Source organism: Nocardia sp. NPDC058244, assembly GCF_042882065.1.
Lineage (GTDB): Bacteria > Actinomycetota > Actinomycetes > Mycobacteriales > Mycobacteriaceae > Nocardia.
Map to the genome: position 1 here is coordinate 54,279 of NZ_JBHVWX010000005.1, position 57,671 is coordinate 111,949.

Here is a 57,671-nt window from a genome sequence, read left to right on the forward strand (position 1 = left end):
ACGCCGCCTCCAGACGTGCACGCGCGGAAGCCGCGTCCCCACCCCGCACCACGCAGATCACCCGACCACCCAGCGGCGCCAACCGCTCCAGCCAGGTCAGCAGCAGGAACCGCCCCAGATAGCCATTCGCCCCCGTGATCAGCACCGTGGACGGCGGCACCGTGGCGGGCGGCAGCTCTCGGGCACGATCCAACATCTCCGCGTCGAGGAACTTCGCCAGCGTGAGATCCGCCGCGCGGATCTCGGTCGCGCCGACACCGTGCACCGCCTCGACATCGGTTCGCCGCGCACCGGGTTCACGCTCCCGGTCGACGTAGTCCGCGATCCGCGCCAGATCACTGTCCGGTCCGAGCAACACGTTCACCGGTACCTCGACCCCGAGCAGCTCCCGCAGCAGCGTCGAATACGACAGCGCCGCCAGCGAATCCCCACCCAGATCACCGAACCGCGCCTCGGGCCGCAACTCGGTGGCCGAACATCCGAGCACCGCGCGCGCCGCCCGCGCCACCGTCTCGTACACCGGCAGACCGGCAGCGTCACGGCGCAACCGCCGCAACTCCGCTTCCTGGTCCCGCGCGACATCGTCGTACAGCGCCTCCAGGCGCGGGCCGTACCACTGTTTCAGCTTGGGCCGCAACAACTTCCCGACCCCCGACAGCAGGCCGTTCGCGATCGAGAACGGCTCGGTCTCGAGCAGGAAATCACGCGGGATCTCATACGGCTCCAGCTCCGCCGCCACCGCCACCCGCTGCAACGACGCACTCACCGCGGCCCGCACCTCCTCGGCAGGCCCGGCCAGCGCCGCCTCCGTCGGCACCACCACCGCCAGCAGATACGCCCGCTCACTGCTGCCGTACACGAAGATCTGCCGCACCAGATCCGCCCCCGCGAACACCGCCTCGAGCCGCGACACCGTCACGAACTCCCCCTGCGACAACTTCAGCACATTGTTGCGCCGATCCACATAGGCCAACCGATCCGGCGCCAGCTCGGCGACCACATCACCCGTGCGACAGAAACCGTCCTCGTCGAACACCTCCGCGGTGACCTCCGGACGCCGGTAGTAGCCCGAGATCATCGTGGTCGTCTTGAGCAGCAGCTCACCCCGCGGATACGGCTTGTCCGTCCCGAAATAGCCGAGCTCGGGCACATCGACCAGCTTGTAGTCCAGCACCGGCGGCCGCATCACCTTGGTATCGAAGATGACACCGCCCCCGGTCTCGGTCGACCCGTAGCCGTCGTGCAACCGCAACCGCAACACCGACTCCACGAACTCCCGCAGATCCGGTGCGATCGGCGCGCTCCCACACAGCACCGTCATCAACCGGCCGCCAAGGAACTGTTCACGCAGCTCCGTCCGCACCTCCTCGGCCAGCTCCGCCGGATCCACTCCCGGACCCGACCGCCGATCCACCTCCCGACGGAACCGCTGCAAGATCATGTCGCACACCCGCGGCACCAGGAAGATCTCCGTCGGCCGCACCAGCTCGATGTCCTCGAACAACGTCGACATATCCGGCGCCGCCGTGAAATACGCCGTCCCGCCCCGCGCCAGCACACCGGTCAGCGTCAACCGCGCCGCGATATGGCTCATCGGCAAAAAGTTCACATTGAGCACCGCCACCGGACGGGCGGGCTGCCAACCCGCCGCCACCAGCCGATGGGTGTACATCGCGCCCTTCGGCGTCCCCGTACTGCCGGAGGTATAGATCAGCATCGCCAGCGGATCCTCGTCCGGGCCAGGCACCGTCAGCGGCGCGGGCTCGACGACTCTGCCCTGGGCGATCGCCTCGTCGATGGTGTGCAGCGTGACCGTCGAACCCGCCGCGGTCAGCCGGGCGCGGGCGGCGGCCAGCGCGTCCCGGTGATCGTCGTCGTCCGCGTGATGATCGAACACCAGCAGCGAGCGCGGCGGCGTACCGGCCAGCACCGTCTCGACCGCGATCGCCAGATGCGCCGTATCGACCGCGAACACCCGCGGCCCCGTCTCGTCCAGGATCGACCGCAACTGCGCGAGACCGGCGCCCGACTGCAACGGCACCGCCACCCCGGCCAGATGGATCGTCGCCAGATCCAGCACCGTGTAATCGGCCCCGGTGAATCCGAGCGTCGCGACGAAATCCCCCGCCCCGACACCTGCCGCGTGCCACGCGGCAGCCAGCGCGCGAGCCCGCTCCCACACCTCGCCGTAGGTCACCGACTCGAACTCCGGCAGCAGCCGCCGCGTGACCCGCCCGCCCTCGACCACCGGCTCGGTGCGCCGGATACCGAGCGCGGGCCGATCCGCGTAGGCGGTCATCACCGTCGAAACGATCTGTGCCAGTGGCAGACCCGGCGTGGTGACCGCCGCGTGCACGTCCTCGAGCGGCGTCGCCGCCCGGATCTGCTCGTCCTCGGCGTAGAGCGCCCTGATCCGCTCCGCCAGCCGACCCGCGTCCAGCTCGACCGTCATGCCTCGTTCTTCCGCTCGACCGAACCACCCAGCGCGGAGATCCGGACATCGCGCCAGGCTTCCCGCCGCGCAGCCTCCGGATCGATCAGCACCCGCGGCGGATGGTCGATGATGCAGGTCGCCCTCCGCTCGGCCGTATACGGCGACCACGCCGCGAGCGGCTCCCCCGTCCGGGCGAAACTCACCCAGTTGTCCTGCACGTGGTCCTGCACCGCGCGGAACGCCCGCCGCCCACCCGCGGCCGTCATCGCCCGGCCGACCGGACTGTCCACCCAGCCGAACACCGGCACCAGCTCCAGCGCGTGCGTCGCACCGAACCCGGCCAGCCGCACGGCACGTGGCGCGTAGTCGAAACGGTAGGCGTAGGTCGGAGCGAACCGGCTGTGGCCCTCCAGGACAGCCAGCGTCGGCCGCAGGAACATGAAGTCACCGCCGATCCGCACCGCGGTCCGCGCGGCCGGATACCCGGGATAGCTCCGGACCACACGCTGCTCCGCCCCCGGATCGCAGCGTCCGAACGTGGTGGTGAGCTGGGCGGGCGTGTGCGGCACCGACTTCATGAACCGCTGGAACAGCGTCGCCTCGTCCCGATTGGTCCCGATGATCAACGGCACCCGATGCGCACGGCCCCCGGCGATCGCGTCGATCGGCGCCTCCGGCAGGAACTCCCCGTCGACCACCGGCGTGTACGGGAAACTGCCCGGCCGTTCCCGCAGCGTCCGGTACAGCGCCCGATCGGCCGCCCGGCACAGCTCGCTCGCCGGCGTCGTCGCCAGCACGGTCGCGGCGTCGGCCGGATCGGCGCCCAGCCGTTCCAGGCAGCTGCGCGCGAAGCGTCGCGCCTCCGCCGGTTCCGCGGTCCAGTCCGCGGGCGCGCTCTGCGCGATCGCCCGATGGAACAAGCCCTTCGCGGCCGGTGTCGCCAGCAGCGCGACCACCGCGTGCGCACCCGCCGACTCACCGAAGATGGTCACCTTCTCCGGGTCACCACCGAACGCGGCGATATTGCGCCGCACCCATTCCAGCGCGGCGACCTGATCCCGCAGCCCGAGGTTCGACTCGAAAGGCCGCTCCGGCGTAGAGAACTCGCTGAAGTCGACATAGCCCATGGCCCCGAGCCGGTAGGTCACCGACACCACGACCACGTCGCCGCGCACCGCCAACCGGGCGCCCGAGTACATGCTCGCGGCACCGATCACGTACCCGCCGCCGTGGATGAAGACCATGACCGGGCGCCGATTCGCCGACGGCGTCGCAGGCGCGGTCACGTTCAGGGTCAGACAGTCCTCACCGGTCGGCTGCCACGTGCGGGGGCCGGTGCGGGCACCGTTGGGGTGCTGCATCGCCGCGAAGCCGTACTCCGTCGCCGAACGCACCCCCGTCCACGGTCGCACGGGTTGGGGCGCGCGGAATCGGAGTTCTCCGACGGGCGCGGCCGCGTAGGGAAGGGCTCGCCAGCTGACGACTCGACGGCCCGCACGACCGCGCACGACTCCGTCGGCGGTCACGATCTCTGTGGACACCATGCGCCCCACAGTACGTGGTACCAGCGGTACCGCGCAGGCGGTTCGGTCGTCCGTTACGCCAGGCGGACTAGACTGGTCCGATGGCCGGCGACGCCCCGGAAACCGCACCGCTCGCGGCTCGAGACGCCGGGAGCGTCGCCGACCTCGACCGCCTCGTCTGCACCTGTCGCGCCTGTCCCCGCCTCGTCGCCTGGCGGGAGGAAGCCGCCCGCGTCAAACGCGCCGCCTACCGCGACGAGACCTACTGGGCCCGCCCCGTTCCCGGATTCGGTCCCGCCGACGCCGAGATCCTCGTCGTCGGCCTGGCGCCCGCCGCCAACGGCGGCAACCGCACCGGCCGCATGTTCACCGGCGACCGCAGCGGAGACGTCCTCTTCGCCGCACTGCACGCCGTCGGACTCGCGACCGGCGCGCATCCGGTCGGCGTCGACGACGGCATCCGGCTCGTCAACACGCGCCTGACCGCCCCCGTGCACTGCGCCCCACCGGAGAACAAGCCGACCAGCGAGGAACGCCACCGCTGCGCCCCCTTCCTCAGCCGAGAGCTGGAACTACTGGCCCCGACGGTGCGAGTGATCGTCGTCCTTGGCGCCTTCGGCTGGCAGGCCCTCTTCACGGTGCTCACCGAAGGCGGCTGGACGGTACCCAGACCCCGCCCACGCTTCGCCCACGGCGCCGAGCTCACCCTCACCCACCCGGACGGCCGCACGATCACCATCCTCGGCTGCTACCACGTCAGCCCCCACAACACCTTCACCGGCAGACTCACCCCCACCATGCTCGAAGACGTCTTCCACACCGCCCAAGCCATCGCCGACTCCGCGCACCCGGCCACCCAGCATCCGGCCCGCACCGCCACGCACCCGATCGGCCACTCCACCAGCTCGAACTGAAACCAGCACAACTGGTCTCACCACCGTCTTTAGCTTCCTTTTGGGACGCGAGGTCGGGGTCTGACGGCGTGGATATCGGTGGGATTCATTAGTAGATGCGCATATCTACGTCTCTTAATGTCTTACCGGAGGGGCATTGGCAAGTCAACCGGTTCCAGATCAGTCACTCGTTTCCGACCCGAAAGAGCTCTCCCCTTCTACCCAAGCTCCTCTGCTGGAGCACCCTCCCCCGCCACGTGACTCCCATCCGCACGCTGCCACTCCCCTCCCCCGACGGCGAGGCCCCGGCGGGCGCGGGCTATGGCTGCGCACCGTCGGGGCCTCGGTCGGCTCGTATCAGTGGACCGGGGTGTTGACCTTGCGGACGATGCCGCGGGCGATGGAGGCCGTGAGGCGGTTCGTGATGGGGCCGGACAGGCGCAGGAGCGGGCGTAGGGCCGCACCGCCTTCGATGGCGAAGGTCCAGGTCAGGCGGGTGCCGGTGGGGGTGGGGGTGAGGTCGATGTCTTCGGCGAAACGGCGGAGGCCGGGGATGGAGGCCGAGTCGACGGTGAAGGTCATACGGCGTTCGTCGTCCCAGCGGTAGAAGCGTTCGGTCAGGGCGGCCGCGCCGGCGAGGGTGACGACCCGGGTGGAGCCGATACCGTAGGGCCGCGGGGAGATCCAGCGCATCCCGGTGACGGCGCCGGACCACGACACCAGCGCGTCGTCGGCGGTCAGCGCGGACCAGACGGCGCTCGGCGGTGCGGCGATGTCGACCACGTGCACGTAGCGATTCGGGGCGGTCGCGAGGAAGGTGTCGTCGGATTCGTGCAGGGCAAAGGACGGTGACATGGCGTTGCGGTCCATTCAGTTGTGCGGATCGAGTTCTTCTGACAGTCGAAGTCTTTCGGGGCCGGTCTGCGGTCGCACCCCGGACAGGCCGTTCCAGCACAGCGCGACCGTCACGTCGACGGCGTCGTGCTTGGCGATCGGGCGGCCGGCGTCGAGCCACTGCCGGGCCGCGAGGTGACTGGCGCCGACCAGGCTCCAGGCGTACATGTCCGCGGGTGCGGGGGCCACCCCGACCGCCCGCAGCTCGGCGGCCACGAGGTCGGCGCACGCCCGCAGTGCGCTGCGCACCCGCCATTCGATGCTCGGTTCGCTCGGGACCGGTGATTCGAAGACCAGCACGTGCCCGCCCGGATCCTCGTCGACGAAATCGAAGTACACCGCCACGGCCACCCGCACCCGGGACCGGGGCGTGGTCTCGGCGGCGACCGCGGTGCGGACACCGTCGACCATCCGGTCCAGATACTGCTGCAGGACCGCGAGATACAGGTCCAGCTTGTTCGCGAAGTGGTCGTAGAGCACCGGCTTGGAGATCCCGGCGCGCGCACTGATCTCCTCCATGCGCGCGCCGTGATAGCCGTTGACGACGAACACGTCCCGCGCGGCGGCGACCACGGCGCGCCTGCGATGCGCGCGCCTGCCGTCACCGCGCACCCCGCGCGCGGAGGCGGCCCCGGTGCCCGGCAGCACCGGATGCCGGAAGGTCGTGTCCGTCGTCATGCCGTTCAGCCGAGCGTTTCCCCGGCGGCGGCCTTGGTGCGCAACGACTCCGGCACCTCGAACCGGTCACCGTAGGCGGCCCGCAGCTCGTCGGCGCGGGCCACGAAACCCGCCAGGCCGCCCGCGTACTGGTTGATGTACTGCACGACACCACCCGTCCACGCCGGGAACCCGATGCCGAAGATGGAGCCGATGTTCGCGTCCGGCACGGTGCGCAGCACGCCCTCGTCGAAACACCGCACGGTGTCGAGCGATTCGGCGAACAGCATCCGCTCCTGCATGTCGACGAACGAGATGCCGTGGTCGTCGCTGGTGTACTTCTCGATCAACCCGGACCACAGCCCGAGCTTCTTGCCGTCGGCGTCGTACTCGTAGAAGCCGCGGCCCTCGAGCCGGCCGGGCCGGTCGAAGTCGTCGACCATGGCGTCGACGAGCGGGTACGCCTTGGAGTCGGTCCAGCGCTTGCCCTCGGCGAGCAGGTTCTCGCGCAGGCTGCGCCGGATCTTCTGCGCCAGTTTCATATTGATCTCGTCGGCCAGCGCCAGCGCGCCCACCGGATAGCCGGCCTGGGTGGCGGCCTGCTCGACCGACGCCGGGTGCACGCCCTCGGCGACCAGCGCGATCGCCTCGTCCATGAACTGGCCGATGACCCGGCTGGTGAAGAAGCCGCGGCTGTCGTTCACCACGATCGGGGTCTTCTTGATCGCGAGGGTGTAGTCGATGGCGCGGGCGATGGCCTCGTCGCTGGTCTGCGCGCCGACGACGATCTCCACCAGCGGCATCTTGTCCACCGGCGAGAAGAAGTGCAGACCGATGAAGTCCTGCTGCCGCTGCACCCCGGTGGCCAGATCGGTGATCGGCAGGGTGGAGGTGTTGGACCCGAGCAGGGCGTCGGGGTTCACCAGGTGCTCGATCTCGCCGAACACCTTCTGCTTCAGACCCGGATCCTCGAACACCGCCTCGACGACGAAGTCGCAGCCCGCGGCGTCGGCCGGGTCGGCGGTCGGGTGGATACGGCCCAAGACCTCGTCGTAGGAGTCCTGGCTGATCGCGCCCTTGCGCAGCGCCTTGTCGAGCAGTTTGCGCGAGTAGTCCTTACCGCGCTCGGCCGCCTCGATCGTGACGTCCTTCAGGACGACCTGCATGCCGGCGCGGGCCTGCACATAGGCGATGCCCGCGCCCATCATGCCCGCGCCGAGCACGAGGACCTTCTCCGGCGTGCGCACGGGGAAGCCTTCGGGGCGGCTGCCGCCCTTGTTGATCGTCCCCAGATCGAAGAACAGGGACTTGATCATGTTGGTGGAGACCTGGCCGCAGATCAGGTTGGTGCAGTAGCGGGTCTCGATCGCGAACGCGGTGTCGATGTCGACCTGCGCGCCCTCCACGGCCGTGGCCAGCACCGCGATCGGCGCCGGCATCGGCGCGCCCTTGAGCTGCTTGCGCACGTTGGCCGGGAACGCGGGCAGGTTGGCCGCCAGCGCCGGGCTCGACGGGGTGCCGCCGGGGATCTTGTAGCCCTTCACATCCCACGGCTGAGTCGCCTCGGGATTGGCCGCGATCCAGGCGCGAGCCCGGTCGAACATCTCCTCGCGAGTGGCGGCGACCTCGTGGATGATCCCGGCCTGCAACGCCTTCGCCGGCTTCATCCGCTGGCCCTGACCAACGACGTTGAGCACCGCGTCGGTGATGCCGAGCAGCCGCACCGTCCGGGTGACACCACCGGCGCCGGGGAGCAGGCCGAAGGTGACCTCGGGCAGGCCGAGCAGACTGCCCTTCGCGTCGAGCGCGATGCGGTGGTGGGTGGCCAGGGCGACCTCGAAGCCGCCGCCCAGCGCGGTCCCGTTGATCGCGGCGACCACCGGCTTGCCGAGGCGCTCGAGCCGACGGAACGCGGCCTTGTAGGTGTCGAGGCCGAGCGCGATCTCCGGCGCGGTCTCCGGGGTCGCGTTCATCAACAGGTTCAGGTCACCACCGGCGAAGAAGGTGTCCTTGCCCGAGGTGAGGATGACACCGTCGTAGCTGTCCTTCTCGGCTTCGAGCCGGTCGACCGTGGCGGTGAGGTCGCGCGCGAACGCCTCGGTCATGGTGTTGGTCGACTGGTTCGGGTCGTCGATGGTGAGCACGAGCACCCGGTCGGCGCCGAGGTCCCAGTTGATCATGTTCTCTGTCATGGTCTTTCCTCTGTCTCCGGGTCCGGCGCTCAGACGCGCTCGATGATGGTGGCGATGCCCATGCCGCCGCCGATGCACAGTGTGATCAGCGCCCGCCGCGCTCCCCGCCGCTCGAGCTCGTCGACCATGGTTCCGGTGATCATGGCGCCGGTGGCGCCCAGCGGGTGCCCCATGGCGATGGCGCCGCCGTTGACGTTGAGCTTCTCGTCCGGGATCGCCAGCTTCTTCTGGTAGTTGAGCACCACCGAGGCGAACGCCTCGTTGAGCTCGAACAGGTCGATGTCGTCGACGGTGAGCCCGGCCAGCGCCAGCACCTTCTCGGTCGCCGGGACCGGGCCGGTCAGCATGATGGTCGAGTCGCTGCCGCTCACCGCGGACGCCACGACCCGGGCGCGCGGGGTGAGACCCGCCGCGGCACCGGCGGATTCGCTGCCGATGAGCACCAGCGCCGAACCGTCGACGATGCCCGAGGAGTTACCGGCGTGGTGGACGTGGTCGATCTTCTCGACCTGGTGGTAGCGCTGCAGGGCGACCGCGTCGAACCCGCCCAGCTCCCCCATCGCCGCGAATGACGGGGTCAGCCCGGCCAGGCTCTCGACCGTGGTGTCCGGGCGCATGAACTCGTCGTGGTCGAGCAGCACGGCGCCGTTGATGTCGGTCACCGGAACGATCGACTTGGCGAAGTAGCCACCCGACCAGGCCGCCGCCGCCTTCTGCTGCGAGCGCACCGCGAACGCGTCGACATCCTCGCGGGTGAAGCCCTCGATGGTGGCGATCAGGTCCGCGCTCACCCCCTGGGGGACGAAGTAAGTGTTGTAGTTGGTGACCGGGTCCATCGCCCAGGCGCCACCGTCGGAGCCCAGCGGAATCCGCGACATCGATTCCACGCCACCGGCGATCACCAGCTGTTCCCATCCCGAGCGCACCTTCTGCGCCGCGGTGTTGACCGCTTCGAGGCCCGACCCGCAGAACCGGTTGAGCTGCACACCGGCCACCGTGTCGGGCAGCCCGGCCGCGAGCGCCGCCGTCTTGGCGATATCGGCGCCCTGATCGCCGACCGGGGAGACCACGCCGAGGACGATGTCATCGATCAGCGCCGGATCGAGTCCGGGGTAGCGAACCTTCAGCTCCTCGATGAGCCCGACCACCAGGTCGAGCGGTTTGACGCCGTGCAGGGCGCCGTTCTTCTTGCCGCGACCGCGTGGGGTGCGGATCGCGTCGTAGATGAATGCCTCGGTCATGGTTCCTCGAAACTTTGTCGTGTGATGACAGGTCAGCGATGGGTGAACTGTGCGGTGCGCTTGTCGACGAAGGCGTTCATGCCTTCCTTCTGGTCCTCGATCGCGAACAGCGAGTGGAAGACCCGGCGCTCGAAGCGGATGCCCTCGGCCAGCGTGGTCTCGAAGGACCGGTTCACGGCCTCCTTCGCGATCATGGTGACCGGCAGCGACTTGGCCGCGATGGTCTCGGCGACCTCGGCGGCGACGTCGAGCAGGTCGTCGGCGGGCACGATGCGTGAGACGAGCCCGGCCCGTTCGGCTTCCTCGGCGCCCATGTTCCGGCCGGTCAGCACCAGATCCATCGCCTTGGCTTTGCCGACCGCCCTGGTGAGCCGCTGCGAACCGCCGATGCCCGGGATCACCCCGAGTTTGATCTCGGGCTGCCCGAACTGCGCGGTGTCGGCGGCGATCAGGATGTCGCAGAGCATGGCCAGTTCGCAGCCGCCACCGAGGGCGTACCCCGCGACCGCGGCGATGGTGGGCTTGCGGAACTGCGCCAGCCGGTCCCAGCGGGCGAAGAAGTCGTCCATGAACATGTCCATGTAGGACTTGGGCTGCATCTCCTTGATGTCGGCGCCCGCCGCGAAGGCCTTGGCGGAGCCGGTGATCACCACCGCGCCGATCTCGTCGTCGCGCTCGAGCTCGTCCAGGGCGGCGACGATGTCGTCGAGGACCTGGGTGTTGAGCGCGTTGAGGGCCTTGGGCCGGTTCAGGGTGATCCAGCCGACGCGGTTCTTGCGCTCGACCAGGATCGTCTCGTACTCGGTCATGCGGTGGCCTCCCCGGAACGATCCCGGATGTCGGTGACGATGGCCGAGAAGTCCCGGCGCGCGTCGGTCTGGTTGAACCGCTCGTAGATCGCGGCGGCCAGCTCGCCGAGCTGCCCGTCGATGCCGTTGGCGCGCAAGGCGTTCGCGGCCAGGGTGAGGTCCTTCGACATCAGCGCGGTCGCGAAGCCGGGCTGGTAGTCGTTGTTGGCCGGACTCGCCGGGACCGGGCCGGGGACCGGGCAGTAGCTGGTCAGCGCCCAGCTCTGGCCCGATGCCGTGGAGACCACGTCGAAGAACGACTGGTGGCTCAGGCCGAGCCGTTCACCGAGCACCAGGGCCTCGGACAGGCCGATCATGGAGATGCCGAGCAGCATGTTGTTGCAGATCTTGGCGGCCTGGCCGACGCCGGCGTCACCGCAGTGCACGACCTTCCCGCCCATCACGTCGAGGATCGCGCGCGCGTCGGCGAAGTCGGCGGCCGCACCGCCCACCATGAAGGTGAGGGTGCCCGCGGTCGCGCCCGCCACGCCACCGGAGACCGGGGCGTCCAGCGGCCGATGACCGGCCGTCACCGCCTGCGCGGCAGCGGCTTTCGCGTCGGCCACATCGATCGTCGAACAGTCGATGAACAACGTGCCCGGTGTGGCGGCGGGCAGCAGCTCGGCGTACACGTCGAGCACGAGCTTGCCGTTGGGCAGCATGGTGATCACCACGTCCCGGTCGGCAGCCGCGTCGGCGGCGACCGAGACCACGGTGGCGCCGTCGGCGCGTGCCTGCTCCTGTGCCGCGGGCACCGGGTCGAAGGCGACCACGTCGTAGCCCGCACGCACCAGGTTCGCCGCCATCGGCGCACCCATGTGGCCGAGGCCGAGGAATCCGATCTTCTTGCTCATCGCTGCGCCTCCTGCGTGGTCGCGCCGAGTTCCTTGTCCCCCAGTGCGGCGAAGTACGCCGCCACCTGCTCCTCGCCGACCTCGGTCAGCGTCGCCGGCTCCCACCGCGGATTGCGGTCCTTGTCGATGACCTGGGCGCGGATGCCCTCGACCAGGTCGTGCGAGCGCAGCGCGGCGATCGAGACCCGGTATTCCTGATCCAGCACCGCCTCGAGGCTGGGCAGCTCCCGCGCGGCGCGCAGCGAGCGCAGCGTGACCTTCAGCGAGACCGGTGATTTGGCCAGCAGGTCCTCGGCGGCCTTGGTCGCCTCGGGGGAATCGGCGGTTTGCAGGCGGGACGCGATCTCCTCCACGGTGTCGGCGCTGTAGCAGGCATCGATCCAGCTCCGCTGGGCGAGCAGTTCCGAGGCAGGTGCCGGTTCGGCGACCGCCGCGATCGCCGCGTCGACCTCGGTCGTGCGCAGTGCGTCGAGCAGCGCCGGGAGGGCAGCCGAGGGCACGTAGTGGTCGGCGAAACCGGCCGCGATCGCGTCGCCCGCGCTCATCCGCGCGGTGGTCAGCGCGACGTGGGTGCCGATCTCCCCGGGCGCCCGCGACAGCAGGTAGGTCCCGCCGACATCGGGCACGAAACCGATCCCGACCTCGGGCATGCCGATCCGGGACCGCTCGGTGACGATGCGGTGGCTGCCGTGCCCGGACAGGCCGACACCCCCGCCCATCACGATGCCGTCCATGATCACCACGTACGGCTTGGTGTAGCGGCCGATCAGCGCGTTGAGGTGGTATTCGTCGCGCCAGAACACCCCGGTCGGCGAATCGGCGTTCGCCGCACCACCTTTCGCGTCGGCGTGGATGGCGACGATGTCACCACCCGCGCACAGTCCGCGCTCGCCCGCGCCGCGCACGACCACGGCGCGCACCGCGTCGTCGTCGGCCCACGTGCGCAGTGTCTCGGTGATCGCCAGTGCCATCGGGTGGTTGAGCGCGTTGATGGCTTTGGGCCGGTTCAGGATGATGAGGCCGAGGCCGTCTTCGACGGTGATCAGCACTTCGGGTTCGTCGGTCATGCCGCTCCTGTCAGCGTGCGGGCCACGACCACCCGCATGATTTCGTTGGTGCCCTCGAGGATCTGATGGACCCGCAGGTCGCGGACGATCTTCTCCAGGCCGTATTCGTGCAGGTACCCGTACCCGCCGTGCAGTTGCAGTGCCTTGTTGGCGACCTCGAAGCCGGCGTCGGTGGCGAACCGCTTGGCCATCGCGCACAGTTCGACCTTGTCCGGCGCATCGGCGTCGAGCGCGGCCGCGGCCCGCCACAGCAGGGTCCGGGCGGCTTCCAGCTGGGTCCGCATATCGGCCAGCTCGAACTGGAGCGCCTGGTTGTGCGACAACGGTTTACCGAAGGCGTGCCGTTCGGCCAGATACGGGACGGCCTTGTCCAGCGCCGCCTGCGCGCCGCCGATCGAGCACGCGCCGATATTGAGCCTGCCGCCGTTGAGGCCGTTCATCGCGATCGCGAAGCCGTCGCCCTCGGCGCCGAGCCGGTTGGCCACCGGCACGCGCGCGTCCTCCAGGATCACCTGGCGCGTCGGCTGGGCGTTCCAGCCCATCTTGCGCTCGTTCGGCCCCACCGTCAGGCCGGGTGTGTCGGCCGGGACGATCAGCGCGGAGACGCCGCGCGCGCCGTCCTGGCCGGTGCGCACCATCATCACGTACACGTCGTTGGCGCCGGCGCCGGAGATGAACTGCTTGGCGCCGGTGAGGATGTAGTCGTCGCCGTCGCGGACCGCCTTGGTGCTCAAGGCCGCCGCGTCGGAGCCGACGCCCGGTTCGGTGAGGGCGTAACTGCCGAGCAGTTCCATCGATGCCATTCCGGGCACCCAGCGATGGCGCTGTTCCTCGGTGCCGTAGGCGTCGATCATCCAGGTCGCCATATTGTGGATCGAGATGTAGGCCGCCACGGCCGGGCACCCGGTGGCCAGCTCCTCGAAGATCCGCACGGCATCGAGCCTGCGCAGCTGTGAACCGCCGACGTCTTCGCGCACATAGATCCCGCCCAAGCCGACAGGGCCCGCCTTGCGGAGCACGTCGACCGGGAAGTGTTTGCGCTCATCCCATTCCAGCGCGTTCGGCGCGAGGAATTCGTCGGCGAACTGGCGCGCGGTCTCACCGATCGCGCGTTCGTCGTCGTTGAGAGTGAACACAGCCGGTCAGTCCATCGTCGGGATGACGAAGGCGTTGGACTCCTTCAACCCCGCGGGCCAGCGCTGGGTCACCGTCTTGGTCTTGGTGTAGAAACGAATCGAGTCCGGGCCGTGCTGGTTCAGATCGCCGAAGCCCGAACGCTTCCAGCCACCGAAGGTGTAGTAGGCGATCGGCACCGGGATCGGCACATTGATACCGACCATGCCGACCTGCACGCGCGCGGCGAAGTCGCGGGCGGTGTCACCGTCACGGGTGAAGATGGCGACACCGTTGCCGTACTCGTGCTCGTTGGCCAGCCGCAGACCCTCCTCGTAGTCCTCGGCCCGCACCACGGTCACCACGGGACCGAAGATCTCTTCTTTGTAGATCCGCATATCCGCGGTCACCCGGTCGAACAGGCTCGCGCCGACGAAATAGCCGTCCTCGGCACCCTCGACGACCAGCCCACGACCGTCGACGACCAGCTCGGCGCCCTCGTCGACACCGATCTGGACGTAGTTGTTCACCCGATCCACGCCGTCGGCACCGACCAGCGGACCGAAGTCGGCACCCGGATCGTCGGACCGGCCCACATTGAGCTTGTGCACCCGCTCGGTCAGCTTGGCGACCAGCCGGTCGGCGGTCTCCTCCCCCACCGGCACGGCCACCGAGATCGCCATGCAGCGCTCACCCGCGGAACCGTAGCCCGCGCCGATCAGCTGGTCGGCGACATCGTCGAGGTCGGCGTCGGGCATGACGACGGCGTGGTTCTTCGCGCCGCCGAAGCACTGGGCCCGCTTGCCGTTGGCGGTCGCGGTCTCGTAGATGTACTGCGCGATCGGGGTCGAGCCGACGAAGCCGACCGCCTTGATCCGCGGGTCGTGCAGGATCGTGTCCACGGCTTCCTTGCCGCCGTTGACGACGTTGAACACCCCCGGCGGCAGACCCGCCTCGAGGAACAGCTCGGCCAGGCGCAGCGGCACCGACGGGTCACGCTCGGACGGCTTGAGCACGAACGCGTTGCCACACGCCAGCGCCGGACCCGCCTTCCACAGCGGAATCATGGCCGGGAAGTTGAACGGGGTGATGCCCGCGACCACACCCAGCGGCTGGCGCATCGAGTACACGTCGATCCCGGTGCCCGCGCTCTCGGTGTACTCACCCTTGAGCAGGTGCGGGATACCGACGGCGAACTCGATCACCTCGAGGCCGCGCTGGATGTCGCCCTTGGCGTCGGCGATGGTCTTGCCGTGCTCCGACGACAGCAGCGCCGCCAGACTGTCGATCTCGTCGTTGACCAGGGTCAGGAACTTCATCAGCACCCTCGCCCGCTTCTGCGGGTTGAACGCCGCCCACACCGGCTGCGCGGCCGCCGCGTTGGCGATGACCGCCTCGACCTCGGCGGTGTCGGCCAGCGGAACCGTGGCCTGCACCTGCCCGGTGTTCGGATCGAACACCTCACCGAACGCGCCCGAGGCGCCCTTGACGTGCTGTCCGTCGATGAAGTGGGTGAGTTCGCGAACCATGCCAGTCCTTAGTCGTGGGTCGGTGCGCCGCGGCGCAGGTGAATGGAGCTCCAATAGTTGGATGTCCAATCAATTGATACCATGGAGCACTATTGGCGGTTTGTCAACATCTACTCGTTCTATTGACAGAACGCCAACAACTGCTCACTGTGGTGCGCAGCCCATCGACATCAGGGAGAGGAACCCGATGACCACCGCCGAAACCGACCGCGGCATCGACGCCGCGTCGGAGCTGCAAGGCCTGGCCGAGCTGGCCCGCACCTTCTTCGCGAACACCGTCGCGCCGCATCGCGAGGAGTTCGCCGCGCAGGGCTTCCCGAGCCGGGAGGTCTATCGGCAGGCCGGCGAACTCGGTCTGCTGTGCATGTCGATCCCCGAGGAGTACGGCGGCGGCGGTGGCACCTTCGCCCATGAGGCCGTGTTATTCACCGAGCAGGTCAAGGGCGGCGATTCCGCCATGCAGCTCGGCGTGCACACCGGCATCGTGCCGCACTACATCCTGGCCTACGCCTCGGAGGAGAACAAGAAGCGCTGGCTGCCGAAACTCGCCTCCGGCGAGTGGATCGGCGCCATCGCGATGACCGAGCCCGGCACCGGCTCCGACCTGCAGAACATCGCCACCAAGGCGGTCAAGGACGGCGACGACTACGTCATCACCGGCGCCAAGACGTTCATCTCCAACGGCCGCAACTGCGACCTGCTGATCATCGCCGTCAAGACCGATCCGACCCTGGGCGCCAAGGGCGTGTCGCTGGTGGTCGCCGAGGTCTCCGACGATACCCCCGGCTTCGAACGCGGCAGGCTGCTCAAGAAGATCGGCCAGAAGGGCCAGGACACCACCGAGCTGTTCTTCGACGGGCTGCGCGTGCCGCAAGCCAACCTGCTCGGCGCCGAGGGCGAGGGCTTCATCCAGCTCATGCAGCAGCTGCCCCAGGAGCGGCTGATCTGCGGCGTCGCGGCCGCCGCGGCGATCGAAGCGGCCGTCGCCGAGACGCTGGCCTATGTCAAGCAGCGCAACGCTTTCGGCAAGCCGCTGTTCGCCATGCAGAACACCCGGTTCGAGCTGGCCGACTGCGCGACGATCGCCGAGGTCGTGCGGACCTTCGTCGACTCGGCCGTCGAGAAGCACCTGCGCGGCGCGCTGGACGTGAAGACCGCCGCGATGGTCAAGTACTGGACCACCGATCAGCAGTCTCAGGTGATCGACCGGTGCGTCCAGCTCCACGGCGGCTACGGCTACATGGAGGAGTACCCGATCGCCCGGATGTGGGCCGACGGCCGCATCTCGCGGATCTACGCCGGCGCCAACGAGGTCATGAAGGACCTCATCGCCCGCTTCCTCTGACGCGCGACGCCTGATCGAGGCCGCGACGCCGACCGGCGGCGTCGCGGCGCTCGGGCTGGCAGGATCGACGCGTGACTACCGCGAACCTGACCCGTGCCGAGACCGCCGCCCGATCGGCCGCGGTCACCGTCCGCGCCTATCGCGTCGATCTCGACCTGTCCGGCGCCGCCGACCACAGCGGCGACACCTTCGCCACCACGACCACCGTCGAGTTCGACGCGACCGTGGACCGGACCTGGCTCGACTTCCTCGGCGAGTCGGTCGAGTCGGTGACGGTGAACGGGCAGGACGTGCCCGTCGACTACGACGGCTCGCGGCTCGCGATTCCCGGTCTCGCCGCGGCGAATACGGTCGTGGTGCGCGCCACCGGCCGCTACAGCCGCTCGGGCGAGGGCCTGCACCGCTTCCTCGACCCGGCCGACGGCGCGACCTATCTGTACACCCAGTACGAGCCAGCGGATGCCCGCCGGGTCTTCGCGTGCTTCGAACAGCCGGACATGAAGGCGCCCTTCACCTTCGTGGTGACAGCGCCCGCGGGCTGGGAGGTGGTGTCGAACCGGCCGATCGCGACGATCGAGGACGAGGGCGCCCGGCAGCGGGTCGAGTTCTCCCCCACCCTGCCGATCTCCACCTACATCACCGCGATCGCGGCTGGCCCGTATCACCGCGTCGAATCCTCGTGGACGCGAGACGAACTCACGGTCCCGCTCGGGGTCCTGTGCCGCGCGTCCCTCGCCGGGCACCTCGACGCCGACACGATCCTCGAGGTGACGAAGCAGGGACTGGACTTCTTCGCCGAGCAGTTCGCCTACCCGTACCCCTGGGGCAAGTACGACCAGATCTTCGTTCCCGAATACAACCTCGGGGCCATGGAGAACCCGGGCCTGGTCACCTTCACCGAGGCCTACGTCTTCCGTGGCGCGGCCACCGCCGCGCAGTACGAGGGCAGGGCGAACACCATCCTGCACGAGATGGCGCACATGTGGTTCGGCGATCTGGTGACGATGGTGTGGTGGGACGACCTGTGGCTCAAGGAGTCCTTCGCCGACTACATGGGCGCGCTGGCCAGTGCCGAGGCGACCGAGTGGACCGATGCCTGGGTGGCGTTCGCGAATCGCCGGAAGGCGTGGGCGTATTCGCAGGACCAGCTTCCGACGACGCACCCGATCGTCGCCGATATCGGCGACCTCGAGGCCGCCAAGCTCAATTTCGACGGCATCACCTACGCCAAGGGCGCCAGCGTGCTCAAGCAACTGGTCGCCTATGTCGGGCGCGACGAGTTCTTCACCGGCGTGCGCCGGTACTTCCGCACGCACGCGTTCGGCAACACCACCCTGGCCGATCTGCTGACCGAGCTGTCGGCGGATTCCGGCCGCGATCTGGCGGGCTGGGCCCGGGCCTGGTTGCAGACGACCGGCATGTCGACGCTGCTGCTCGACGGCGGCACGATCGTGCAGACCGACCCGCGGCCGCATCGGCTCGCCGTCGGACTCTACGACTTCGACGCCGCGGGTGATCTGGTGCGCCGGGATCGGGTGGAACTCGACCTCGTCGCCGAGCGGACGCCGGTCGCCCTCGATCCCGCGCCGCTGCGCCTGCTCAACGACGGTGACCTCACCTACGCCAAGGTCCGGCTGGACACCGATTCGCTGGCCACCGTGGAGAAGTCGCTGGACCGGGTGACCGATCCCCTGGCGCGCGGATTGATCTGGTCGGCGCTGTGGAACGCCGCGCGCGACGGCGAACTCGAGGTCGAGCGGTATCTGCGAATGGCCCGCGACTTCGCCCCCGCCGAATCCAACACGGCGCTGCTCGCCTCGGTGCTCGCCAACGCCTCCTTCGCCATCGGCCACTACCTGCCCGCGGCGGACCGGGAGCGGTGGCGTGGCGAGTGGCTGGAATCGTGCTGGGCCACTCTGCATTCCGCGGCACCGGGCTCCGGTGATCAGCTGGCGTGGGCGCGGGCGACCGCGACCGCCGCCACCGTCGACGGCCGCCGGGCCGCCGATCTCCGCGCGATCCTGCTCGGTGACGCACCCGCGCCGGACGGTCTGGCACTGGATCCCGATCTGCGCTGGCAGCTGTGGACCGCTCTGGCCGCGACCGGCGCGGCCACGGAGGCCGACCTGGACACCGAGCTCACCGGCGACAGCACCGCCTCCGGCCGGACCGCCCATCGCCGGGCACTGGCGGCCCGCCCGGAACCGGAGGTGAAGGCCGCCGTGTGGGCCGCGGCGCTCGGCGACACCACCTTGACCAACGATCATCTCGACGCCGTCATCGACGGGTTCCGCGCCGGGCAGCGCCGCGACCTCGTCGCCCGCTACGACGACGAGTACTTCGCGGTGCTGCGGGAGGTGTGGGAGCAGCGCAGTATCGAGATCGCGCGGCGCGTCGTCCTCGGACTCTTTCCCGCGGCCGACTCGCTCGACCAGGTGGACGCCTGGCTCGGCGCGCAGGCCGACGCACCGGGTGCGTTGCGGCGCTTGGTGATCGAACAGCGCGACCATCTCGCCCGCGATCTGCGGGTCCGCGCGGGCGGCAGGTAGCCTGCGGTCCCGACCTCGGGTGGGCGAGGTCGGGACCGCCGCCGGACGTACGCTGACAGCGCAGTGGAACCGACCAGCGAGGAGACCGGTGTGACGACCAGTTCGGCGCCCCAGACCACGGTGGACGAGGTGCTGGCCGAGCTGGCCGCCCTGGCCGACCCGAAGATCCTCGCCGTCAACACCCGGCACGGCGACGACCACGCGGTCAACCTGACCAAGCTCCGCGCAGTGGCGAAGGCGCTCAAAACCCAGCACGACCTGGCCGGCGAGCTGTGGGCGACCGGTGACACCGCCGCCCGGCTCGTCGCGATCCTGATCAGCCGCCCCAAGTCCTACACCGCCGCCGAACTCGACGCCATGCTGCGCGACGCCCGCGTCCCCAAGGTGCACGATTGGCTCGTCAGCTACCTCGTGAAGAAGAGCCCGCACGTCGAGGAACTCCGCATCGCCTGGTTCGCCGACCCCGACCCCGTCGTCGCCGGTGCGGGCTGGGCACTGACCAGCGACCGCGTCGCGAAGTCCCCGGACGGACTCGACCTGCCCCACCTGCTCGACCTCATCGAGACCCACATGAAGGACGCCCCCGACCGCCTCCAATGGGCCATGAACGAATGCCTGGCCACCATCGGCATCCACCACCCCGCCCTACGCCCCCGCGCGATCACGATCGGCGAATCCCTCCGCGTCCTCGAGGACTACCCCACCCCACCCAACTGCACCTCCCCCTACGCCCCGATCTGGATCACCGAAATGGTCCGCCGCAACACCCAGCTCTAGCCACGACGGCGGTCCCCGCCAGCGCCACCCTTGACCTCGAGTTGTGTTGACGCGTCAGACCCGGGGTGGGGCGACGATGCCGAGGCGGGTGATCAGGCGGGCCAGCCAGTCTCGGGCGGCGGGCTGGTCGTTGTCGAGCAGGAGTTGGACGGTGACGCCGTCGTAGGCGGCGACGACCGAGTGGGCCAGTTCGGCGATCGAGCCCAGTTCGGGGGGCACGGTGAACCCGCTGGCGGCGAGTTTGTCGGCGATGGCGGCGCGGAGCTGGGCGCGGTGAGTGATCAGGCGGGCGGCGATGTCGGGGCGGCGCGCGGCGTGGGTGAGGAAGTCGGTCTTCACCAGGAGCCAGTCGCGGTCGAGGAGCAGGGTGGCCGACAGCCGGTCGACGAAGCCTGCCACGTCCGCGGGATCGTCGATCGCGGCGAGCGCGTCGCGCACCTGTCCGGTGATCAGGGTGGCGCGCTGGTCGTAGAGGACGAAGAACAGTTCCTCGAGACTGTCGAACTGGGAGTAGAACGCGCCCCGCGTGTAGCCTGCCGCGCCGCACACGTCCTCGATGCGCACCAGCCCGAAACCCTTCTCGGCGAACACGGAGAACGCGGCCTCGAGCAGGCGCGCCCTGGTCTCGGCCCGGCGCCGGGTCACGCGGGGTGGCTTGGCCGTCTCGGTCGTGTTCACGGATCGACGATACCTCCCGCCATCAGATACATTAATGTATCCGATGCAGCAATGAAGCTTTTGCGGAGAGTGGAGGTAGTCCGGATGGATGCCGATGTCATCGTGGTCGGCGCGGGCCTGGCCGGCCTGGTCGCGACCCATGAGCTGACCCGCCGGGGCAAGCGTGTCCTGGTGGTCGACCAGGAGAACGCGGCCAATCTCGGCGGGCAGGCGTTCTGGTCCTTCGGCGGGATCTTCCTGGTCGACAGTCCCGAGCAGCGCAGGCTGGGCATCCGGGACTCGCTCGAGCTGGCCTGGAACGACTGGAGCGGCAGCGCGGGCTTCGACCGCCTCGACGACGAGGACAGCTGGGCCGCCCGCTGGGCCCGCGCCTACGTCGAGTTCGCCGCGGGCGAGAAGCGCTCCTACCTCACCGATCTCGGCATCGGCTTCGTACCGTCGGTCGGCTGGGCCGAGCGCGGCGACCTGCGCGCCGAGGGCCACGGCAATTCGGTCCCCCGCTTCCACGTGGCCTGGGGTACCGGCACCGGCGTCGTCGGGCCGTTCACCGACTCCGCGCTCCGCGCCGCGGATGCCGGGCTGGTGACCTTCCGGCATCGGCACCGGGTCGACGAGCTGGTGTTCACCGACGGCGCGGTCACCGGTGTGCGCGGGGCGATCCTGGCCGGCGACGACGCCGAACGCGGCGCACCGTCCACCCGGGACGTGGTCGGCGAGTTCGACTTCGGCGCGGCCGCCGTGGTTCTCGCGACCGGTGGGATCGGCGGCAATCACGACACGGTCCGGCGACACTGGCCCGCGCGGCTCGGCGCGCCGCCGGCGCACATGATCACCGGCGTCCCCGCCTATGTCGACGGTCGCATGCTCGATATCGCCGCCGACGCCGGAGTCCGGCTGGTCAACCGGGATCGCATGTGGCACTACACCGAAGGCATCCGGAACTGGGATCCGATCTGGCCCGAGCACGCGATCCGGATCCTGCCCGGTCCGTCGTCGCTGTGGTTCGACGCGCTGGGCCGTCGGCTGCCCGCCCCGTACCTGCCCGGCTACGACACCCTGGGCACGCTGCGCTACCTGCGCACCACCCCCGAGCTGGCCGAGCACGACCATTCCTGGTTCGTCACCACGCAGCGGATCGTCGCCAAGGAGTTCGCGCTGTCGGGGTCGGAGCAGAATCCCGACATCACCGCCAAGAACCGCGTCGGGATGATCCGGGAACGGGTCTTCGGCAAGGGCGCTCCCGCGCCGGTGGAGGCGTTCAAGCGGCACGGCGCCGACTGGGTGGTCGCCGGCACGCTCGACGACCTGGTCGCGAAGATGAACGCACTCACCGACCGGCCGCTGCTCGACCCGGATCGACTGCGCGAGCAGATCGTCGCCCGGGATCTCCAGGTGGACAACGCGTTCAGCAAGGACGCCCAGATCCAGGGCATCCACAATTCTCGCCGCTACCTCGGCGACCGCATCACCCGCACCACCGCACCGCACCGCATCCTCGATCCGGCCGCCGGACCGCTGATCGGCGTGAAACTCCATGTCCTGACCCGCAAGTCGCTCGGCGGCATCCAGACCGACCTCGACTCCCGCGCGCTCGGCGCCGACGGCACCCCGATTCCCGGGCTCTTCGCGGCGGGCGAGGCCGCGGGCTTCGGCGGTGGTGGCGTGCACGGCTACAACGCCCTCGAGGGCACCTTCCTCGGCGGGTGCGTCTTCTCCGGACGAGCGGCGGGCCGCGCCGCGGCCGGCGAGGCCTGACCAGCGGAACGCGAACGGCGCCCCCGGAATCCCGGAGGCGCCGTTCGCGCATCGCGTCAGCGGATCAGGCGGTGCGCACCGCCGTGACGATCGCGACCACCGCCGCGGACAGCGCCGCGAGCACGACCCCGCCGAGGACGACCGCGGCGGCGGCGACCGTGAACTGGGCCCAGCCCACCATCAGCGCGGCCACGCCGAGCACCACGAGGACCGCGTCGACACTCACCGAGGCCAGCACCACATCGTCGCGCTCCAGCAGCCGCGGAGCCAGGGCGACGGTGGCCAGGCCGAGCAGGACCGAGACCAGGCCGACCGCGACGACGACGGGGACGGCCATTCCGGTGCCGACCTCGACCCCGAGGATCAGCGCGGCGAAGGGGACGAGGCCGTAGAGCACGCGGATCGCGCCCACTCCGCGCAGCGTCCACGTGGACGCGTCGACGGGGGCGCCCCCGGTGGAGGTCCGGGTCGCGTACGCCATCTGCACAGTTGCCACCTGGCTGGTCATATCCCGCTCCTTCGATATTTTCACACCTGCGTGCAATTGCACGATGATGTGAAACTACGCCCGTTGCACAACCTTGTGCAACAACTCGTGGGGGGACTCACAGCGCCTCGAATTCGTGCCGAGCAGCACAGTCGGAGCCGTTCGCGGACAGCGTGATTCGTCGAGCGGTCGCCCGCCCGCGGCACAGTCAGTGCGGTGCCGAGGCCGCCGCGGTCCGGGCGATCGTCGCGGCGGTGGCGCGGTCGACACCGGCCGCGATCAGGCAGGCCAGGGCGGCGTCGCGCCCGGCGTCGGCGTCGACCCACTCACCGTCGCTGTGCGCGTTCAGCAGCGCGAGCACCAGTGCCGTGAGCACCCGGGCGACCGCGGCGGGCGGTAGATGGTCGGCGAAGGTGCCGTCGGCTTGACCAGCGGCGATCAGGGTGACCAGCCGGGTGCGGACGGGCGCGAGCCGGTCGGACATCCGGGCGCGCGACCCGGCTTCGTCCAGGCGCAGCAGCAGCTGGAACTCGTCGCCGACCGCCCACAGCGCGACGGTCATCTCGGCGATCACCGTGGCGGGCGCGTGCGCCGTGTCGATGCCGTCCAGCGCCCGGTCCACCTGCTCGAAAGCTTCGTCGAGCATGCCGTCGATCAGCGCTTCCCTGGTGGGGAAATGTCCGTAGAGAGTACGGCGGACCATGCCCGCGGCGGCGGCGATGTCCTCCATGCTCGCCGCGGGGTTACGCAGCAGCTCGTCCCCGGCCACGGCGAGAATGCGTCGCCGGTTGGCCAGGGCGCGCGGCCCGAGGGCGGCGGTCGAGTGCGTCGTCGCAGTCACGTACTTCCTTTCGCCCACCACCCTCCCACACCTGCGCGGGGGCGGGCAAAAGACCCTCCGGGGGCTCACCGGATGCGCCGATCCTCCTCCGCCCAGGCCGCTTCCCGCAGGAGATACTTCTGCACCTTCCCGGTCGACGTGCGCGGCAGCGGCCCGAACGTCACGGACTTCGGCGCCTTGAACCGCGCCAGCCGCTCCCGCACGAAGTCGACGAGTTCGCCCTCGGTCACGCTCGCGCCCTCCTTGAGCGCCACATACGCGGCGGGCACTTCACCCCATCGCTCGTGCGGTACCGCGATCACCGCCGCCTCCAGGACCGCGGGGTGGTCGGCGAGTGCCTGTTCGACCTCGACGGAGGCGATGTTCTCGCCGCCGGAGATGATCACATCCTTGCTGCGGTCGCGCAGTTCGATGTAGCCGTCGGGGTGGACGACACCCAGGTCGCCGGTGCGGAACCAGCCGTCGGGGACGGCCGCCGCGGTCGCGTCCTCGTCGTCGAGGTAGCCGAGCATCAGGTTGTTGCCGCGCAGGGCGATCTCGCCGACCGATCGGCCGTCGGCGGGAACATCGGCGCCGGACGCGCCGATCACCCTGGCCCGGCACGAGATCATGTTCCCGACGCCTTGCCGGGCCTTGAGCCGCGACTGGGTGTCCTCGTCCAGTCCGTTCCATTCCGGTCGCCAGTCACAGATCATCGCCGGGCCGAAGGTCTCGGTCAGCCCGTACAGGTGGGTCACCTCGAAACCGAGTTCGTCCATGCGGCGCAGGATGGCCGGGCTCGGCGGCGCTCCCCCGGTCGCGACCCGCACCGGCGGCGTGACCGGATGCGCCTGCGGCGCGTAGGCGAGCATCGAGAGCACCGTCGGCGCGCCGTTCAGATGGGTGACCCCCTGCTCGGCGATCAACCGCCAGACCTCGCCGGGATCCACCTTCGGCAGACAGACGTGGGTACCACCGGCCGCGGTGACGGCCCACGGGAAACACCAGCCGTTGCAGTGGAACATCGGCAGTGTCCACAGGTGCACCGACGACGGCGACAGACCGGTGTGGCCCACCATCGCCAGCGCCTGCAGGTAGGCGCCACGATGGTGGTACATCACGCCTTTCGGCTTGCCGGTCGTGCCCGAGGTGTAGTTGATCGACAGCAGCGACCGCTCGTCGGCGGGGACGACCGACGACGGTGTGGCCTCGGCGAGCAGCCGTTCGTACCGTTCGTCCGCGACGATCACCCGGGGCGGCACCGGCAGGTCGTCGAGCGCCTCGGCGAGGAGGTCGACGAAGACCGGATCGACCACCACCACGCCGACTTTCGCGTGCCCGAGGACGTAGGCGATCTCGGCGGCGGCGAGGCGGGTGTTCAGGGCGACGAGCGCGACACCCGCCCAGGGCACGCCGAAATGAGCTTCCAGCAGCACATGGGTGTTCGGCGCGAGGACCGCCACCGGTCGCCCCTCGGCCAGCGGCCCGAGCGCGCCCGCGAGCCGGCGGCACCGCTCCCGCACCTGCGCGTAGGTCCATCGGTCGCCGCCATCGATGACGGCGATCCGGTCGCCGTGCGCGTCGGCCGCCCGGTCCAGGAAGGCGACCGGCGTCAGCGGCTCGAAGGACAGACGATCCAGATCCGGCGACATGCGTCGTCTCCTCACAGATGGTTGACGGCTGGACACGGCTCAGATCGGCCGGAGCCCGACTTCGGCACAACCGGCCACGAACTGACCGAGCCCGAAAGCCTCGACCGGGCCGACGACCCCCGCCGTGTGCGGTGGCGTCGACGCCAGCCGCTCGGCGGCCCAGGCCATCAGTTCACCGGTCAGGCTGTACGCGCTGGGGCCTTCGACGTGCACTTCGGCCAGCGGACCGTGCGCACCGGATGCCACGGCGACGACCTGTGAGCGGGTACGAGCCCGTTCGGCGGCATCGGGGCCACCGGGCGGGCCGATCATCGGCCGGGTCAGCACCTCGATGGCCTCGCGGCCGAGCGGGATTCGCGTCGTGACCGCGGCCATCGCCGAGAGCGCAACGAGCGGTCGGCTGAGTCTCGGGAACCAGCCGTTGTAGACGGTGATCTCGTCCAGGGCGGGAAAACCGGTGGGCAGGAACAGCACCTCGGTGCCGGAGACGAGCGTGGCGTACTTGCGCTTGCCCCCGATGTCGAAGCCGCGGACCCGGGATCCGGTGCGTTCCTCGACGAGTCGTCCGCCGCGTCGGCGCGCGGACGGCAGCGTCAGGCCGTCGCGCAGGGTGCTGCGGGTGCCGTGGCTGAGACCGCGCCGCAGCGAGCCGTTGGCGAAGTAGCCGATGTCGATTGCGCGCAACTCCGAGCCAGCCTTGCGGGCGGCGAGCGTGCCCGCCAGGATCCCGGGAACATAGTCGTAGCCGAACGCGGGCAGCATCAGCGAACCGGTCTCGCGGGCCCGCTCGTGCAGCTCGCGGCGCAGGTCGAGGACGAATCCGACCTCGCCGGTGGAATCGATGTAGTGCGCGCCCGCCTCGGCGGCCGCGCGGGCCACGCCGTGGCCGAACCGCTCGAACGGGCCGACGGTGCTGATGAGCACATCACCCCGACGCACCAGGCGCGCGATGCTGTCCGCGTCGGTGGCGTCGGCGACGACGGTCGCCAGACCGCCGGCGCGGGCGGCGATCGTGGCGAGGGCGGCGCCGTCGCGCCCGGCGAGCACGGGTGTCAGGCCACGGCGCAGCAGCGCGTCGAGGACGAGCCCGCCGGTGTAGCCGGTGACGCCGAGCAGGACGATCCGTCCGGTCATCGAGTTCTCCCTCATCGTGCGGCCGCCGCGATCGTCTGCCGACGCTGCTTCGACGAGAGCCACTGCGCGTAGCGGCGCAGGGCGCGCGCCTGGACGCGCTGGTCGGCGATCATCGCCAGCGCCGGACTGACAGTGAAGGCCGGCGCCGACCCGGTCGCCATGCGGCGCATCTGGTAGCGGACCATCGCCATCTCGGTCGCCGAGGCCAGGGCCTTGTCGGTCCAGGTCACCGGCTTCATCGACCGGGGCGCTTCGCGACCGTCACGCCAGCGGCGCGGCAGGTCGGGGGTGACCGCGAGGGCCGTCGCCATGCCGACCACCTCCACCTTGTTGGCCAGGACGCGACGTGCGGTCTCCTGGCGGGAGATGCCGCCGGTCAGCATGAGCGGCAGCGCGCTGGTCCTGGCCAGGTCGGCGGCCAGCTCCAGGAAGTAGGCCTCGCGGGCGGCGATGCGGCCGTCGACGGGTCGGCCGGACATGGCCGGGCTCTCGTAGCTCCCGCCGGACACCTCGACGAGGTCGACCCCGGTCGAGGCGAGCATGCCGATCACCGTGTGCGCGTCGGTGGCGTCGAAACCACCGCGCTGGAAGTCCGCGGAATTCAGTTTCACCGCCACCGCGAACGACGGCGCCACCACCGCGCGAATGCCGCGCACGATCTCGACCAGGAACCTCGCCCGATTCTCGAGCGATCCGCCCCATTCGTCGGTGCGATTGTTGACCAGCGGCGAGAGGAACTGCGACAGCAGATATCCGTGCGCGGCATGCACTTCCACGCCGTCGAATCCCGCTTCCTCGGCACGCCGGGCCGTGGTGACGAACCGCGTGATGGTGTCGTCGATCTGCCCGGCGGTCATCGCCACCGGCTGACCGAATCGCTTGGTATGACGGCCGAGGTCGACCCCGATGTCGGAGGGACCCCACACCACGCCCGGCATGCGCGCCTGCACCTGCCGACCCGGGTGACTGATCTGCATCCACATCGTCGCGCCCGCCGCCTTGCCCGCCTGCGCCCACGCCACGAACGGCGCGAGCGGGGCGTACGCGTCCAGGACGATGCCGCCGGGCCCGGTGAGCGCTTCGGCGTGCACCATCACGTTGCCGGTGATCAGCAGGCCGGCGCCGCCGGCACCCCAGCGCCGGTACAGCGCGACCAGGCGCTCGTCGGGAATCTGCCCGATGCCCGCCATCCCCTCCTCCATGGCCGCCTTGGCGATCCGGTTCGGCAGGATGTGGCCGGATCGCAGTCGCAGCGGCGAGAACAACCCGCCCGGGTCCGGACTCGACATCGATGGCTCCTTTCGCGCACACATATTGACACTGCTTACATTCGCGCGTGAGCGCCAACGGTAGGGATAGATGTAAGCATTGTCAACACTTGCTAAATTGATCCCATGGCACAGTCGAGCACCTCGTACCACCACGGCGATCTCCCCAGCGCGCTGGTGCGGGCCGCCGTGGAGCTCCTCGAGGAGGACGGCGCGGCGGACCTCTCCCTCCGCGCCGCCGCCCGCCGGGCCGGGGTGTCCACGGCCGCGCCGTACCGGCATTTCGCCGATCGGGACGCGCTGCTGTCGGCCGTGGCCGCCGTCGGTTACCGCGACCTGGCCGAGCAGCTCGTGGCCGCCAGTCCGGCGCCGAGCACGTCCGAGGACCTGGCCGCGATCGCGGTCGCCTACGTGCGCTTCGCCCTGGCCCGGCCCGCGCTGTTCCGGGTGATGTTCTCCGACCCCTGCGATCCGACCAGCCCGGAACGCGTGGCCGCCACGACCGCGATCCACGAGTACGTCAGAGCGATTGTGCGCCAGGTGTTTCCCGACGGCGACGAGGATTCCCTCGCGACCGCGATGTGGGCACTGGTCCACGGGCTCGCGTTCCTCTACCTGCACGGCAAGTTCGACGCCGACGCGCTCGACGACCGAGTCCGCGCCACCGTCTTCGCGGTGCTCGAACTCCCGGGCCGCGCACCCGCCTGAGGCGATCCGGGCAGGGCCGGTGCTCAGTGCGCGCCGACCCGCTTCAGGCCCTTGAGCACTGTCGTCAAGGTGGTGGCCCACGCGCTCTGCGACAGGCCCGCGGGCGCGTCGAAGCCCAGGAATCGCTGGTGGGCAACGGTTTGCGCCTCGGTGTACTTCAGCATGCCGTCGGCACCGTGCCGCCTGCCGAGGCCGGAGTCACCCATACCGCCCATCGGGGCGTCGACACTGCCCCACGCCGCGGCGTAGGCGTCGTTGACATTGACCGTGCCCGCGTGCACCCGCGCCGCGACCGCACGGCCCTTGGCGCCGTCGCGCGTCCAGACACTGGCGTTGAGGCCGTAGTCGGTGGCGTTGGCCCGCTCGACCGCCTCGTCGATGTCGCCGAAGGAGTGGATCGAGACGACCGGACCGAACGTCTCGTGGTCGTAGAGCGTCATCTCCGGGGTGACACCCGTCAGAATCGTCGGCTCGTAGAACAGCGGCCCGAGGTCGGGCCTGGCACGGCCACCGGCCAGCACCGTCGCGCCCTTGGCGACCGCGTCCTCGACATGCGCGGTCACGGTGTCCAGCTGCGACCGGTTGGTCAGGCAGCCGACATCGGTGCTGTAGTCGTAGGCCGCGCCGATGGTCAACGCCTCGGTGCGGGCGACGAACGCGGCCACGAACTCCTCCCGGATCGACTCGGCCACATACATCCGCTCGATGGAGACACACAGCTGTCCGGTCGAGGAGAAGCAGGCGGAGACGGCGCCCGCGGCGGTCCGCGCGATATCGGCGTCGTCGAGCACGATCATCGGGTTCTTGCCGCCGAGCTCCAGGGAGGCGCCGATCAGGCGCTCTCCGGCGTCACGCGCGATCCGGCGGCCGCTGGCGGTGGACCCCGTGAACATCAGGTAGTCGGCGTTGTCCATCAGTGGCGTCCCGATCGAACTGCCGCGACCGACCACCATCTGCCACACATCCTCCGGCAGACCGGCTTCGCGCAGCAGGTCCAGCGCCCACAGCGCGGTCAACGCGGTCTGGGTATCCGGCTTCTGCACCACCGCGTTGCCCGCGAGCAGCGCCGGAATGGCATCGCCCGCACCCATGCTCAGCGGGTAGTTCCAGGGCGAGATGATCGCGACCACGCCTTTGGGATGGCGCAGTTCGGTCGTGTGGGTCAGCACCGGAATCGCGCCGCGCCGCCGCTTCGGGGCGAGCAGCTTCGCGGCGCCGCGGGCGTAGTACCGGGTGGCGATCGCGATGTCGGTGACTTCGAGGAAGGCGTCGCGGCGGGTCTTGCCGTTCTCGGCCTGCATCAGGTCCAGCACCTCGTGCTGACGGTCGAGCAGCAGATCGTGGAATCGCAGCAGGATCGCCTTCCGCGCCGCCACCGGGGTGGCGGCCCACCCGGCCTGGGCGACGCGGGCGCGCGCGAAGGCGGCCTCGACGTCGGCGGGCGTCGAGACCGGCAGGGTCGCCAGGGGTGCCCCGGTGAACGGAACGGTGGTGGTGACCTGCGCGGCATCGGGCGCGGCCGTGATGCGCGCGGCCAGCCGCCGGATCACGGCCTGCGTCAGCGACGACGGGAGATCCGCGCCGCGGTGGGTCGTGGGTCGGGGTGCGTGGTCGAGGGACATGTGGGACTCCATGGTGTCGACGTCCCGGCCTGCCGGGTTCGGCGCGCGGCCGAACCCGGCAGGGGGACGGGTTCAGTGCAGTGCCGCGCGCAGGGTGTCCTGCGCCAGCTTGATGGCGGCGTTCGCCGCCTGGGTGGAGCGCATGGCGTTGATCATCACGAAGTCGTGGATGATCCCGCCGAAGCGCACCTGGGTGACCGGTACACCGGCCGCGCGCAGCTTGGCCGCGTACGCCTCGCCTTCGTCGCGCAGGACGTCGGCCTCACCGGTGATCACCAATGCCGGTGGCAGCCCGCGCAACTCGTCGAGCGAGGCCCGCAGCGGCGCGGCATAGATCTCCGCGCGCTGCGCGTCGTTCTCGGTGTACTGATCCCAGAACCACCGCATGCCCTCGCGGGCGAGGAAGTAGTGCTCGGCGAACTGCCGGTAGGACCCGGTGTCGAAATCGGCGTCGGTCACCGGATAGAACAGCACCTGCTGGGTGATGTGGACGTCGCCACGATCCTTGGCCATCAGGGTGAGGACGGCGGTCATGTTCCCACCGACCGAGTCACCCACCGCCGCGAAACGGGAAGCGTCCAGGCCCTTCTCGGCACCGTGCGCGACCACCCACTGGGCGGCGGCGTAGTTCTGTTCGATGGCCGTCGGGTACTTCGCCTCGGGCGACAGGTCGTATTCGGGGAACACGACGGCGGCGTCGGCACCGACCGCGAGTTCGCGCACCAGCCGGTCGTGCGTGTGCGCGTTGCCGAACACCCAGCCTGCGCCGTGGATGTAGAACACGACAGGGAGGGTGCCGGTCGCACCGGCGGGTTTGACGATGCGGACCCGCACCGATCCCGTCGGACCACCCTCGACGGTGAGCCATTCCTCGTCGATCGCGGGTTTGCCCTCCTCGCTCGCCTGGACCTCGTCGACCGCCTTGCGCCCCTCGGCGGGCGGCAGCTGGAACAGGAACGGTGGGGTGTCGGTGGCTTTCGCGAACTCCGCCGCCTCGGGCTCGAGAACCGGCTCGATCTGCGTCATCGTGCTCTCCTTCTGCTCGGGTGTTCGGATCCTCAGCTGTCGCCGGCGCGACTCCGGACGGAGGTCGGGACCGGCATGTGCAGGGCCAGTTGGCCTTCCGTCGTCACATCGAGACGGACGGTCTTGATCGGGGCGAGCGAGCGCAGATCCTCGGACAGGCGGCCGCGCCCCAGCCGCAGGTCGACGCCGCGGGGGAAGCTCGCGCTGCCCGCCGAGAGCAGGTTGATCTGGCTGAGCGTGGCGAACCAGGCGCCGTCCATGGTGGTGTAGGACGTCAGCGACGACACCCGGTCGCCGCTGCGGTAGCTCGTCTGCGCCGGGGTGGCGACCGACAGCGACAGGTCGGTGTCACCGTTGTCGTCGGCGACCCGCGCCGTGGTGCGGGTGGCGTCGATATCGACGTCGACCTCGGTGACCCACTTCGGGAAGCCGTAGCCGTCGTGCCCGCGGACCTGGGCGATCTGCGTGCTCACCGGGAGCGAGAACACGTAGGAATCGAGGTGATCGGTGTCGAGGCCGGTGAGCAGGTCGGCGAAGCCGAGCCTGCCGTGACGCGCGGGCCGCACCGCGACGCCGATGCCGACCTCGGTGTAGAAGTCGATATCGCACACGTCGTAGCGGAAGAACATCGCCGAGACCAGGCCGATCCCCGGCGCGACCTCGAGCGGTGCCAGCTCACGGGGCAACCGGGCCCGGATCGCCTTGGACCGGGCCAGCATGGTGAGCCGTGCGCTGGCCATCCGGTAGTAGAAATTCGGGGTGTAGGTCTCGCCGATCCGCGAGTCGACCCGATTCTTGGGCAGCCGCCGGAAATAGTCGACACCGCTCACCCGGGGATCGCGGGCGACCTCGTCGAGATCGGTCTGCATCCGGTAGCGGTCGTACAGCCCGCCCTCCGGAACGGTGACCACCCGGCCACCGAGGTCCACCTCGACGGTGTCCTGACGAGTCGCTGACATCGGCGTAGCTCCCTTGCTCGCGGTAGTTGATGTAAGCGACGTTAACTTTGAATGTAAGCACTGTCAACGCGGCAGGTCGGCAATGAGCCGATCGGCCAGGTCCGCCGACGAGCCCGGGTTCTGCCCGGTATACAGATTGCCGTCGACCACGATGTAGGGCCGCAACGGAATCCGGCCCTTCGAGTAGTCGACGCCCAGCTCCTTCAGCCGGTCCTCGAGCAACCACGGCGCCTTGCGCGCGAACCGGTTCAGCAGCTCCTCACGGTTGGACAGCCCGGTCATCCGGCGGCCGGCGAACGGCGAGACGCCGTCGGGCCCGGTGGCCGCCGTGATGGCGGCGGGCGCGTGGCACAGCAGCGCGAGCGGTCGACCGGAGGCCAGGCGATCGGCGAGCAACGCGCCGGAGGTCGCGTCGTAGGCGAGGTCTTCCATCGGGCCGTGGCCGCCGGGATAGAAGACGAGATCGAAGTCGTTCGCGTCGACGGCGTCGAGGGCGACCGGGCTGTCGAGTTCGGTCCGGATACTGTCCAGATACCGCTCCACCTCGCGGCGTTTCCACGGCATACCGCCCGCGATCCCCACGCTCAGCCGGTCGAGGGTCGGCGTCTTCCCGCCCGGCGTGGCGATCGTGATATCCCAGCCCGCCCGGCTGAACGCCCGGTGCGGGACGGCGACTTCCTCCGCCCAGTAGCCGGACGGATGCACGGTGCCGTCGTTCAATGTCCAGCGGTCCGCGGCGGTGATCACCATCAGAACCTTCGTCATCATTCCTCCTGATGCGGTCGTGCCCAGACGGATGCGGCATCAGGCAGCCGAGGTCTTGGCGATCGAGAACGGGCGGACGTTCGCGCCCCGGATCGCCGACGAAGAGCAGACCCACTGCCGAATGTTTTCGGCGCTTACATTAGTCTCCGTGGTGTCCGGCGTCAACGGAGCCGAGGCCGCCGGACCGAGCCGATCCACCGAGGAGCACCCCCTATGACCAGGCCGAACGACCCGCGTGCCGACGGCAGCGCCGCCCAGCCGACGGCAGCGCCGATCGTCTTGATCGCACCGGCGATGGCGATCGGCTCGCGCTTCTACACCCCGCTCGTCGCGGCGTTCGCCGAGCGCGGCTGGAACGCGCGGGCACTGCCACGGCGCGGATTCGAGCAGGGCGAGCTGCCCGCCGCGCGCGGGCACGACTGGTCCTATCGGGACGAGATCGACGTCATCGATCGGGCCGTGGCCGCGGCCCGCGCCGAAGCGCCGGACCGGCCGGTCGTCGTGCTCGGGCACAGCCTCGGCGCACAGCTCGCCGCCGGCCTCGAGCTCACCAGCTCCGGCGCGGACGGCCTGGTCACGATCGGCGGCTGCCTGCCGTACTACCGCCACTATCGGCGCGGCGGACTCGACATCGCCGTGATGGCCACCCTGGTACCGCTGCTGACCGCGGTGGCCGGGTATCTCCCCGCGCCCGCGTTCGGCGCGCCCGGCGCCCGCACGATGATGCGGGAATGGGCCCGGATGGTGCTGACCGGCCGCACACCGTTTCCCGCGCGGGGCACCATCGACACCGCGGCCCTGGTGATCTCGCTCGAAGGCGACACCCTCGGACCGCGCCGCGGCATCGACGCGTTCGCGCGCGACCTGTTCGCGCCCGACCGCGTCACCCGGTGGGACTATCGCAGCGCGGACGTCCCGGCCGGGGCGAGCAACGACCACATCCGCTGGGTACGCAGTCCCGGACCGGTCGTCGACCGTGTCGTCGCCTGGTGGCAGGAGGCATCGGCGACCTCGTCGGTGCGCGTACACGCCGCGGACTGACGGCGGTCGACCTGTTTCCCCGCATCGATGCCGGGTACCGCGTGAATGAACGAGACCCGATCCGCCACGAGGAGGTACCGGTCATGCCGCAGCGAGCGTGGAGCACCAAGCGCGAACGTCAGTACGAGCACATCAAGGAGTCCCAGCGCGAGCGAGGCGTCGGCGAGGACCGGGCCGAGGAGATCGCGGCCCGCACCGTCAACAAGGAACGCGCCCGCAAGGGCGAGTCGGCGACGTCGAGCAAGCTGTCCCGCACCGACATGTCCTCCGGGCGGCGCGGCGGTCAGCGCGCCCATCGCCAGGGGCCGCGGGGCCTCACCCGCGACCAGCTCTACGAGGAAGCCCGGCACCGCAATATCGAGGGCCGCTCGAAGATGAACAAGAAGCAGCTGGCCCACGCACTCGGGAAGGACTGACCGCGCCGCGTCAGGCCACGGCGTGCGTTCCCGCGCGGCGGCCGGAGAAGACGCAGTCGGCCAGGGACAGCCCGCTGACATAGGAGTTCGAGCAGATGCCGACGGCCGCGCGGCCCGCCGCGAAGAGGCCGGGGACGACGCCGCCCGCTTCGGCGCGGACCGCGCCGGTGTCCTCGTCGACCAGCAGGCCGCCGAGGGTGAGCATCGGCATCGGGTAGGTCAGCCGGGCGGTGAACGAGATGTCCAGCAGCGTGAAGGGTCCCGTGCGCAGCGGACGGCGGATGTCGTCGGGCTTGCCGAACGGGTCGGGCAGGTTGTGCTCGATGGCCCGGTTGTGCGCGTCGACGGTGTCGCGCAGGGTGGCCGGGTCGATGCCCGCGCGGGTGGCGGCCTCCTCGACCGTGCGACCGCGCGAAGTCCCGATCCGCAGCAGGCGCTCGGTCTGCATCCGCTGGAACCACACCGACTGCGGGCCCAGCTGTTCGCGGGCGTCCCGGTCGAGTTCGGCGTCGACCAGCAGCCACGCCCGGTTACCGGGGCTGGACGCGATCGCCGCGCCGAGCGCGGCGCCGTAGCGGGATTCGTCGATCATCCGCTGCCCCAGGGAGTTCACCGCGATCGCGCCGAACATGGCGCTGGGGGGCGCGATGAAACGCCAGGTCGACAGCGCGTCCAGCTTGCCGCTCGCGGCGCCGATGTCCTGCGCCATGGTGATGCCGCTGCCATCGTCGCCCGCAGTGCCCAGGGGCAGGCCCTGCGACCACGGATAGTCGGGGGCATGGCGGGCGACCATCGCGCCGTTGGCGATGAATCCGCCGGTCGTGAGGACCACGCCGGACTTCGCCTGGATCCGGACCGGCGTGCCGTGCTTGCGTTCGATCCGGGTCAGCAGCGCTTCCATCGCCGCGCGGAGACCCGGGTGGTACACGCCCGGCTTCGCCGAGATCCGGGCCAGTGCGGCGAAGCGGCGGCGCACGGACGCGGGCGCGTCGGCGATCGTGATCGCCTCGACCCCGGTGACGCGCCCGTCCTCGACGACCAGCCGAGTGGCTCTGGTGCCGGTGCGGACCCGCACGCCGCGGTCGGCCGCCGTGGCGGCCAGCGGCCCGAACAGCGCCTTGCCGGACACACCGGGGCCGTGCGCACGGTGCCCGCGCTGCCGTGGCTTCGCGAGATCCCGGTACCCGCCGGAGTTCTCGCTGCCGGAGTAGTACAGGTAGTAGTCGTCGGACGGGTACGAGGTCTTGTAAGGGCAGAGCGACGCCTGGAAGGGCACGCCGCGCTCGGTCAACCAGTCGATCATCGCCGGGGACTGCTCGCAGAACCGGCGCAGGGTCGCGGCGCTCACCGCGTCACCGACCTCGGCCTCCAAGTAGGCGAGCATGGTGTCGACGTCGTCGTCGATGCCCGCGTCCCGCTGGACCCAGGTCCCACCACCGGCGTACACGATGCCGCCGGACAGCGCCGTCGCCCCGCCACCGAGGTACCGGTCGATCGCGAGCACGTCCGCGCCCGCCTCCCGCGCGGTCAGCGCGGCGGTCACGCCCGCTCCGCCGTACCCGACGACCACGACGTCGGCCGCACTGCCCCAAGCCCGCACCAGTCCACCTTCCGAGCGGACGCCGACCCCGTCGTCGCCGTCCGACCCCAACTATAACGTGTTCTAGAAATCTGGCAGCCGGACCGGCGTGACCCGCTATCCGTGGACGCGTACCCGCCCGCCGGTCAGTCGCGCGGCGACGTGATCGATCGCCGCGACGGGCTGATCCAGGATGCACACGGCGGTCCGCAGCCCTTTCGTGCCCCCGGCCTTTTCCATCCCGCGCACGCTACCGGTGTTCTCGACGGCACGACGTCTTTGCACGCGCTGCCACCATGCAGTCACTGCCACATATCGGCTCGGCGACCCGCCTGCCCAACGGTCGGAGGGCATTTCGTGGTCGATCACAAACCCGGACGGCACCGGGGGGTGGTGGGCACCGGTACTGTGGCTAGCGCCCACCGGACGCGGTGTCGGCGTTCCACTGCGACAACCTGGATGTAATCGATGAGTGCTACTGCCGAAAAGCTTGCCGACCTGCGAGAGAAGCTGGAGCTCGCGCAGGAACCGGCCGGAGAGGCGGGAGCCGCCAAGAGAGCGCGCAAGGGCATACCCTCGGCCCGCGACCGCATCAACATGCTCATGGACCCGGGCACTTTCGTCGAGATCGGCGCCCTCGTGCGCAATCCCACCGACAAGAACGCCCTCTACGGCGACGGCGTGGTGACCGGACACGGTCTGGTCGACGGCAGGCCGGTGGCGGTGTTCTCGCACGATCAGACCGTCTACGGCGGCACCATCGGCGAGATGTTCGGCCGCAAGGTCGCCGCGATCATGGCCCTCGCGGGCAAGATGGGCTGCCCGCTCGTCGGCATCAACGACTCGGGCGGCGCGCGCGTGCAGGAGGCGGTGTCCTCGCTGCGCTGGTACGGCGAGCTGGCGACCATGATGGAGCCGCTCTCGGGTGCGGTGCCGATGGTCTCGCTCATCCTCGGCAACTGCGCCGCCGGTGCGGTGTACCAGCCGATCTGCACCGATGTCGTGGTCGCGACCGAGAGCGCGCACATGTTCGTCACCGGCCCCAAGATCATCGAGGACGCCATCGGTGAGAAGGTCGACATGGAGGAGCTGGGCGGCGTCTACAACCAGGCCGCCTACGGCAACATCCACCACGTCGCCAAGGACGAGCCCGCCGCCTTCGAGTGGGTGCGCACCTACCTGAGCTATCTGCCGTCGAGCTCCACGGAACTCCCGCCGGTCGTCAACCCCGGCCTGGAGCCGGAGATCACCGAGTCCGACCTCATGCTGGACAAGCTGGTCCCCGACTCCGACAACATGGTCTACGACATGCACGACGTGCTGCTGCGGATCTTCGACGACGGTGAGTTCCACGAGATCGGCGCGGCCGCGACCGAGAACATCATCACCGGCTTCGCCCGGGTCGACGGCAGGCCGGTCGGCGTGGTCGCCAACCAGCCGACGGTGCTGGCCGGCGCGCTCGACGCCAAGGCCAGCGACAAGGCCTCGCACTTCATCCACATCTGCAACGCCTTCGAGATCCCGCTGGTGCTCGTCGTCGACACCCCGGGCTTCCTGCCCGGCGTGGAGCAGGAGAAGGCGGGCGTCATCAAGCGCGGTGGCCGGTTCCTGTTCGCCTACGTCGAGGCCACCGTGCCGAAGGTGACCGTGGTGATCCGTAAGGCCTACGGCGGCGGCTGGGCCGTGATGGGCGCCAAGGCGCTGGGCTGCGACGCCTACCTGGCGTGGCCGACCGCCCGGATCGCGGTGATGGGCGCCGAGAGTGCCGTCGGCCTGACCCAGCGCAAGATCCTGGAAGCGACGCCCGAGGAGCAGCGCGGCGCCATCCGCCAGCAGATGATCGACTTCTACAACGCGACGATCGCGACGCCGTGGATCGCGGCCGAGCGGGGCTACATCGACCGCGTCATCGAGCCGTCGACCACCCGCCTCGAGATCCGTCGCGCCCTGCACCTGCTGCGGGACAAGCAGGTCGTGCGCTACCCGCGCAAGCACCACCTGCTGCCGCTGTGATCCGGTGCGGGCGCCTGGCCGCCCGCACCGTCACTTCCCGTCCCGCATGACCGACCGCAGCCGCTCGGTGTCGGCCGCGGTCCAGCCGGGCGGTGACAGGATCGCCGCCCAAGCGTCGGCGATGTCGGCTTGAAAGGTGTGCCCGTGTCCGTCGGGCACATCGGTGGAGACCGCCATGTCGGCCGACACCTGCAGGAATGTCACCACCGGGATCCACCGGGTACTGGGCAGGACGTCGGGACCGCGCGGCTCGCGCAGCCAATCCGGTTGCTGGAACAGCAGTTTCGGCGTCCACCAGGTGATCGGGTCGGAGGCGTGCTGGAGGTAGACGGCCCGCGGGGACGGCCACGGCGCGTCGGGGCGGGCCAGATCGGCGGCACTCGCGACGAACCGCGCGGTCTGCCCGTCGCGGTAGATCGGCAGCCATTCCGGCGAGCCCGGGTCCCGGCGCATCGTGGCGTCGCGCCAGACCGGGTTGGTGGCGGTCGGGCCGACGAACAGCACGCCGTCGGTGCGGGCGGCCATGTCCTGCACACTCGAGAATGCCGCTTCGCCGCCGAAGGATCCGAGGCTCTCGCCGAAGACCACCAGCTTCGGCCGCCGGTCCGGCGGCAACGTCGCCCACTCCGCGTGTACCGCCTCGAACAGGGCCTGTCCGGCGTGGCGTGCCCGTTCCTGGTCGACGAGGAACGACAGCCAGCTCGGCAGGAACGAGTACTGCATGCTCACCAGGGCGCTGTCGCCGTTGGCCAGGTACTCCACGGCCGACGCGGTGGATTCGTTGATCCAGCCGGTGCCGGTCGTGGTCGCCACGCCGAGCACGGCCCGCTCGAAGCCGCCCGCCCGCCGCAACTCGGCGACCGCGAGATCGGCTTCGGCCTCGACGCTCTCGGCCGAATCGAGGCCCGTGTAGACCCGGATCGGTGGCCGCGCCGGGCGGCCGTTGAACGCGGCCAGGTCGACCTCGGTCGGTCCGTTGGACACGAAGATCCGGCCCTGCCTGCCCAGCGAGTCCCAGGTCACCAGTGAGCCCGGCCCGCCGGAACGCTCCGGGGAGACGGGCTGCGGGGTGTCCGCCGACGTCTCCTGGTTGACCGCCTTGAACGTCGAATTCAGCAGCGACATCGCCGCGCTCGCCACCACGCCGTTGAGCAGCGCGATCACCACCGCCACGACGACGACACCGCCCAACAGCACCGACACCCGCCGTGGCAGGACCCGCCCGAGCAGCCCGCCCACCCAGCCCACCAGCGCCCGCCCCACCCGGACGAGTCCCATCAGCACCCCGAACACGATCAGGCCGATCAGCACCATGATCGGATACGCCGACCACGACAGTCCCGCCACGCCCATCAGCTCGCGCAGCTCCCGCTGCCAGCCCGCGTACCAGATCAGCGCCACGACGGTGCCCGCGATCGCCACGACGCCCAGTCCCCAGCGCAGGACGGGCGGCATCGGGATCGGTTCCCGTTCGAGCACCCACCACACCAGCGCGGCGATCGCGGCACCCAGGCCGTAGCCGACGGCCGCCGCCGCGCCGGACACGACGCCCTGGAACAGCGGTCCGCGCGGCAGCAGGGAGGGAGTCAGCGACAACCACACCAGGATCAGCGCTCCGGTGAGCCCGCCGAACCCGTGTCCGCGTGGTGTGGAATTCATCTGTGCCCCTACGGTTCGATCAGCGACCACCCGGGGCGCGCCCCCGGTGCTGCACGTTCACCGGTACGGAGCAGACGCCGTTCTCCGCACGGACAGGTGCACTGTACGACCGGTCACGGCCTCGCCGCCGGATCCGCTGCGACGCTGCTCCGAATCGTGATCCGGTCCCGGCCGGGGCCACCGGGCTGTGGGCGGACCCGGTCATGGCGCGTCGTAGCCCGGAGTTCGCTGTCCGTCGCGCACACTGGGTGCATGGGTTCGCTGTGGATTCTGCTCGGCTCGGGTGCGATTCGCGCCGACGAGGTGTCCGAGATCGCGGTCGTCAAGACCGGCCGGGTGGTGGGTGGCCGGGTCGGGCGTGAGCAGTTCGCGGTGGTGGTGCGGTCGTTCCGGGGGTCGCCGACCGCCGGGCGCGCACTGTCGCGGACCGTCTGGACCACCGCACGGGAGCCACGCGCCGACGAGGTCGCCCGGTCCCTGCTCGACCAGTTGATCGCCCGGGCCGACGCGGCGGGCACGCTGGCCGTCGACGCTTCGGGCACGGTCGAATTCACGAGCCCGCCCACCGAGACCCGCTGACCGGCTCGTGCCGAGACGAACGAAGGCCCGCGTGCGCGGTGTGGGTGATCAGCAGGTGCTGTTCCGGGTCGTCGTCGCGATGTCGGTGGCGTTCGTGGTGTTCGGGTTCGTGGTCGACTCCCCCGGCGCCGTGCTGCGCGGTGTCGTCGACATTCTCAGCGCGCGCGACAATCTCGTCACCGACTTCGTCGGGGTCGGGGGGCTCGGCGGGGCGTTCGTGCAGGCCGGGCTGCTCACCCTGGTCGCCTGCGCGACCTACCGGCTCACCGGCGCCGCCGTCGACGGACCGGCGGTGGCCGCTCTGCTGCTGGTGCTCGGCACCGCGCTCTACGGCAAGACCCTGCTCAATGTCTGGCCGATCCTGGCCGGAGTGGCACTGTATGCAACGTTGCGTCGCGAGCCGCTGTCCGCCCATGTCTCGACCGCCTGGTTCGGGACGGCGCTGTCACCGATCTTCGTCGAGCTGGCCTTCAACACCGCGCTGCCGGTGTGGGCGGGCGCACTGCTCGGCGGGGTCACCTCGGTGCTGATCGGTTTCGTCCTGCCGCCGGTGGCGCGTCAGCTGTTCCGCGCGCACGACGGATTCACCCTGTACAACATGGGTTTCGTCGCCGGTGTGGTCGGTGCGGTGGTCGTCGCGGTGTACCGCGCGTTCGGGCTCACCGCGCCACCGGAGATGGTGTGGACCTCCGGCGACGACGGGCCGCTGTCGATCCTGCTGGCGGTCCTGCTCGTCGGCCTGGTCGGCACCGCGTTCGCGCTCGACCGCGCGCCGTGGCGCGCCTACGTCCGGCTGACCCGCCGCGACGGCCGGGCCCCGTGCGATTTCATCACCGACGACGGCGCGGCCGCGGTCCTGCTCAATATGGCGGTGATCGGCACGCTCGTCTCCGGGTACGTGCTGGTGATCGGCGCGCACCTGAACGGACCGGTCATCGCGGGCATTCTCAGCGTCATCGGTTTCGGCGCCTGCGGGAAGAACGCCGCCAACATCGTGCCCGTCGTCGCCGGGGTGGCGATCGCGGGCCTGCTCAAGCCCTACGAACTCACCGACCCCGGCCTGATCTGGGCCGCGCTGTACGGCACCTGCCTGGCCCCGATCGCGGGACGCTTCGGCCCGCACTGGGGTGTGGTCGCCGGGTTCTTCCACGCCTCGGTCGCCCAGGTCACCGGCGCGCTGGTCGCCGGACTCAACCTCTACGGCAACGGTTTCGCCGCCGGTTTCGTCGCCGCGGTGATCGCCCCGGTCGCCGCCCTGCTCTCACACCCCCGCCGCGGCGCCGGCGAGAAGGAGACCCCGGTCCCCGCGGCGTGAGCCACCGGCCGTCCGTCGATGCGACGACAGGGACGGCCGGTCCCGGGTCAGCTCAGGTTCAGGTAGACCGCCTTGGGGTAGAGATAGCTCTCGACGTGGTCGCGGCCGCCCTTCCAGCCGTAGCCGCTCATCTTGGTGCCGCCGAAGCCGACGGCCGGGTCGAGGACGCCGTAGCAGTTCACCCAGACGGTGCCCGCGGTGATGCCGCGCGACACCCGGTGCGCGGTGGCCAGATCCGTGGTCCAGACGCCGCCGGCCAGGCCGTAGGGCGTCGCGTTCGCCAGGGTCAGCGCCTCGTCGACATCGTCGAACGGGATCACGGTGGCCACCGGGCCGAAGATCTCCTCCTGCGCGATGGTCATGTCGTTGGTGGCGGCGGCGAAGACGGTGGGCTCGACGAAGTAGCCCGCGGCGCGGTCACCGTCGACCCGTCGGCCGCCGCTGACCAGCTCGGCCTCGCCGGACCCGATGTCGATGTAGTTCAGCACCCGGTCGAGCTGGCGTTGCGAGATCAGCGGACCCAGGTGGGTGTCGGGGTCGAGGCCGTCGCCGACCCGGAGGGTCCGGGTGAATTCGGCCATCCGCGCGACGAATTCGTCGTGGATCGAACGCTGGACGAAGATCCGCGAGCCCGCCACGCAGACCTGTCCGCTGTTGGTGTAAACGCCCATCGCCGCACCGCGGACGGCACGGTCGAGATCGGCGTCGGCGAAGACGATGTCGGGCGACTTCCCGCCCAGCTCGAGCTGCAGCCGCTTCATATTCCCCGCCGAGGCCCGCACGATCGTCTGCGCGGTACCGACCGAGCCGGTGAACGCGATCCGGTCGACGCCGGGATGCTCGGCCAGCGCGGCGCCCGCCTCCTTGCCGTACCCGGTGACCACATTGACCACACCGTCGGGCACGCCTGCCTCGGTCAGCAGCTGCGCCACCCGCAGCACCGACAGCGACGCGTCCTCGGCCGGCTTGAGCACCGCCGTGCAGCCGGTCGCCAGCGCCGGTCCGAAGATCCACCACAGGCCGATGAGCGGCCCGTTCCACGGGATGATGCCGCCGACCACGCCGACCGGTTCGAGCGAGCGCAGGGTCAGGACGTCGCCGGGCAGCGAGTTCGGTGCGGTCGCCACGCTGCCCGCGTCGACCTGCGAGGCGAAGAACTGCAGTACCTGTGAGGTCCACTCGCGCAGTCCCTGGGTCCGGGTCAGCGGCGCGCCCATGTCCAGGGTCTCGATCGTGGCGAGCTCGTCGAAGTTGGCCAGCACCAGGTCGTGGACGCGCAGGATCAGCGCGCGCCGCTGGTGTGGGGTCCAGCGGCTCCATTCGCCCTCGAACGCGGCCCGCGCCGCTGCCACGGCGGCGTCCACGTCGGCCGCGCCGCCGGCGGCGATGGTGCCGAGGGTGGTACCGGTGGCGGGGTTGATCACGTCGATGGTCTCGCCCGACGCGGCGGGCACCCAGCGACCCCCGATCAGGTTCTGCTGGGCGGCTCCGATGAAGGCGGGAACCGGATGTGTGGTGGTCATGAAAGCTTCTCCCATTGCCCCGGCCGTGCCGGGGGCGTTGCTGAAATCGCCGGTCGGGCAGTGCCGCGCCGGTCAGTCGAACAGGAACACGCCCTTGCCCGCGTCCTGCTTGTCGAACCACCGGTAGGCCTCGTCGGCCTGCTCGATGGTCCAGGTGTGCGAGTACAACTCGTCGACCGGAAGGTCCTGGGCGACCACGTAATCGGCGCAGCGCGCCTGCTCGATCGACGACATCGTCCAGGACGTCAGCAGCGTCCACTGCTTCTTGTAGACGGCCTGCGTCGTGAACGTCACGTCCCCGGGCAGTCCCGTGAACACGGCCCGGCCGAAGGTGCCGAGCACCGCCAGGGCATCCTCGCTCGCCCGCCCGGAGGTCTCCAGGACGACATCGGCCAGGCGCCCGCCGGTGAACTCCGCGACCACGTCGGCGAGCGACTGTGTCCGCGAGTTCACCACCAGGTCGGCGCCGAAGGTCGCGCTGTGGGCCAGGCGCCGGTCGTCGACGTCGACGGCGATCACCCTGGCGCCCATCGACGCCGCGAACATGGTCGCCGACAGCCCCACCGGCCCCTGCCCGATCACGACGGTCGTGGTGTCCGCGACACCGCCGAGGCGTTTGATCGCGCCCCACGCCGTACCGGTTCCGCAGCCGATCGCCGCGCCCGCCTCGAACGAGAGCCCGTCGGGCATCGGCAGCAGCGAGCCCACCGGCACCAGCGCGAACGGGGCGTGGCCGCCGTCGACGTGGACCGCCATGGTCTTGCCGGGCGCGGTCTCACACATCTGTGGCCAGCCCGCCCGGCAGCGGCGACAGCTGCCGCAGCCGATGTAGTGGTGGATCATCACCCGTTCGCCGATCCGCGCCGGGTCGACACCGGGACCGACCGCGAACACCTCACCGCACGGTTCGTGTCCCTGGATCACGGCGTGGTCGAAGTCGAACGCACCGTGGTAGAAGTGCAGGTCCGAACCGCACATCCCGGAGGCGCGGATCTTCACCACGACCTCGCCGTAACCCGGTGTGGGCTCAGGGAATTCCCGCAGCACGATGGTCCCGTCACCCGGGAACACGACACCCTTCATCACGATCTCCTCTGGCTGGCTGATATCTCGCGGTCGCTCATGCCGACCGCCCGGCCCGCAGGCGCGCCGTCGCCTCGTGGTCGACGCGCAGTCCCTCGGGGTCGGTCCGCGGGTCGCCCTCGACGACGACGCCGTAGTCGCGCGCGGCGCCCGCGATGCTCACGTACTCGTTGCGGACGTCGGCGAGGACGTGGTCGGGATCGCGGCGCAGCGGATCACCCCAGCCGCCACCACCGTTCGTGAGGCAGCGCAGGACGGTGTTCGGCACGGTCGACCACACCGGCTGGGCGGCGAAGTAGTGGTAGGTGCCGTCGACCGGGTCGAGTGCTTTGGTCTCGGGGTCGAGCACGCCGGCGACGGGAACGCTGTCGGCGTACACCTCCGGGCCGGTGCCGAGGATGCCCGGCGCCGTCCCGTCCCCGCTCGGCGGGAACAGCCACATCGCGCCGGTGGCGCCGGACCCGCCACCGTCGGCCCCCACCCCCGTGGCCTGCTTGGTGCGGAACGGCGACAGATGGTGCTCACCGGCGGTGAGCCACAACGCGTCCTTCAGATTCGCTGCGCCGCCGCGGAACAGACCGGCGCCGCCGGTATCGATGGCATGTTCCTTGCGCAACAACACCACCGGCGCGTCGCGTTCGATCGTCTCGGTCGCCGGATCGAGGTTGTTGAGGGTGAACAGCACGGTGTAGCTGTCACCGTCGCCGGCCCGGGTGGCGCCCCACGGCCCGTGCTCGCCACCGCACTGGGTGGCCGAGGTCCACGGCGTGCCGTCGGCGCGCACGCCGGAGGCGTTGTGGGTGTTGGTCGACCCGTAGTCGCCGCCGACACCCTGCGGTCCCAGCACCGGATTGAGCGCGTCGAAGATGGCCGACGCGACCGCGCCCGAGGCCTCCCAGAACATCATGATGCCGCCGTCGGGCGGGAGCGAGGAGACGATGGTGCCCGGCGGCACCGCGAGGTCGACATTGCGCCAGGTGCCCGAGGTGAACGGCACCTTCGGATCCAGGAGCATCGTCAAGGCAACGCCCACCGCGGTTTTCGTGTCGAGGACACCGCAGTTGATGCAGGTGCGCGCCTGCGGCGAGGTGCCGGACAGGTCGATCTCCATGTCCTCGCCGCGTTTGCGGACGAGCACCCGCACGGTGTAGTCGACGCTGTCGTCGAGGCCGTCGGCGTCGATCAGCGCCGAGCCGGCGTAGTCACCGTCGGGGACCGCCGCGATGGCGTCGCGCATCCGCTCGGCGGAGGTGTCGCAGGCGTAGTCCAGCGTGCCGAGATAGGCGGCGAGCCCGTAGCGCTCGATGTTCTCGAGGACGAGCCGCTCCCCCAGCCTCAGCTGCTGGAAGATGCTCTTGAAGTCGGGCAGCAGCATGCCGCCCCAGCGGGTGTTGTCGAAGATCAGGCTGAAGGTCGACCGGACCGGCTCGTCGCCCGACCACAGCAGCATGGGCGGGATCACCAGCCCGTTCTCGTAGACATTGGCCTTGGTCGCCGAGAACCCGCCCGGCACGGTGCCGCCCATGTCGAGCTGGTGCGCGCACAGGGTGACGAAGGAGACGATCGCGCCGTCGACGAACACCGGCCGGGTGAAGGCCACGTCGTTGACATGCCTGCCACCGCGATACGGGTCGTTGCAGATGAGAACGTCACCGGGACGCAGGTTCTGCGGCCCGTACTCCTCCACGGCATTGCGGACGGCGTCGCCCATGGTGCCCAGGAACACGACGAGGCTGTTGCTGACGACGGCCATCGGATAGCCCTGGTCCGCGGGACCGCTGATCGTGCAGGCGAAGTCGTACCAGTCGCGGATGATGGGCGAGAACGCCTCGCGCATGAACCCGGTCGACATGTGCTCGACCGCGTAGCGCAGCCGGTTGGTGAGCACGGTGGCACTGAACCGATCGCACCCGTAGCGCTCGCGGAACTGCGCGTCGGAGAGTTCGCGCAGCCGGGGCGCGGCGGGAATGGTGGTGCTGGACATGGTCACTTCCTCCGGATGACGATCTCGCCGTAGGCGCCGACGGTGGCCTGCTGCCCCGCGCCGACGTGAGTGGTGGACAGGCCTTCCTCGACGACCGCGGGACCGTCGAGCCGGTCACCCGCGCGCAGGGTCGCGCGGTCGTAGACGTGGGCCCGCTGGGCCCCGACGCCGTCCGCGTCGAGGTCACCGAGGTAGCGCAGCGTGACGGTCCGCACCGGGGTGAGGGGTCCGTCCTGCGCGCCCCTGGCCTCGATGCGCGCGTACTCGACCTTCGGGGTGTCCAGGATCGCGCGGACCCGGAAGGTCACCCCCTCCACCGACATCGCCTCGAACCGGTTGCCCGAGCGGGCCTCGTAGGTGTCGTGGAAGGCCGACACCATGAGCTCGACCGCGGATTCGTCGACGAGTCCGCCGGGCACCGGCACGAACGGTGTCTCCCAGCTCTGTCCGGCCAGGTGCGCGTCCATGCTGCGCAGCAGGGTCACCGACCCGTCACCCGTCTGGGCGCGCAGCTGCTCCTCCATCTCGACGAACAGCGCGTCGATGGCGGGCGCCGCGTCGCCGGTGAGCATCAGGTACGCGCTGCGGTTGACGGTGAAGACCTGGTCGGCCGAGAGCAAGCCGACAGCCGAGAACAGCCCGGGGTTGGGCGGCACGATCACCTGCTTGCACTGCACCGTGTCGAGCACGGCGGGCAGCAGCATCGGACCCGCCGCACCGAAGGCGACCAGGCTGTAGTCGCGGGGATCGACGCCGTTCTTGATGGCGACGTTGAACACACCCTCGGCCATGTTGTGCACGGCCATCTCGTAGGCGTAGCGCACGCGATGGGCCAGGTCGAGCTCGGTGTCGAGGCTCTCGAAGGCCCGCCTGGCCGCCGCGGCGTCGAGCTGGAGCTCGCCGCCGGCGAAGTCCGCCTCGTCGAGGATGCCGATCAGCAGGCAGGTGTCGGTGGTCGTCGGCTGGGTGCCGCCGCGGCCGTAGCAGGCCGGTCCCGGCTGGGCGCGCGCGCTGTCGGGGCCCACCTGGATCTCACCGGCCGGACCGATCGCCACGATGCTCCCGCCACCGGCGCCGATACTGGAGATCGCGTTGGCGAGGGCGTTGACCACGAGGTCGTGCTCGAGCTCGAAGGTGGTGTCGACGAACGGCTCGCCGTCGCTGACCACGCTGATATCGCACGAGGTGCCACCGACATCGGCGCACAGCAGGTCGTTCTCGCCGATCAGCGCGCCGAAGTGCGCGCACGCGACGGTGCCCGCGGCGGGTCCGGAGAACACGATCCGGAACGGCTGTTCCATCGCGCGGGCCGCGGGGACCAGGGTGGCCGCGCAGTCGGCGAAGTTGAGCTGCCCGGTGAAGCCGAGTTCGCCGAGTCCCTTCTCCAGGCCCGCGGTGTAGTCGGTGTAGATGATCTTCATCAGGGTGTCGACCACCGTGGTCGAGGCCCGCGCGTACTCCTTGGCCAGCGGGGAGACCTCGCTCGAGATCGAGCACGGCACGTCGCCGAGCACCTCGCGCACCAGTTCGCGCAGCCGCAGTTCGTGCACCGGCGTGACGTAGGCGTTGATCAGGCAGATGGCCACCCCGGTGACCTCGCACCGCCGCAGCACCGCGAGTTCGGCCCTGGCCTGGTCCTCGTCGAGGGCGAACAGCACGCCGCCGTCGGCGGTGATCCGCTCGCGGATGCCCCGGCGCAGGTAGCGCGGCACCAGCGGCCGGGACGCGTCGCCGAAGCTGCGCCGCCAGTGCGGATCGAGGATGGCCTCGGCCGGGCGCCAGACCCGGCCCATGTCGAGGATGTCGCGGTGCCCTTCCGTGGTCAGGAACCCGATCTTGGGCAGCCGCCGGGTGATCACCGCGTTCAGGCCGTGCGTGCTGGCGTGGTTGAACACGGCGGCATCGGCGACGCCGAGCACTTCGGCGCCGCGCAGCACCGGGCCCGCGACCTCCGCGTAGTCGGTGGAGATCTTGGCGGTGTGGATCCGGCCGTCGCGCCAGGCGACGACATCGGTGAACGTGCCGCCCACATCGACTGCGATCATGGTTGTCTCCTCAGGTGTTTCGCGCTCAGACGAGGTCGGCGAGCAGCTGGATGGGGCCGAGCCGGTGCCAGGGTTCGCGCGACACCGAGTGCAGGCAGCGCTGGCACTTGATCACCCGCACCCAGCCCTGTTCCGCGACAACGGGATAGGCGCGCAGCTCGGCGGCTCCGCACCGGGGACAGGCCCCGTCCCGGGGTTCCCGGATCAGCTCGGGCGGTGTCGATGCGTCGGGCATTGCTGGTCCTCCTGCGGCTGAGATGTACGGCCGAATGCCGTGCCGACGACGCTAGGAGTGGGAGACCCAGGTCACAATCCGCACAGCGAAGGGCGGATAGCCGCGGACCGAAGCTGGTCATTCTCGCGTAATGTTTATATTATATTCAGATTGATGTGACACCCATCACGCACGAAAGGAGGGTGGATCGTTGCCCGCAGCACCGGTGACGTGCGCGAACGCCTTCCGCACCGCGGACCCGGCCGCCGCCCACGCGCACGTGGCCGCCACGTTCGCCCACCACGAACTCCGCCTCGACGAGCGCACCGGCATCGACTTCGCGCTCGAGTCGGTCCGTACCGAACGCCTCACCGTCGGCCGGATGACCTACGGCACCACGGCACGCCTGGACGGGCCGCCGATGCAGTCCTGCTATCACGTGAACCTGGTGGTCACCGGGAACAGCACGGTGCAGCAGCACGGTGAGCGCCGATCGTTCGGCGCGGGCCAGGCGGGCGTGGCCTTCGTCCACGACGCGCCGCTGTCCATCCGCTGGAGCGCCGACGCCGAGCACTTCCACATCAACCTGCGCCGAGACCCACTCGAACGCCACGCCGCGCACCTGCTCGGTCGCCGCGACCCCGAGCCGGTCCGCTTCGATCTCACCTTCCCGACCGACTCGCCCGCCGGTCTCGCCCTGGTGGCCGCCACCCGTTTCGTCTACACCGAACTCGCCCGCGAAGGCGGCCTCTCGACGATGCCGCTGGCCTGCCGCGACCTCGAGTCGACCCTGATGACGCAGGTCCTGCTCACCGCGCCGAGCCAGCTCACGCCCGCCCTCACCGGATCCGCGCCCACGATCGGCTCGTCGCGGATCCGCGACGCCGTCGCCTACATCCACGCCCATCCCGACGCCGACGTCTCCACCGCCGAGCTCGCCGCCCGCGCCGGGGTCTCGGCTCGCGCGCTGCAACTGGGATTCCGCGACGCGGTCGGCATGTCGCCCAGCGCCTACGTCCGCGCGGTCCGCCTGGATCGTGTCCGCGACGAACTGACCTCGGGCCGCGCGCTGTCGGTGAGCGACACCGCGATGCGCTGGGGCTTCTTCCACCTCGGCCGCTTCGCGCGGCAATACCGCGAGCGGTTCGGCGAATTGCCCTCGGCGACGACCGCACTCCGGTAGCACCGCCGGTTCACCGGCACGCCATTATCCGTTCGTTCTCCTAACGAGAATCACGGCGATTCGAACCATGGCCCCGCCGTGTCCTGACGCCGTATACCTGTACCCCGAACCGGATGATCCGAATAGTTCAGGGGGAGAACATTGTTCGTGCGCGAGGGCGCCGAGACCGTGTCACCGGCGACGCAGCGGGCCGTCGTCGCCACCGCCTGCGGCGCTGTCACCGCCGCCCAGATGGCCACCACGATCTACCTTCCCGGGATGCCCGCGCTGGGCGCCGACATCGGCGCGAGCGAAGGCGTCCTGCAACTGTCGGTGGCCGTGTTCGTGGTGTTCGCGGCGCTGCCCGTCGTCGCGTGGGGCCGCGCGGCCGAACGCTACGGCCGGGTGCCCGCGTTCGTCGCGGCCGGGGTGCTCTTCGTACTCGCCAGCGCGGCGCTGGCACTGATCAGCAATGCCCCGGAACTATTGGGGCTGCGCGTGCTCCAGGCGATCGGCGCGGGCGGCATCGCGGTGGTCGGGCGGATGATGATCAAGGACCTGTTCACCGGCGCCGACCTGGCCCGTCAGCTCGCGCTGCTGTCGATGGCGTTCGTGGTCGCGCTCGGTGGTGGCCAGGTGATCGGCGGCATCGTCACCTCCACGGTCGGCTGGCGGTACGGATTCGTCGTCCTGGCGATCCTCGCGGCGATCCCGGTGGTGTTCGCGCTGCGCGTCACACTGCCGAGACCGGCGGAGACCGCGACCGGGCGCGGCGTGGCGCGGCGCCTGTTCGGCGACCGGACCTTCGTCGCCAGCGCGGTCGCCGGTGGCATCGGCTTCGCCGTGATCGTGATGATCCAGCAGAAGTCCGCGTTCATCTTCACCGATCGATTCGCGTTGCCGCCCTGGGTCTTCGGCCTGTTCGGTGTGCTGTACGGCGCCGCCTACCTCGGGGGCGCCACCTATGTGCGCCGGGCCGTGCGCGGGGTCGGCGCGCGCACCATGATGCGCCGCGGCGCCTGGATCATGCTGGCCGGATGTGTGCTGGTCACCGTCGTCTGGGCGGTGGACCTGCCGCGCGCGGTCGCGCTGCCGATCTTCCTGGCCGGCTACGTGACCACCACCTTCGGCCAGGCGACGCTGTTCCCCAACAGCGCAGCGCACGCCGTCAGTCACCTGGCCACCGGCGCGGCCATCGCCGTCTCCTGGTGCGCCCTGATCCAGCAGGGCCTGGCCGGCCTCGCCTCGCTGGCGGGCCCCGCGCTCACCGGGCTGCTCGCCTGGTCACTCGTGCTCACCGTGCTCGCCGCGGCCAATGTCGCGCTGGTCGCGACCCCCGACAACCGAACCTGAACGCCCTCATCGACGCTCGACCGCCAACGAAGGACTACCGAATGGTTACCCACCAGTTCGCCAACATCCGTAGGCAGCTGCACCTGAGCAACACCTTCTGGGACGACAGCACGGCCAACGGACTGGTCGACATCGTCGCGACCGACATGCGCGACGGCCTGGTCAACGACCGCGACGGTCGTACGATCGTGAACTTCTCCTCGTACTCCTATCTCGGTCTCGACAGCGACCCGCGCATCGTCGCCGGCGCGCACCGCGGCCTCGACGAGACCGCGACCATCAACTCCTCCATCTCCCGGATGCGGATCCGGTTGTCGCTGCTGGAGGAGGCCGAACAGCGCCTGTCGCGCACCTTCGGCGCCCAGGCGGTGACCGTGTCCTCGTGTGCCGCGGCGGCCTGGGCCACCCTGCCGCTGCTGGCCTCGGGCGAACTCACCGACGGCCGTCCACCGCTGGTGGTGTTCGACAAGAACGCCCACTTCTGCCTCAACGCCATGAAACCGCTGGTGGCCGACGAGACCGAGTTGGTCACCATCGAGCACAACGACATCGCCGCCCTGGAAGAACTGTGCCGCACCCATGCCACGGTCGCCTATGTCGCCGACGGCGTCTACAGCACCGGCGGCGGTGCGCCGCTGCGGGAACTGCACCGCCTGCAGGACCGGTACGGGCTGTTCCTGTATTTCGATGAGGCGCACGGCATCTCGACGATCGGGCCAGGCGGGCGCGGGTACGTCCTCGGCGCGTACGAGGGCTGGCGCGAGCGCACGCTCGTGATCGCCTCGCTCAACAAGGGTTTCGGCGCCAGCGGCGGCGTCATCTTCCACGGCGCCGAGGGCGATCACTCCCGCACGCCGACCCTGCTGCGCACGAGCGGGCCGCTGATGTGGTCGCAGCGGGTGAACACCGCCGGGCTCGGCGCCATCGTGGCCGCCTGCGATCTGCACGACGACGGCACCGTCGACACCCTCCAGCGCGCGCTGCGCGAGCGGGTGCGCCTGTTCGACTCCCTGGTCGACACCGAACTCGCCGGCGACGGGCTCCCTATCCGGTTCGTCTCCATCGGCAGCGAGGACGTCACCGTCGCCGTCGCCAGGGACATGCTCGAGGCCGGTTTCTACACCTCCCCCGTGTTCTTCCCGATCATCCGGCGCGGCAGCGCGGGCCTGCGCCTGATGCTGCGGGCCGATCTCGCGCCCGAGACGATCCACCGCTTCGCCGACACCTTGAGCGCGAGCCTGGCCGAGCATCAGCAGCGGGCGGAGCAGCCCGCATGACCGTCACCGTGGAGAACACCCTCGGCTTCGAGGGTCAGCGCACGCTGCTGCGCGAGCACACCGCCGAGATCGTCGCGCCCCGCCGACGTCCGGGCGACGCCAAACTGCCGGTGCGCGAACGGGTCAACCGCGTCCTCGACCCCGGCACGCCGTTCCTGGAGATCGGCCGCCTGGCCGCGCACGAGGTGTACGACACCGATCTGCCCGCCGCGGCGCTGATCGTCGGGATCGGCACCATCCACGGCCGCCCGTGCATGATCTTCGCCAACGACCCGCACGTCAAAGGCGGCACGTACTACCCGCTCACCATCAAGAAGCAGCTGCGCGGCCAGAAACTGGCCCGCGAGTACAAGCTGCCGTGTGTCTACCTGGCCGACTCGGGCGGGATCTACCTGCCGCTGCAGGAGGAGATCTTCCCCGACGAGGAACACCTCGGGAAGATGTTCCGCAATATCGCGGAGATGTCGGCGCTGGGACTGCCGCAGATCTCGGCGGTGCTGGGCATCTGCACTGCGGGCGGCGCCTACATCCCCGCCATGAGCGACGAGACGGTGATGGTCAAGGACCTCAGCACCGTCTTCCTCGGCGGGCCCCAGCTGGTCGAGGCCGCCACCGGCGTGGTCGTCGACGCCCAGGCCCTCGGTGGCGCCGACCTGCACGTGCGCGAGACCGCGGTCGCCGACCATCTCGCGGTGAACGAGGTCGAGGCACTGGCGATGATCCGTGACATCGTCGCGCGCACCCCGGGTGACCGGGTGCATCCCCCGGCCTTCGAGGTACGCGAACCCCTCGACGATCCGGCCCGGCTGCCGGAACTGATTCCGGCCAGCACCAAGAAGGAGATGGACGTGCGCGCGATCCTGCGCTGCGTCGTCGATGCCGGATCCTGGGTCGAGTACCGCAAGGACTACGGCATCACCATGGTGTGCGCGACCGCGCGGATCGCCGGCTACGAGGTCGGCATCGTCGCCAACCAGGGCGTGATCTTCCCCGACAGCGCGCTCAAGGCCACCAACTTCATCCAGATCTGCCACCAGCGCCGCATCCCCCTGTTGTTCGTGCACAACGTGAGTGGGTTCATGGTCGGCGAGGAGTACGAGCGGGCGGGGATCGCCAAGCACGGCGCGAAGATGGTCAATGCCGTGTCCTGCGCGACGGTACCGAAGATCTCGCTGGTGATCGGCGGCAGTTTCGGCGCCGCCAACTTCGCGATGTCGGGCCGCTCGATGGGCGGGCAGTTCATGGCGATGTGGCCCAATGCCCGCTCCACCGGCGTCGGCGGCGAACAGGCCGCCGCGGTGATGGCGATCCTCAAGCGCGACCGGCTGCGCCGCGAGGGCAAGGAACTGGGTGCGGCCGAAGAGGCCGCCATCAAGCAGCCGATCATCGACAGTTTCGAACGCCAGTCGCTGCCCACCTATATCGCCGCCCGCATGTGGATCGACGCGGTGGTGGAGCCGGAGGACACGCGATCGTGGCTGGCCCAGTGCCTCTCACTGGCGCACGAACGGTGGGACCGGGCCGAGCCCGCGCCCGCGAACTTCGGGGTGTTCCGGCTGTGATCACCCGACTGCTCATCGCGAACCGGGGCGAGATCGCCGCCCGGATCGCGCGCACCTGTGACCGTCTCGGCATCGAGTACGTGACGGTCGCCGTCGACGAGGACCGCGACCTGACCGGCCACGCCGGCGCGGTGACCACGGTCCCGCTGCCCACCGGCGGCTACCTCGACGCGGCGGCGTTGATCCGCGCGGCCACCGACACCGGCTGTGACGCCGTCCATCCCGGCTACGGATTCCTCTCCGAGAACGCTGGTTTCGCCCGCGCGGTGCGGGCGGCCGGGCTGGTGTTCGTCGGGCCGAGTTCGCGGGTGATCGAGACCATGGCCGACAAGGCCTCGGCCCGTCGCGTCATGGCGGCCGCCGGGGTGCCGGTCCTGCCGGGCACGGCCGAGGCGACCGAGGACATCGACGTGCTGGTCGACGCGGCCGCCGCCATCGGCTATCCGCTCATCGTCAAACCCGCGGGAGGCGGTGGCGGCAAAGGCATGTCGGTCCTGCGCTCGGCGGCCGGGCTGCCCGCGGCACTGGCCTCGGCCGCACGCACCGCGACCGCGGCCTTCGCCGACGGCCGCCTGCACCTGGAACGCTACGCCGAGCGGGCGCGCCACATCGAGGTCCAGGTGTTCGGTGACGAATTCGGCAGCGCTGTACACCTTTTCGACCGCGACTGCTCGCTGCAACGACGGCATCAGAAGGTGATCGAGGAAGCGCCCGCACCCGGGATTCCGGTGCAGGTGCGCGAGGCGATGCTCGCCGCCGCGGTGCAGGGCACGCGGGCGCTGCAGTACGTCGGCGCGGGCACCTTCGAATTCCTGCTGGTCGGCGACGAGTTCTTCTTCATCGAGATGAACACCCGGCTGCAGGTGGAACACACCGTCACCGAGGAGATCACCGGCGTCGACCTGGTGGAGTGGCAGCTGCGGGTCGCCGCGGGCGAACCACTGCCCGCCGATCAGGCCGAGATCACGGCATCGGGCGCCGCGGTGCAGGTGCGGATGTACGCCGAGGATCCGTTCCGGTCGTTCCTGCCGTGCCCCGGCGAGCTCGAGGTCACCCACTGGCCGCCGGTGCGGGTGGAGCGGGCGTTCACGCGACGGCTGCGCGTCACCGGCGGCTTCGACCCGATGATCGCCAAGCTCGTCGCGACCGGGACCACCAGGGCCGCGGCCCTGGCCGCCGCCCGCGACGCCGCCCTGGCGCTGCGCTGGACCGGCATCTCGACCAATCTCGGCTTCGCCGCACAGGTGCTCGACGCCCCGATCGTCGCGGCGGCCGGCCACGACACGGCCTACCTGGACCGCATCGACCCCGTCACCGAGTTCGGCGACCCCGACGAGCTCGCCGCCCTCGCGGTCGCGGCGACCCTCGCCGCGCCCGACCGGGCGACGCCGTGGTCGGCGGGCGCACCGGGCGGTGACCGCGTCTGGCTCGATCCCGCCGACGGCGACCTGGGCACCGTCGACCTCACCGTCGACGGCAGGCCGTTCACCGTGCGGGTCGGCGGCTACACCGGCGAGGCGGTCCTGCTGCGCGCCGACGCCACCGCACCCGCCGTCCCCGCCGTGCGCACCGGCGAGACGGTCACGGTGGACTCGGTGCCCGGCACCGTCCGGCGCCGCGGCGACGGATGGGAGTGCCAGATCTCCGGGGTCACCCGGGCGGTCCGGTTCGCCGAATACCGCGCGCTCGCCGGGGCCGACGCCGACCCCGAAATCCGTTCTCCCATGCCCGGAACGCTCGTCCGGCTGCATGTCGCATCGGGCGCTGCGGTCGAGCAGGGCCAGCTGCTCGGGGTGGTCGAGGCCATGAAACTCGAGCACGAACTCACGGCGACCCACGCCGGAATCGTCACGGTGACCGCCGCCGAAGGCGCAGTGGTCACGACGGATCAATCACTGTTTCTCATCGAGGAGAGGGGCGCCGCGCTGTGATGCGGACACGCCGACTTGCGACAGCTCTGATCGCGGCCACGGCCGTGCTGGTCTCCGCGTGCAGCGGAACCGACACCGCCGCAAGCGAATCGGCCCAACCGACGAGCGGCGGCTCGTTGACCTGGGGGGTGGAGACCGAGCCGACCACGCTCAACCCGCACCTCAACGGCCAGAGCAACACCAAGATGCTGCTGCGCAACACCTACGAGACGCTGCTCGCACGCACCGCCGACGGCGGCTTCGTGCCGTGGCTGGCGACCGGCCACGAGGTGTCTGCCGACGGGCTCACCTACACCTTCACCCTGCGCGATGGCGTGAAGTTCACCGACGGCACCCCGCTCACCGCGGCCGGGGTGGCCCGCAACTTCACCACCATGCAGGACGTCGCCTACTCCGGCGGATTCTCCTCCGGCCCGCTGTCGAACCTCGCCGGCGTGACCGCGCGCGACGACCGCACGGTGGTCTTCACCCTGAAGAACCCGTACGCGCCGTTCCTGGACTTCGCCTCCGGTTTCGACATCATCTCCCCCGCCGCGTTCGACAAGCCGCAGCTCAAGGCCGGTGGACCCGAGATCGCGGGCACCGGTCCGTTCATCCTGGACCGCTACGTCAAGGGCCAGGAACTGCACTTCCGGAAGAACCCCGACTACAACTGGGCCCCGCAGAACGCGGCGCACCAGGGCCCGGCCTATCTCGACGAGCTCACCTACCGCTTCCTGCCCGAATCCTCGGTCCGCACCGGCGCGCTCACCTCCGGCCAGGTCGACCTCATCGAGGGTGTCTCCGGCAACGACGCGTCGCTGTTCCGGGACAATCCCGACTTCACCTATCGCACCGCGCTCAACAACGGCAGCCCGTACACGCTGTACTGGAACGCCACCTTCGGCGCGGCCACCGACGAGAAGGTGCGCAAGGCGCTCAACAACGCCGTCGACGTCGACGCGGTGCTGCAGTCGATCTATCGCGGCCAGCGCACACGCGGCTGGGGCATCGTCTCCACCGTCGACACGCTGTTCTACGACAAGAGCATCGAGCGCGCCTACGGTGCCGACAAGAACGCCGCCAACCGCCTGCTCGACGAGGCGGGCTGGACCGCCAAGGACGCCGACGGGTTCCGGACCAAGGACGGTCAGCGCCTGACCATCGAACTGGTGCAGGCCCAGTCCACGGTCCGCGACCAGCGTGAGGTGCTGCTGCAGGCCGTGCAGGCCCAGGCCAAGCAGAACGCGGGCATCGACCTGAAACTGTCCTATGTCGATCTGGGCACCTACGCCGAGCTGCGCAAGAACAACACCTTCGGCTCGATCGCCAATTCCGACACCCTGACCGGCGGCATCGACATCGAGAACCACTGGTACCCGCCCACCGCCAAGGGCACGCTGAACTACAGCCGCGCGGGCGATCCCGAGCTGTCCGGCTGGCTGCGGGCCGCCGCGGCCACGATCGACACCGCCGAGCGCGCGAAACAGTACGCCCAGCTGCAGCGCTTCGCGCTCGTCGACAAGGCCTACGGGCTGCCGCTGTACATCCCCGAGAACCAGATCGCGGCCGCGGCCCACGTGCACGGCGCGGGCTTCCGTCCGTACAAGCAGCTGCCGGAGAGCGCCTACGACATCTGGGTCGATCGTGGCTGACCCGGCGCCCGCACCCACCGCCGCGAGGTGGTGCCGGTGACGCTCGACGTCACCGCGCCCACCCCGGTGGCGCCCGCGGCCGACTCCGCGCCCGGCGCTCGCGCCGGGGTGGCGGGACGGGTCGCGCTGCGGGTGCTTTCGGGCCTCGGCGTGCTGTGGGGCGCGGCCACCCTGTCCTTCCTCGGCGTGCGGCTCGCGCCGGGCGACACGGTCGACGTCCTGATCGGCGAGCAGCCGCGCACCCCGGAGGTGGAGGCCGCCATCCGCGCCGAATGGGGTCTCGACAGCCCCACCGTGGTCCAGTACGCGCGCTATCTGTGGAATGTGGCGCACGGCGATTTCGGGCGCTCCTATGTGCTGCAGCGGCCGGTGTCGGAGGTGATCGGCTCGCAGGCCGGGCCGACGCTGGCCCTCACCGGGGCGGCACTGCTCGTCGCGCTGGTGTTCGCGGTCGTCGTCGCGACCACCACGGCCCGGCGGCGGCGCGCCGCCGCGGTGGCGAACGCCGTGG

47 protein-coding genes (2 of these 47 cut by a window edge) are annotated in these 57,671 nt (G+C 70.3%); 18 read left to right on the forward strand and 29 right to left on the reverse strand.

Annotated features, from left to right (window positions below; translation table 11 throughout):
* Both car and ACFVW6_RS16645 read right to left on the reverse strand, forming a co-directional pair.
* Positions 1-2,452, reverse strand: partial view of a carboxylic acid reductase gene (car, locus tag ACFVW6_RS16640; RefSeq protein ID WP_378828311.1) — the 5' portion only. Its footprint begins 1,046 nt before the window's first position; only the first 2,452 of its 3,498 coding nucleotides appear in the window; its start codon is at positions 2,450-2,452; its stop codon lies beyond the left edge, outside the window.
* Entirely contained in the window at positions 2,449-3,978 is a 1,530-nt protein-coding gene (locus ACFVW6_RS16645) for a carboxylesterase/lipase family protein (RefSeq protein ID WP_378828313.1), read from the reverse strand. The genes car and ACFVW6_RS16645 overlap by 4 nt, the downstream gene beginning before the upstream one ends.
* A gap of 80 nt (positions 3,979-4,058) precedes the next feature.
* Between ACFVW6_RS16645 and ACFVW6_RS16650 the strand changes: the two genes are divergently transcribed.
* The gene (locus ACFVW6_RS16650) at positions 4,059-4,871 is read left to right on the forward strand and encodes a uracil-DNA glycosylase (RefSeq protein WP_378828315.1); all 813 of its coding nucleotides are present in this window, start codon (positions 4,059-4,061) and stop codon (positions 4,869-4,871) included.
* A gap of 336 nt (positions 4,872-5,207) precedes the next feature.
* Here the strand turns inward: ACFVW6_RS16650 and ACFVW6_RS16655 are convergent, their stop codons facing one another.
* Genes ACFVW6_RS16655 through ACFVW6_RS16695 form a run of 9 tightly spaced genes read right to left on the reverse strand, consistent with a single transcriptional unit; the run spans position 5,208 to position 15,245 of the window.
* Positions 5,208-5,705 carry an SRPBCC family protein gene (locus tag ACFVW6_RS16655; RefSeq protein WP_378828317.1) on the reverse strand — a complete coding sequence of 166 codons (498 nt, stop codon included), beginning with the start codon at positions 5,703-5,705 and terminating at the stop codon, positions 5,208-5,210.
* A gap of 15 nt (positions 5,706-5,720) precedes the next feature.
* A complete protein-coding gene (locus ACFVW6_RS16660; protein WP_378828320.1) occupies positions 5,721-6,422 on the reverse strand; it encodes a TetR/AcrR family transcriptional regulator in 702 nt (233 codons plus the stop codon).
* Between the two features lie 5 nt (positions 6,423-6,427).
* Positions 6,428-8,593 (reverse strand): 3-hydroxyacyl-CoA dehydrogenase NAD-binding domain-containing protein, encoded by a 2,166-nt coding sequence (locus tag ACFVW6_RS16665; protein WP_378828322.1) that lies wholly within the window; start codon positions 8,591-8,593, stop codon positions 6,428-6,430.
* 29 nt (positions 8,594-8,622) lie between these two features.
* Positions 8,623-9,834, reverse strand: a complete 1,212-nt coding sequence (locus tag ACFVW6_RS16670) for an acetyl-CoA C-acetyltransferase (RefSeq protein ID WP_378828324.1) — start codon at positions 9,832-9,834, stop codon at positions 8,623-8,625.
* Between the two features lie 32 nt (positions 9,835-9,866).
* The gene (locus tag ACFVW6_RS16675) at positions 9,867-10,643 is read right to left on the reverse strand and encodes an enoyl-CoA hydratase (RefSeq protein WP_378828326.1); all 777 of its coding nucleotides are present in this window, start codon (positions 10,641-10,643) and stop codon (positions 9,867-9,869) included.
* Complete coding sequence (mmsB, locus tag ACFVW6_RS16680; RefSeq protein ID WP_378828328.1) at positions 10,640-11,536, reverse strand: 3-hydroxyisobutyrate dehydrogenase; 897 nt, start codon at positions 11,534-11,536, stop codon at positions 10,640-10,642. Before mmsB ends, ACFVW6_RS16675 begins: the two co-directional genes overlap by 4 nt.
* The gene (locus ACFVW6_RS16685) at positions 11,533-12,603 is read right to left on the reverse strand and encodes an enoyl-CoA hydratase/isomerase family protein (RefSeq protein WP_378828331.1); all 1,071 of its coding nucleotides are present in this window, start codon (positions 12,601-12,603) and stop codon (positions 11,533-11,535) included. The genes mmsB and ACFVW6_RS16685 overlap by 4 nt, the downstream gene beginning before the upstream one ends.
* Positions 12,600-13,739 (reverse strand): acyl-CoA dehydrogenase family protein, encoded by a 1,140-nt coding sequence (locus ACFVW6_RS16690; RefSeq protein ID WP_378828333.1) that lies wholly within the window; start codon positions 13,737-13,739, stop codon positions 12,600-12,602. The genes ACFVW6_RS16685 and ACFVW6_RS16690 overlap by 4 nt, the downstream gene beginning before the upstream one ends.
* A 6-nt stretch (positions 13,740-13,745) precedes the next feature.
* A complete protein-coding gene (locus ACFVW6_RS16695) occupies positions 13,746-15,245 on the reverse strand; it encodes a CoA-acylating methylmalonate-semialdehyde dehydrogenase (RefSeq protein WP_378828335.1) in 1,500 nt (499 codons plus the stop codon).
* Between the two features lie 187 nt (positions 15,246-15,432).
* On the opposite strand from ACFVW6_RS16695, the gene ACFVW6_RS16700 reads away from it, so the two are divergent.
* The 3 genes from ACFVW6_RS16700 (at position 15,433) to ACFVW6_RS16710 (ending at position 19,916) form a co-directional block, all read left to right on the forward strand.
* Entirely contained in the window at positions 15,433-16,590 is a 1,158-nt protein-coding gene (locus tag ACFVW6_RS16700; RefSeq protein WP_378828338.1) for an acyl-CoA dehydrogenase family protein, read from the forward strand.
* A gap of 71 nt (positions 16,591-16,661) precedes the next feature.
* Positions 16,662-19,139 (forward strand): aminopeptidase N, encoded by a 2,478-nt coding sequence (gene pepN, locus ACFVW6_RS16705; protein WP_378828340.1) that lies wholly within the window; start codon positions 16,662-16,664, stop codon positions 19,137-19,139.
* Between the two features lie 90 nt (positions 19,140-19,229).
* A complete protein-coding gene (locus tag ACFVW6_RS16710) occupies positions 19,230-19,916 on the forward strand; it encodes a DNA alkylation repair protein (protein ID WP_378828342.1) in 687 nt (228 codons plus the stop codon).
* A 54-nt stretch (positions 19,917-19,970) separates the two neighbouring features.
* On the opposite strand, the gene ACFVW6_RS16715 is transcribed toward ACFVW6_RS16710, so the two are convergent.
* Positions 19,971-20,594 carry a TetR/AcrR family transcriptional regulator gene (locus ACFVW6_RS16715; RefSeq protein WP_378828344.1) on the reverse strand — a complete coding sequence of 208 codons (624 nt, stop codon included), beginning with the start codon at positions 20,592-20,594 and terminating at the stop codon, positions 19,971-19,973.
* A gap of 84 nt (positions 20,595-20,678) precedes the next feature.
* On the opposite strand from ACFVW6_RS16715, the gene ACFVW6_RS16720 reads away from it, so the two are divergent.
* The gene (locus tag ACFVW6_RS16720; protein ID WP_378828346.1) at positions 20,679-22,349 is read left to right on the forward strand and encodes an FAD-binding dehydrogenase; all 1,671 of its coding nucleotides are present in this window, start codon (positions 20,679-20,681) and stop codon (positions 22,347-22,349) included.
* Between the two features lie 64 nt (positions 22,350-22,413).
* Here the strand turns inward: ACFVW6_RS16720 and ACFVW6_RS16725 are convergent, their stop codons facing one another.
* From ACFVW6_RS16725 to ACFVW6_RS16745, 5 genes are all read right to left on the reverse strand, one after another.
* On the reverse strand, positions 22,414-22,857 hold the full coding sequence (locus tag ACFVW6_RS16725) for a hypothetical protein (RefSeq protein ID WP_378828348.1): 444 nt from the start codon (positions 22,855-22,857) through the stop codon (positions 22,414-22,416).
* Between the two features lie 187 nt (positions 22,858-23,044).
* Positions 23,045-23,677 carry a TetR/AcrR family transcriptional regulator gene (locus tag ACFVW6_RS16730; protein WP_378828350.1) on the reverse strand — a complete coding sequence of 211 codons (633 nt, stop codon included), beginning with the start codon at positions 23,675-23,677 and terminating at the stop codon, positions 23,045-23,047.
* A gap of 65 nt (positions 23,678-23,742) precedes the next feature.
* Complete coding sequence (locus ACFVW6_RS16735) at positions 23,743-25,308, reverse strand: acyl--CoA ligase family protein (protein WP_378828352.1); 1,566 nt, start codon at positions 25,306-25,308, stop codon at positions 23,743-23,745.
* 39 nt (positions 25,309-25,347) lie between these two features.
* Positions 25,348-26,442 carry a saccharopine dehydrogenase family protein gene (locus ACFVW6_RS16740; protein WP_378828354.1) on the reverse strand — a complete coding sequence of 365 codons (1,095 nt, stop codon included), beginning with the start codon at positions 26,440-26,442 and terminating at the stop codon, positions 25,348-25,350.
* A gap of 11 nt (positions 26,443-26,453) precedes the next feature.
* The gene (locus tag ACFVW6_RS16745) at positions 26,454-27,731 is read right to left on the reverse strand and encodes an NADH:flavin oxidoreductase/NADH oxidase family protein (protein ID WP_378828356.1); all 1,278 of its coding nucleotides are present in this window, start codon (positions 27,729-27,731) and stop codon (positions 26,454-26,456) included.
* Positions 27,732-27,836: 105 nt separating this feature from the next.
* On the opposite strand from ACFVW6_RS16745, the gene ACFVW6_RS16750 reads away from it, so the two are divergent.
* The gene (locus ACFVW6_RS16750) at positions 27,837-28,418 is read left to right on the forward strand and encodes a TetR/AcrR family transcriptional regulator (RefSeq protein WP_378828359.1); all 582 of its coding nucleotides are present in this window, start codon (positions 27,837-27,839) and stop codon (positions 28,416-28,418) included.
* Between the two features lie 23 nt (positions 28,419-28,441).
* Here the strand turns inward: ACFVW6_RS16750 and ACFVW6_RS16755 are convergent, their stop codons facing one another.
* From ACFVW6_RS16755 to ACFVW6_RS16770, 4 genes are all read right to left on the reverse strand, one after another.
* Positions 28,442-30,040 carry a succinic semialdehyde dehydrogenase gene (locus ACFVW6_RS16755; RefSeq protein WP_378828361.1) on the reverse strand — a complete coding sequence of 533 codons (1,599 nt, stop codon included), beginning with the start codon at positions 30,038-30,040 and terminating at the stop codon, positions 28,442-28,444.
* Between the two features lie 72 nt (positions 30,041-30,112).
* Positions 30,113-31,066 carry an alpha/beta hydrolase gene (locus ACFVW6_RS16760; RefSeq protein ID WP_355272313.1) on the reverse strand — a complete coding sequence of 318 codons (954 nt, stop codon included), beginning with the start codon at positions 31,064-31,066 and terminating at the stop codon, positions 30,113-30,115.
* Positions 31,067-31,098: 32 nt separating this feature from the next.
* Positions 31,099-32,025 (reverse strand): acetoacetate decarboxylase family protein, encoded by a 927-nt coding sequence (locus tag ACFVW6_RS16765; RefSeq protein ID WP_378828364.1) that lies wholly within the window; start codon positions 32,023-32,025, stop codon positions 31,099-31,101.
* A 63-nt stretch (positions 32,026-32,088) separates the two neighbouring features.
* On the reverse strand, positions 32,089-32,790 hold the full coding sequence (locus tag ACFVW6_RS16770) for a type 1 glutamine amidotransferase domain-containing protein (protein WP_378828367.1): 702 nt from the start codon (positions 32,788-32,790) through the stop codon (positions 32,089-32,091).
* 213 nt (positions 32,791-33,003) lie between these two features.
* On the opposite strand from ACFVW6_RS16770, the gene ACFVW6_RS16775 reads away from it, so the two are divergent.
* Both ACFVW6_RS16775 and ACFVW6_RS16780 read left to right on the forward strand, forming a co-directional pair.
* On the forward strand, positions 33,004-33,831 hold the full coding sequence (locus ACFVW6_RS16775; RefSeq protein ID WP_378828369.1) for a serine aminopeptidase domain-containing protein: 828 nt from the start codon (positions 33,004-33,006) through the stop codon (positions 33,829-33,831).
* A gap of 83 nt (positions 33,832-33,914) precedes the next feature.
* Positions 33,915-34,247, forward strand: a complete 333-nt coding sequence (locus ACFVW6_RS16780) for a plasmid stabilization protein (protein WP_378828371.1) — start codon at positions 33,915-33,917, stop codon at positions 34,245-34,247.
* Positions 34,248-34,257: 10 nt separating this feature from the next.
* Here the strand turns inward: ACFVW6_RS16780 and ACFVW6_RS16785 are convergent, their stop codons facing one another.
* Together ACFVW6_RS16785 and ACFVW6_RS16790 are read right to left on the reverse strand one after the other, a co-directional pair.
* Complete coding sequence (locus tag ACFVW6_RS16785) at positions 34,258-35,847, reverse strand: FAD-binding protein (RefSeq protein WP_378828373.1); 1,590 nt, start codon at positions 35,845-35,847, stop codon at positions 34,258-34,260.
* A gap of 96 nt (positions 35,848-35,943) precedes the next feature.
* Positions 35,944-36,066, reverse strand: coding sequence for a hypothetical protein (locus ACFVW6_RS16790; RefSeq protein ID WP_378828376.1), 123 nt, complete (start codon positions 36,064-36,066; stop codon positions 35,944-35,946).
* A gap of 228 nt (positions 36,067-36,294) precedes the next feature.
* Between ACFVW6_RS16790 and ACFVW6_RS16795 the strand changes: the two genes are divergently transcribed.
* Positions 36,295-37,839, forward strand: a complete 1,545-nt coding sequence (locus tag ACFVW6_RS16795) for an acyl-CoA carboxylase subunit beta (protein ID WP_355272326.1) — start codon at positions 36,295-36,297, stop codon at positions 37,837-37,839.
* Between the two features lie 30 nt (positions 37,840-37,869).
* Here the strand turns inward: ACFVW6_RS16795 and ACFVW6_RS16800 are convergent, their stop codons facing one another.
* The gene (locus tag ACFVW6_RS16800; RefSeq protein WP_378828379.1) at positions 37,870-39,498 is read right to left on the reverse strand and encodes an alpha/beta hydrolase; all 1,629 of its coding nucleotides are present in this window, start codon (positions 39,496-39,498) and stop codon (positions 37,870-37,872) included.
* Between the two features lie 252 nt (positions 39,499-39,750).
* Here ACFVW6_RS16800 and ACFVW6_RS16805 point away from each other — a divergent pair, with 252 nt between their 5' ends.
* On the forward strand, positions 39,751-40,077 hold the full coding sequence (locus ACFVW6_RS16805; RefSeq protein WP_357346891.1) for a hypothetical protein: 327 nt from the start codon (positions 39,751-39,753) through the stop codon (positions 40,075-40,077).
* Positions 40,078-40,108: 31 nt separating this feature from the next.
* Positions 40,109-41,392, forward strand: coding sequence for a DUF1576 domain-containing protein (locus tag ACFVW6_RS16810; RefSeq protein ID WP_378828382.1), 1,284 nt, complete (start codon positions 40,109-40,111; stop codon positions 41,390-41,392).
* A 47-nt stretch (positions 41,393-41,439) separates the two neighbouring features.
* Here ACFVW6_RS16810 and ACFVW6_RS16815 read toward each other — a convergent pair whose 3' ends face one another.
* The 5 genes from ACFVW6_RS16815 to ACFVW6_RS16835 form a co-directional block, all read right to left on the reverse strand.
* Positions 41,440-42,915, reverse strand: coding sequence for an aldehyde dehydrogenase family protein (locus tag ACFVW6_RS16815; RefSeq protein WP_378828384.1), 1,476 nt, complete (start codon positions 42,913-42,915; stop codon positions 41,440-41,442).
* Between the two features lie 72 nt (positions 42,916-42,987).
* The gene (locus ACFVW6_RS16820) at positions 42,988-43,998 is read right to left on the reverse strand and encodes an alcohol dehydrogenase catalytic domain-containing protein (RefSeq protein WP_378828386.1); all 1,011 of its coding nucleotides are present in this window, start codon (positions 43,996-43,998) and stop codon (positions 42,988-42,990) included.
* Between the two features lie 37 nt (positions 43,999-44,035).
* Positions 44,036-45,982: a hydantoinase B/oxoprolinase family protein gene (locus tag ACFVW6_RS16825; protein ID WP_378828388.1), complete on the reverse strand. Its 1,947-nt coding sequence runs from the start codon at positions 45,980-45,982 to the stop codon at positions 44,036-44,038.
* 2 nt (positions 45,983-45,984) lie between these two features.
* A complete protein-coding gene (locus tag ACFVW6_RS16830; protein WP_378828391.1) occupies positions 45,985-48,027 on the reverse strand; it encodes a hydantoinase/oxoprolinase family protein in 2,043 nt (680 codons plus the stop codon).
* 25 nt (positions 48,028-48,052) lie between these two features.
* Complete coding sequence (locus tag ACFVW6_RS16835) at positions 48,053-48,262, reverse strand: hypothetical protein (RefSeq protein ID WP_378828393.1); 210 nt, start codon at positions 48,260-48,262, stop codon at positions 48,053-48,055.
* 190 nt (positions 48,263-48,452) lie between these two features.
* On the opposite strand from ACFVW6_RS16835, the gene ACFVW6_RS16840 reads away from it, so the two are divergent.
* From ACFVW6_RS16840 to ACFVW6_RS16870, 7 genes are all read left to right on the forward strand, one after another.
* Positions 48,453-49,424, forward strand: coding sequence for an AraC family transcriptional regulator (locus ACFVW6_RS16840; protein WP_378828396.1), 972 nt, complete (start codon positions 48,453-48,455; stop codon positions 49,422-49,424).
* A gap of 147 nt (positions 49,425-49,571) precedes the next feature.
* On the forward strand, positions 49,572-50,756 hold the full coding sequence (locus ACFVW6_RS16845; protein ID WP_378828398.1) for an MFS transporter: 1,185 nt from the start codon (positions 49,572-49,574) through the stop codon (positions 50,754-50,756).
* Between the two features lie 41 nt (positions 50,757-50,797).
* Positions 50,798-52,033 carry an aminotransferase class I/II-fold pyridoxal phosphate-dependent enzyme gene (locus ACFVW6_RS16850; RefSeq protein WP_378828400.1) on the forward strand — a complete coding sequence of 412 codons (1,236 nt, stop codon included), beginning with the start codon at positions 50,798-50,800 and terminating at the stop codon, positions 52,031-52,033.
* Complete coding sequence (locus tag ACFVW6_RS16855; RefSeq protein WP_378828402.1) at positions 52,030-53,595, forward strand: carboxyl transferase domain-containing protein; 1,566 nt, start codon at positions 52,030-52,032, stop codon at positions 53,593-53,595. The genes ACFVW6_RS16850 and ACFVW6_RS16855 overlap by 4 nt, the downstream gene beginning before the upstream one ends.
* Entirely contained in the window at positions 53,592-55,526 is a 1,935-nt protein-coding gene (locus tag ACFVW6_RS16860) for a biotin carboxylase N-terminal domain-containing protein (protein WP_378828404.1), read from the forward strand. Before ACFVW6_RS16855 ends, ACFVW6_RS16860 begins: the two co-directional genes overlap by 4 nt.
* Positions 55,527-55,642: 116 nt before the next feature.
* Positions 55,643-57,160: an ABC transporter substrate-binding protein gene (locus ACFVW6_RS16865; protein WP_378828406.1), complete on the forward strand. Its 1,518-nt coding sequence runs from the start codon at positions 55,643-55,645 to the stop codon at positions 57,158-57,160.
* Between the two features lie 36 nt (positions 57,161-57,196).
* On the forward strand, positions 57,197-57,671 hold the 5' portion of the coding sequence (locus tag ACFVW6_RS16870; protein WP_357346878.1) for an ABC transporter permease. 524 nt of this gene lie beyond the right edge of the window; 475 of the gene's 999 nt are visible here — the first part of the coding sequence; it begins with the start codon at positions 57,197-57,199; its stop codon lies off the right edge, out of view.

Bases quoted from the DNA above. Each gene is read 5' to 3' on its own strand.
- ACFVW6_RS16830 (WP_378828391.1), bottom strand. From the start codon at position 48,027: ATGATCGCAGTCGATGTGGGCGGCACGTTCACCGATGTCGTCGCCTGG.
- ACFVW6_RS16805 (WP_357346891.1), top strand. From the start codon at position 39,751: ATGGGTTCGCTGTGGATTCTGCTCGGCTCGGGTGCGATTCGCGCCGAC.
- ACFVW6_RS16670 (WP_378828324.1), bottom strand. From the start codon at position 9,834: ATGACCGAGGCATTCATCTACGACGCGATCCGCACCCCACGCGGTCGC.
- ACFVW6_RS16700 (WP_378828338.1), top strand. From the start codon at position 15,433: ATGACCACCGCCGAAACCGACCGCGGCATCGACGCCGCGTCGGAGCTG.
- ACFVW6_RS16765 (WP_378828364.1), bottom strand. From the start codon at position 32,025: ATGTCAGCGACTCGTCAGGACACCGTCGAGGTGGACCTCGGTGGCCGG.
- ACFVW6_RS16820 (WP_378828386.1), bottom strand. From the start codon at position 43,998: ATGAAGGGTGTCGTGTTCCCGGGTGACGGGACCATCGTGCTGCGGGAA.
- ACFVW6_RS16665 (WP_378828322.1), bottom strand. From the start codon at position 8,593: ATGACAGAGAACATGATCAACTGGGACCTCGGCGCCGACCGGGTGCTC.
- ACFVW6_RS16850 (WP_378828400.1), top strand. From the start codon at position 50,798: ATGGTTACCCACCAGTTCGCCAACATCCGTAGGCAGCTGCACCTGAGC.
- ACFVW6_RS16650 (WP_378828315.1), top strand. From the start codon at position 4,059: ATGGCCGGCGACGCCCCGGAAACCGCACCGCTCGCGGCTCGAGACGCC.
- ACFVW6_RS16660 (WP_378828320.1), bottom strand. From the start codon at position 6,422: ATGACGACGGACACGACCTTCCGGCATCCGGTGCTGCCGGGCACCGGG.
- ACFVW6_RS16790 (WP_378828376.1), bottom strand. From the start codon at position 36,066: ATGGAAAAGGCCGGGGGCACGAAAGGGCTGCGGACCGCCGTGTGCATC.
- ACFVW6_RS16695 (WP_378828335.1), bottom strand. From the start codon at position 15,245: ATGGTTCGCGAACTCACCCACTTCATCGACGGACAGCACGTCAAGGGC.
- ACFVW6_RS16735 (WP_378828352.1), bottom strand. From the start codon at position 25,308: ATGTCGCCGGATCTGGATCGTCTGTCCTTCGAGCCGCTGACGCCGGTC.
- ACFVW6_RS16750 (WP_378828359.1), top strand. From the start codon at position 27,837: ATGGCACAGTCGAGCACCTCGTACCACCACGGCGATCTCCCCAGCGCG.
- ACFVW6_RS16685 (WP_378828331.1), bottom strand. From the start codon at position 12,603: ATGACCGACGAACCCGAAGTGCTGATCACCGTCGAAGACGGCCTCGGC.
- ACFVW6_RS16815 (WP_378828384.1), bottom strand. From the start codon at position 42,915: ATGACCACCACACATCCGGTTCCCGCCTTCATCGGAGCCGCCCAGCAG.
- ACFVW6_RS16725 (WP_378828348.1), bottom strand. From the start codon at position 22,857: ATGACCAGCCAGGTGGCAACTGTGCAGATGGCGTACGCGACCCGGACC.
- ACFVW6_RS16855 (WP_378828402.1), top strand. From the start codon at position 52,030: ATGACCGTCACCGTGGAGAACACCCTCGGCTTCGAGGGTCAGCGCACG.
- ACFVW6_RS16760 (WP_355272313.1), bottom strand. From the start codon at position 31,066: ATGACGCAGATCGAGCCGGTTCTCGAGCCCGAGGCGGCGGAGTTCGCG.
- ACFVW6_RS16655 (WP_378828317.1), bottom strand. From the start codon at position 5,705: ATGTCACCGTCCTTTGCCCTGCACGAATCCGACGACACCTTCCTCGCG.
- ACFVW6_RS16835 (WP_378828393.1), bottom strand. From the start codon at position 48,262: ATGCCCGACGCATCGACACCGCCCGAGCTGATCCGGGAACCCCGGGAC.
- ACFVW6_RS16825 (WP_378828388.1), bottom strand. From the start codon at position 45,982: ATGTCCAGCACCACCATTCCCGCCGCGCCCCGGCTGCGCGAACTCTCC.
- ACFVW6_RS16795 (WP_355272326.1), top strand. From the start codon at position 36,295: ATGAGTGCTACTGCCGAAAAGCTTGCCGACCTGCGAGAGAAGCTGGAG.
- mmsB (WP_378828328.1), bottom strand. From the start codon at position 11,536: ATGAGCAAGAAGATCGGATTCCTCGGCCTCGGCCACATGGGTGCGCCG.
- ACFVW6_RS16745 (WP_378828356.1), bottom strand. From the start codon at position 27,731: ATGTCGAGTCCGGACCCGGGCGGGTTGTTCTCGCCGCTGCGACTGCGA.
- ACFVW6_RS16775 (WP_378828369.1), top strand. From the start codon at position 33,004: ATGACCAGGCCGAACGACCCGCGTGCCGACGGCAGCGCCGCCCAGCCG.
- ACFVW6_RS16780 (WP_378828371.1), top strand. From the start codon at position 33,915: ATGCCGCAGCGAGCGTGGAGCACCAAGCGCGAACGTCAGTACGAGCAC.
- ACFVW6_RS16675 (WP_378828326.1), bottom strand. From the start codon at position 10,643: ATGACCGAGTACGAGACGATCCTGGTCGAGCGCAAGAACCGCGTCGGC.
- ACFVW6_RS16800 (WP_378828379.1), bottom strand. From the start codon at position 39,498: ATGAATTCCACACCACGCGGACACGGGTTCGGCGGGCTCACCGGAGCG.
- ACFVW6_RS16755 (WP_378828361.1), bottom strand. From the start codon at position 30,040: ATGTCCCTCGACCACGCACCCCGACCCACGACCCACCGCGGCGCGGAT.
- ACFVW6_RS16770 (WP_378828367.1), bottom strand. From the start codon at position 32,790: ATGACGAAGGTTCTGATGGTGATCACCGCCGCGGACCGCTGGACATTG.
- ACFVW6_RS16645 (WP_378828313.1), bottom strand. From the start codon at position 3,978: ATGGTGTCCACAGAGATCGTGACCGCCGACGGAGTCGTGCGCGGTCGT.
- ACFVW6_RS16740 (WP_378828354.1), bottom strand. From the start codon at position 26,442: ATGACCGGACGGATCGTCCTGCTCGGCGTCACCGGCTACACCGGCGGG.
- ACFVW6_RS16720 (WP_378828346.1), top strand. From the start codon at position 20,679: ATGGATGCCGATGTCATCGTGGTCGGCGCGGGCCTGGCCGGCCTGGTC.